Annotated in this window: 51 protein-coding genes (1 of these 51 only partly in view); 27 read left to right on the top strand and 24 right to left on the bottom strand. The window is 44.4% G+C overall.

Features of this window, described 5'->3' with window-relative positions:
- Positions 1–192, bottom strand: the start of a protein-coding gene (locus DPF93_RS03415; RefSeq protein WP_114764812.1) for an aminotransferase-like domain-containing protein. The gene continues 1,185 nt to the left of window position 1, outside the view; only the first 192 of its 1,377 coding nucleotides appear in the window; it begins with the start codon at positions 190–192; its stop codon lies beyond the left edge, outside the window.
- A 110-nt stretch (positions 193–302) separates the two neighbouring features.
- Between DPF93_RS03415 and DPF93_RS03410 the strand changes: the two genes are divergently transcribed.
- Positions 303–1,202: a DMT family transporter gene (locus tag DPF93_RS03410; protein ID WP_114764811.1), complete on the top strand. Its 900-nt coding sequence runs from the start codon at positions 303–305 to the stop codon at positions 1,200–1,202.
- A gap of 23 nt (positions 1,203–1,225) precedes the next feature.
- On the opposite strand, the gene DPF93_RS03405 is transcribed toward DPF93_RS03410, so the two are convergent.
- Genes DPF93_RS03405 through DPF93_RS03395 form a run of 3 tightly spaced genes read right to left on the bottom strand, consistent with a single transcriptional unit; the run spans position 1,226 to position 3,729 of the window.
- Positions 1,226–1,330 (bottom strand): DUF2474 family protein, encoded by a 105-nt coding sequence (locus tag DPF93_RS03405; protein WP_114764810.1) that lies wholly within the window; start codon positions 1,328–1,330, stop codon positions 1,226–1,228.
- The gene (cydB, locus tag DPF93_RS03400) at positions 1,330–2,328 is read right to left on the bottom strand and encodes a cytochrome d ubiquinol oxidase subunit II (protein WP_114764809.1); all 999 of its coding nucleotides are present in this window, start codon (positions 2,326–2,328) and stop codon (positions 1,330–1,332) included. The genes DPF93_RS03405 and cydB overlap by 1 nt, the downstream gene beginning before the upstream one ends.
- 12 nt (positions 2,329–2,340) lie before the next feature.
- Positions 2,341–3,729, bottom strand: a complete 1,389-nt coding sequence (locus DPF93_RS03395) for a cytochrome ubiquinol oxidase subunit I (protein ID WP_114764808.1) — start codon at positions 3,727–3,729, stop codon at positions 2,341–2,343.
- A gap of 142 nt (positions 3,730–3,871) precedes the next feature.
- Here DPF93_RS03395 and DPF93_RS03390 point away from each other — a divergent pair, with 142 nt between their 5' ends.
- Positions 3,872–5,113 carry an NADH:ubiquinone reductase (Na(+)-transporting) subunit B gene (locus DPF93_RS03390; RefSeq protein WP_114764844.1) on the top strand — a complete coding sequence of 414 codons (1,242 nt, stop codon included), beginning with the start codon at positions 3,872–3,874 and terminating at the stop codon, positions 5,111–5,113.
- Positions 5,079–5,246 (top strand): DUF2256 domain-containing protein, encoded by a 168-nt coding sequence (locus DPF93_RS03385; RefSeq protein WP_114764807.1) that lies wholly within the window; start codon positions 5,079–5,081, stop codon positions 5,244–5,246. The genes DPF93_RS03390 and DPF93_RS03385 overlap by 35 nt, the downstream gene beginning before the upstream one ends.
- An 11-nt stretch (positions 5,247–5,257) precedes the next feature.
- Here DPF93_RS03385 and DPF93_RS03380 read toward each other — a convergent pair whose 3' ends face one another.
- Genes DPF93_RS03380 through DPF93_RS03365 form a run of 4 tightly spaced genes read right to left on the bottom strand, consistent with a single transcriptional unit; the run spans position 5,258 to position 10,637 of the window.
- Positions 5,258–5,962 carry an SDR family oxidoreductase gene (locus DPF93_RS03380; RefSeq protein WP_114764806.1) on the bottom strand — a complete coding sequence of 235 codons (705 nt, stop codon included), beginning with the start codon at positions 5,960–5,962 and terminating at the stop codon, positions 5,258–5,260.
- 32 nt (positions 5,963–5,994) lie between these two features.
- Positions 5,995–7,062 (bottom strand): porin, encoded by a 1,068-nt coding sequence (locus tag DPF93_RS03375; RefSeq protein WP_114764805.1) that lies wholly within the window; start codon positions 7,060–7,062, stop codon positions 5,995–5,997.
- 1 nt (position 7,063) lies between these two features.
- A complete protein-coding gene (locus DPF93_RS03370) occupies positions 7,064–7,543 on the bottom strand; it encodes a hypothetical protein (RefSeq protein ID WP_114764804.1) in 480 nt (159 codons plus the stop codon).
- A 16-nt stretch (positions 7,544–7,559) separates the two neighbouring features.
- Positions 7,560–10,637 carry a response regulator gene (locus tag DPF93_RS03365; RefSeq protein WP_114764803.1) on the bottom strand — a complete coding sequence of 1,026 codons (3,078 nt, stop codon included), beginning with the start codon at positions 10,635–10,637 and terminating at the stop codon, positions 7,560–7,562.
- Between the two features lie 294 nt (positions 10,638–10,931).
- Here DPF93_RS03365 and DPF93_RS03360 point away from each other — a divergent pair, with 294 nt between their 5' ends.
- Positions 10,932–11,168, top strand: a complete 237-nt coding sequence (locus tag DPF93_RS03360) for an HP1242/YdcH family protein (RefSeq protein ID WP_114764802.1) — start codon at positions 10,932–10,934, stop codon at positions 11,166–11,168.
- A 42-nt stretch (positions 11,169–11,210) separates the two neighbouring features.
- Here DPF93_RS03360 and tkt read toward each other — a convergent pair whose 3' ends face one another.
- Entirely contained in the window at positions 11,211–13,202 is a 1,992-nt protein-coding gene (gene tkt / locus DPF93_RS03355) for a transketolase (protein WP_114764801.1), read from the bottom strand.
- An 81-nt stretch (positions 13,203–13,283) separates the two neighbouring features.
- Positions 13,284–14,234, bottom strand: coding sequence for a transaldolase (gene tal, locus DPF93_RS03350; protein WP_114764800.1), 951 nt, complete (start codon positions 14,232–14,234; stop codon positions 13,284–13,286).
- Between the two features lie 474 nt (positions 14,235–14,708).
- Here tal and DPF93_RS03345 point away from each other — a divergent pair, with 474 nt between their 5' ends.
- Positions 14,709–15,701, top strand: coding sequence for a sugar-binding transcriptional regulator (locus tag DPF93_RS03345; RefSeq protein WP_114764843.1), 993 nt, complete (start codon positions 14,709–14,711; stop codon positions 15,699–15,701).
- Between the two features lie 85 nt (positions 15,702–15,786).
- Here DPF93_RS03345 and DPF93_RS03340 read toward each other — a convergent pair whose 3' ends face one another.
- The 4 genes from DPF93_RS03340 to moeA are packed head-to-tail and all read right to left on the bottom strand — an operon-like array spanning position 15,787 to position 19,040.
- The gene (locus tag DPF93_RS03340) at positions 15,787–16,617 is read right to left on the bottom strand and encodes a sulfurtransferase (protein ID WP_114764799.1); all 831 of its coding nucleotides are present in this window, start codon (positions 16,615–16,617) and stop codon (positions 15,787–15,789) included.
- 51 nt (positions 16,618–16,668) lie between these two features.
- The gene (locus DPF93_RS03335) at positions 16,669–16,995 is read right to left on the bottom strand and encodes a hypothetical protein (protein WP_208638752.1); all 327 of its coding nucleotides are present in this window, start codon (positions 16,993–16,995) and stop codon (positions 16,669–16,671) included.
- A gap of 51 nt (positions 16,996–17,046) precedes the next feature.
- Positions 17,047–17,796, bottom strand: coding sequence for a molybdopterin-synthase adenylyltransferase MoeB (gene moeB / locus DPF93_RS03330; protein ID WP_114764798.1), 750 nt, complete (start codon positions 17,794–17,796; stop codon positions 17,047–17,049).
- Positions 17,797–17,804: 8 nt separating this feature from the next.
- A complete protein-coding gene (gene moeA, locus DPF93_RS03325; RefSeq protein ID WP_114764797.1) occupies positions 17,805–19,040 on the bottom strand; it encodes a molybdopterin molybdotransferase MoeA in 1,236 nt (411 codons plus the stop codon).
- Between the two features lie 181 nt (positions 19,041–19,221).
- Between moeA and folE the strand changes: the two genes are divergently transcribed.
- Both folE and dbpA read left to right on the top strand, forming a co-directional pair.
- A complete protein-coding gene (gene folE, locus DPF93_RS03320; protein WP_075652761.1) occupies positions 19,222–19,875 on the top strand; it encodes a GTP cyclohydrolase I FolE in 654 nt (217 codons plus the stop codon).
- Positions 19,876–20,014: 139 nt separating this feature from the next.
- Entirely contained in the window at positions 20,015–21,391 is a 1,377-nt protein-coding gene (gene dbpA / locus DPF93_RS03315) for an ATP-dependent RNA helicase DbpA (RefSeq protein WP_114764796.1), read from the top strand.
- Between the two features lie 541 nt (positions 21,392–21,932).
- On the opposite strand, the gene dld is transcribed toward dbpA, so the two are convergent.
- Both dld and DPF93_RS03305 read right to left on the bottom strand, forming a co-directional pair.
- Complete coding sequence (gene dld, locus DPF93_RS03310) at positions 21,933–23,639, bottom strand: D-lactate dehydrogenase (protein WP_114764795.1); 1,707 nt, start codon at positions 23,637–23,639, stop codon at positions 21,933–21,935.
- Between the two features lie 353 nt (positions 23,640–23,992).
- Positions 23,993–25,117 (bottom strand): acyl-CoA desaturase, encoded by a 1,125-nt coding sequence (locus DPF93_RS03305; protein WP_114764794.1) that lies wholly within the window; start codon positions 25,115–25,117, stop codon positions 23,993–23,995.
- Positions 25,118–25,294: 177 nt separating this feature from the next.
- Here DPF93_RS03305 and DPF93_RS03300 point away from each other — a divergent pair, with 177 nt between their 5' ends.
- The 5 genes from DPF93_RS03300 (at position 25,295) to DPF93_RS03280 (ending at position 32,931) form a co-directional block, all read left to right on the top strand.
- Positions 25,295–25,843 carry a GNAT family N-acetyltransferase gene (locus tag DPF93_RS03300; RefSeq protein WP_114764793.1) on the top strand — a complete coding sequence of 183 codons (549 nt, stop codon included), beginning with the start codon at positions 25,295–25,297 and terminating at the stop codon, positions 25,841–25,843.
- Positions 25,844–25,962: 119 nt separating this feature from the next.
- Positions 25,963–27,087, top strand: coding sequence for an efflux RND transporter periplasmic adaptor subunit (locus DPF93_RS03295; protein WP_114764792.1), 1,125 nt, complete (start codon positions 25,963–25,965; stop codon positions 27,085–27,087).
- An 11-nt stretch (positions 27,088–27,098) separates the two neighbouring features.
- Entirely contained in the window at positions 27,099–30,251 is a 3,153-nt protein-coding gene (locus DPF93_RS03290; RefSeq protein WP_114764791.1) for an efflux RND transporter permease subunit, read from the top strand.
- A 405-nt stretch (positions 30,252–30,656) separates the two neighbouring features.
- On the top strand, positions 30,657–32,192 hold the full coding sequence (locus DPF93_RS03285; protein ID WP_114764790.1) for a methyl-accepting chemotaxis protein: 1,536 nt from the start codon (positions 30,657–30,659) through the stop codon (positions 32,190–32,192).
- A 400-nt stretch (positions 32,193–32,592) separates the two neighbouring features.
- Positions 32,593–32,931 (top strand): HopJ type III effector protein, encoded by a 339-nt coding sequence (locus tag DPF93_RS03280; RefSeq protein WP_114764789.1) that lies wholly within the window; start codon positions 32,593–32,595, stop codon positions 32,929–32,931.
- Between the two features lie 54 nt (positions 32,932–32,985).
- On the opposite strand, the gene emrD is transcribed toward DPF93_RS03280, so the two are convergent.
- The 3 genes from emrD to DPF93_RS03265 form a co-directional block, all read right to left on the bottom strand.
- Complete coding sequence (gene emrD / locus DPF93_RS03275) at positions 32,986–34,191, bottom strand: multidrug efflux MFS transporter EmrD (RefSeq protein WP_114764788.1); 1,206 nt, start codon at positions 34,189–34,191, stop codon at positions 32,986–32,988.
- A 183-nt stretch (positions 34,192–34,374) separates the two neighbouring features.
- Positions 34,375–34,683, bottom strand: a complete 309-nt coding sequence (locus DPF93_RS03270; RefSeq protein ID WP_114764787.1) for a cysteine-rich CWC family protein — start codon at positions 34,681–34,683, stop codon at positions 34,375–34,377.
- An 88-nt stretch (positions 34,684–34,771) separates the two neighbouring features.
- Positions 34,772–35,248, bottom strand: a complete 477-nt coding sequence (locus tag DPF93_RS03265; protein ID WP_114764786.1) for a MarR family winged helix-turn-helix transcriptional regulator — start codon at positions 35,246–35,248, stop codon at positions 34,772–34,774.
- Between the two features lie 338 nt (positions 35,249–35,586).
- On the opposite strand from DPF93_RS03265, the gene DPF93_RS03260 reads away from it, so the two are divergent.
- Positions 35,587–37,164, top strand: a complete 1,578-nt coding sequence (locus tag DPF93_RS03260; RefSeq protein ID WP_114764785.1) for a BCCT family transporter — start codon at positions 35,587–35,589, stop codon at positions 37,162–37,164.
- 72 nt (positions 37,165–37,236) lie between these two features.
- Here the strand turns inward: DPF93_RS03260 and DPF93_RS03255 are convergent, their stop codons facing one another.
- Together DPF93_RS03255 and DPF93_RS03250 are read right to left on the bottom strand one after the other, a co-directional pair.
- A complete protein-coding gene (locus DPF93_RS03255) occupies positions 37,237–39,123 on the bottom strand; it encodes a putative nucleotidyltransferase substrate binding domain-containing protein (protein ID WP_114764784.1) in 1,887 nt (628 codons plus the stop codon).
- 109 nt (positions 39,124–39,232) lie between these two features.
- A complete protein-coding gene (locus DPF93_RS03250) occupies positions 39,233–40,429 on the bottom strand; it encodes an aromatic amino acid transport family protein (protein WP_114764783.1) in 1,197 nt (398 codons plus the stop codon).
- 527 nt (positions 40,430–40,956) lie between these two features.
- Here DPF93_RS03250 and DPF93_RS03245 point away from each other — a divergent pair.
- Together DPF93_RS03245 and DPF93_RS03240 are read left to right on the top strand one after the other, a co-directional pair.
- The gene (locus tag DPF93_RS03245) at positions 40,957–41,571 is read left to right on the top strand and encodes an acyl carrier protein phosphodiesterase (RefSeq protein WP_114764782.1); all 615 of its coding nucleotides are present in this window, start codon (positions 40,957–40,959) and stop codon (positions 41,569–41,571) included.
- Between the two features lie 51 nt (positions 41,572–41,622).
- Positions 41,623–42,879 (top strand): DEAD/DEAH box helicase, encoded by a 1,257-nt coding sequence (locus tag DPF93_RS03240; RefSeq protein ID WP_114764781.1) that lies wholly within the window; start codon positions 41,623–41,625, stop codon positions 42,877–42,879.
- Between the two features lie 50 nt (positions 42,880–42,929).
- On the opposite strand, the gene DPF93_RS03235 is transcribed toward DPF93_RS03240, so the two are convergent.
- Positions 42,930–43,637 carry a TetR/AcrR family transcriptional regulator gene (locus DPF93_RS03235; RefSeq protein ID WP_114764780.1) on the bottom strand — a complete coding sequence of 236 codons (708 nt, stop codon included), beginning with the start codon at positions 43,635–43,637 and terminating at the stop codon, positions 42,930–42,932.
- An 862-nt stretch (positions 43,638–44,499) separates the two neighbouring features.
- Here DPF93_RS03235 and DPF93_RS03230 point away from each other — a divergent pair.
- The 9 genes from DPF93_RS03230 (at position 44,500) to DPF93_RS03190 (ending at position 53,498) form a co-directional block, all read left to right on the top strand.
- Positions 44,500–45,240: an SDR family oxidoreductase gene (locus tag DPF93_RS03230; protein WP_114764779.1), complete on the top strand. Its 741-nt coding sequence runs from the start codon at positions 44,500–44,502 to the stop codon at positions 45,238–45,240.
- A 10-nt stretch (positions 45,241–45,250) separates the two neighbouring features.
- Positions 45,251–46,465 (top strand): acetyl-CoA C-acetyltransferase, encoded by a 1,215-nt coding sequence (locus tag DPF93_RS03225; RefSeq protein ID WP_114764778.1) that lies wholly within the window; start codon positions 45,251–45,253, stop codon positions 46,463–46,465.
- A 24-nt stretch (positions 46,466–46,489) separates the two neighbouring features.
- Positions 46,490–46,837: a phasin family protein gene (locus DPF93_RS03220; RefSeq protein WP_114764777.1), complete on the top strand. Its 348-nt coding sequence runs from the start codon at positions 46,490–46,492 to the stop codon at positions 46,835–46,837.
- Positions 46,838–46,894: 57 nt separating this feature from the next.
- Positions 46,895–48,697 (top strand): class I poly(R)-hydroxyalkanoic acid synthase, encoded by a 1,803-nt coding sequence (phaC, locus tag DPF93_RS03215; RefSeq protein WP_114764776.1) that lies wholly within the window; start codon positions 46,895–46,897, stop codon positions 48,695–48,697.
- A gap of 250 nt (positions 48,698–48,947) precedes the next feature.
- Positions 48,948–49,466: a lipocalin family protein gene (locus DPF93_RS03210; RefSeq protein WP_114764775.1), complete on the top strand. Its 519-nt coding sequence runs from the start codon at positions 48,948–48,950 to the stop codon at positions 49,464–49,466.
- A gap of 885 nt (positions 49,467–50,351) precedes the next feature.
- The gene (locus DPF93_RS03205) at positions 50,352–50,612 is read left to right on the top strand and encodes a FeoA family protein (RefSeq protein WP_114764774.1); all 261 of its coding nucleotides are present in this window, start codon (positions 50,352–50,354) and stop codon (positions 50,610–50,612) included.
- Between the two features lie 159 nt (positions 50,613–50,771).
- Positions 50,772–52,775 carry a ferrous iron transporter B gene (gene feoB, locus DPF93_RS03200; RefSeq protein WP_114764773.1) on the top strand — a complete coding sequence of 668 codons (2,004 nt, stop codon included), beginning with the start codon at positions 50,772–50,774 and terminating at the stop codon, positions 52,773–52,775.
- A gap of 9 nt (positions 52,776–52,784) precedes the next feature.
- Positions 52,785–52,928 (top strand): FeoB-associated Cys-rich membrane protein, encoded by a 144-nt coding sequence (locus DPF93_RS03195; RefSeq protein ID WP_114764772.1) that lies wholly within the window; start codon positions 52,785–52,787, stop codon positions 52,926–52,928.
- A gap of 141 nt (positions 52,929–53,069) precedes the next feature.
- Positions 53,070–53,498 (top strand): EamA family transporter, encoded by a 429-nt coding sequence (locus tag DPF93_RS03190; protein WP_114764771.1) that lies wholly within the window; start codon positions 53,070–53,072, stop codon positions 53,496–53,498.
- Between the two features lie 107 nt (positions 53,499–53,605).
- Here the strand turns inward: DPF93_RS03190 and DPF93_RS03185 are convergent, their stop codons facing one another.
- On the bottom strand, positions 53,606–55,309 hold the full coding sequence (locus DPF93_RS03185) for an FAD-dependent oxidoreductase (protein WP_114764770.1): 1,704 nt from the start codon (positions 55,307–55,309) through the stop codon (positions 53,606–53,608).
- Between the two features lie 209 nt (positions 55,310–55,518).
- Here DPF93_RS03185 and DPF93_RS03180 point away from each other — a divergent pair, with 209 nt between their 5' ends.
- Genes DPF93_RS03180 through DPF93_RS03170 form a run of 3 tightly spaced genes read left to right on the top strand, consistent with a single transcriptional unit; the run spans position 55,519 to position 56,713 of the window.
- A complete protein-coding gene (locus DPF93_RS03180) occupies positions 55,519–55,827 on the top strand; it encodes an ArsR/SmtB family transcription factor (protein WP_114764769.1) in 309 nt (102 codons plus the stop codon).
- 12 nt (positions 55,828–55,839) lie between these two features.
- Positions 55,840–56,259 (top strand): YeeE/YedE family protein, encoded by a 420-nt coding sequence (locus DPF93_RS03175; RefSeq protein WP_114764768.1) that lies wholly within the window; start codon positions 55,840–55,842, stop codon positions 56,257–56,259.
- Positions 56,260–56,269: 10 nt separating this feature from the next.
- On the top strand, positions 56,270–56,713 hold the full coding sequence (locus DPF93_RS03170; RefSeq protein WP_114764767.1) for a YeeE/YedE family protein: 444 nt from the start codon (positions 56,270–56,272) through the stop codon (positions 56,711–56,713).
- Between the two features lie 51 nt (positions 56,714–56,764).
- Here the strand turns inward: DPF93_RS03170 and DPF93_RS03165 are convergent, their stop codons facing one another.
- Positions 56,765–57,661 (bottom strand): endonuclease/exonuclease/phosphatase family protein, encoded by an 897-nt coding sequence (locus tag DPF93_RS03165; RefSeq protein WP_164675300.1) that lies wholly within the window; start codon positions 57,659–57,661, stop codon positions 56,765–56,767.
- Positions 57,662–57,671 lie beyond the last annotated feature (10 nt).

The following is a 57,671-nucleotide window of genomic DNA, read 5'->3' as shown; positions in this document are numbered from 1 at the left end:
ATAACCAGACTTTGGGCGGGCTTGGATCCAACCTTGAGATTCCAATTCTTCATAGCAGCTAATCGCGGTTGAAAGGCTCACGCCGTGCTGTTGAGCAAACTGACGCAGCGAAGGCAACTTATCGCCAGTGGTGACTTTGCCCTGTTTTATGGTTTGAATGATGCCATCTGCTAACTTCCTGTACTTAGCCATATCCCTATCTGTACTCCTTATTTGTTACAAAATTGTATCTGTAATGATATTCCGGCTCAAGGGATACTTTTTGCAACGAATGATTAGCTTCAAAAGTACAAGGAGGATACATGCAGCTTAGGGATTTATTATTAGCAGTATTGGTGATGGTGATTTGGGGATTCAATTTTTCCATGATTAAACTAGGGGTGAGTGAAGTAAACCCGCTTGTGGTGACGGCGGCTCGCTTTGCCCTTGCCGCAATTCCTCTGGTGTTGTTTATTTCAAAGCCTGATACGAAATGGCTTTACGTAGTCAGTTATGGTGTGGTGTTTGGTGTTGGTGTCTGGGGCATGGCATCGTGGTCAATTGTCGCTGGTTTATCATCGGGTATGTCTTCTGTGCTACTTACCACCAATGTGATTTTGGATATGCTGGTGGGTGTTGTCGTCCTAAAAGAGTCTCTAACGCGACGAAAGTTGATGGGTGGTCTTTTGGCAACAATTGCCGTTGTGCTTTCGATTGCCAACACCAATGGCAACGTTACGGTATTAGGCGTGATTTTGATCTTAATTGCGGCTGTTAGTTGGGTTGTGATGGGAGTTATCCTAAAGGCATCTAAAACTCAGCAGCCATTTGCCTTTGGCGTCTGGGGAATGTTGGTTGCTCCGTTACCTTTAATCACGCTCGCTCTTTTTATCCACGGCACAGAAGTGTTCACGGATTCTTGGAATCACTGGAGTTGGAGTACCGGGGCTGCAGTGATGTTTCAAGCTTATCCGACCACGCTGTTTGGATACTGGGTATGGAATAAACTACTGCTGAAATATCCACTTAGCGTAGTCTCACCATTAAACCTGCTTGTTCCGCTTTCGGCATTATTGAGTGGCTATTTAATTTACGATGAAAACTTGAGTGCATCACAGCTAATCTCTTGTGGACTGTATTTAGTAGGCATTGCTCTTATCGTTATTGCACCTAAGAAAACCAAAGCTCAGTCATTTGATGGTGAGATGGCTAAACAGAACTAACATTAATGATGAGTAAACTGGTTTTAGAGAAGAATCCAGCGGATAAGTAAGCTAAAAAGGGCTAGCCCTAATACCGAGGCTAGCCAAATCCCCACAAACCAACTGAGTTGAACTTTGCGATTTTTCATTAGTGGTATCCTTCACCATGTTTGAGCTTGCCGCGAAATACCCAATAGGAGTAGGCGGTATAGGCAATGATAAGTGGCAGCAAAAATACCGCTCCGGCGAGTAAGAACTTGAGGCTACTGTCAGGCGCTGCCGCTTGCTGGTAAGTGAGTGCGAATGGAATAAGATACGGAAACGTACTGACGCCAAATCCTACTGCTGCCAGTACAAATATGCTCATGCTGTAAAGGTACGCCGCGACGGCTCTGTGATCGATCAAGCTAGCAAACAGACGCCACACACAAAGAGCGACAAGAGCTGGAATAACAAAATAGAGCAGCGAGGTAGGAAAACTGAACCAGCGCTCTGCAATTAGCGGATTGGTCAGTGGCAGCCAAATACTCACTATAGCTACGCAGCCAACTAACGCCAGTGCCCAGCGTTTGGCAATGGTGTAGTAGCGACTGACCAAATCAGCGGGCATTTTTATAATCAACCAGCAAGCACCTAACAAGACGTAAGCACACATGGTCGCAAGGGCACAGAATAGACTAAAAGGAGTGAGCCAATCGAACCAACCGCCAGCGTAAGCCCTACCTTCGATAGCGATCCCTTGTAGCAGGGTTCCGAGCATTATACCTTGCATCAAGGTCGCAAGCAGTGAGCCGAGGAAGAATGCACTGTCCCAGAGAAATTTCCCACGTTCAGTACGAAAGCGATACTCAAACGAAACGCCGCGTAAAATCAGACCAAGTAACATCAATATCAGCGGTGCATAGAGTGCGGGCATCACCACCGCATAGGCGAGAGGGAAGACAGCAAACAATCCACCGCCGCCTAGTACCAGCCAAGTCTCGTTGCCATCCCAGACTGGCGCAATACTATTCATCATCAGGTCTCGTTCGTTGTCACTGTGAGCGCTAGGGAAAAGCACGCCAATCCCTAAATCGAAGCCATCAAGCACCACATAGATGAGTACCGCAAGTCCAATTAAGGCATACCAAATTAATGCGTAATCCATTGCCGCCTCCAGTTAGGTTAGGTGATTTGATTGAGATACCGGCGGAACTGGGGTGCCATCCGGTAGTCGGCTTTCCAGTGCTTCTTCATAGCGGGTCGGAGATTTTCTCATTAAGCGCAGTAGATAGAAGAAACCTGCGCCGAACACAACAAAGTAAACGACGACAAAAGCGGTCAAAGATACGCTAACCGCAGCCGCATCAATTGGCGAGGCAGATTGTGCGGTAGTCAGTAAGCCATACACCGTATAAGGCTGACGACCGACTTCTGTAGTGATCCAGCCCGCGAGAACTGCGACAAAACCAGCAGGTCCAAATAAAACGCACAAACGGTGAAACCAGTGCGCGTGATACAGCGACTTTCGTTTACGCAAAACTAGGCTGGTTAAGCCAAGAGCGAGCATACCAAAGCCAATGGCGACCATAACGCGGAAACTCCAGAACACGATGCCCACTGGCGGGTGTTGATCCGAAGGGAATGCATCGAGACCTTTGACTTCGCCATCAAGCGAGTGAGTAAGAATCAGGCTTCCCAGCTTAGGTATTTCGACTTTGTAGTCGACGGTCTTGTTCTCGTGGTTTGGAATACCGAATAGGATCAACGGAGCGCCTTTGTGGCTTTCATAATGACCTTCCATTGCCGCTACTTTAGCCGGTTGATGCTCTAGGGTATTGAGACCATGCATGTCGCCCGCGACGATTTGAATCGGGGTAACAATGGCTGCCATCCACATTGCCATCGAGAACATAGTGCGAGCGAGCGGATTTTGTGGTGATTTCAATAAGTGATATGCGCCGACAGCCGCTACGACGAATGCCGTTGTCAGGTAGGCTGCTAACAACATGTGCACTAACCGGTATGGGAAAGAGGGATTGAACACGACTGCCCACCAATCTAGTGGGATAAATTGACCTGCTTCGTTGTAACCAAATCCAGCAGGCGTTTGCATCCAACTATTAACCGATAAAATCCAAAATGCAGAGAGGAAAGTACCGAACGCAACGATGCAGGTCGCGGCAAAGTGAAGTCTCTTACCGACTCTACCCATACCAAACAGCATAACGCCGAGAAACCCCGCCTCTAAAAAGAACGCGGTAAATACTTCGTAACCCATGAGAGGCCCTAGGATGGGTCCAGTTTTGTCAGCGAACACGCTCCAGTTAGTGCCAAACTGGTAGCTGAGGACGATACCGCTAACAACTCCCATACCAAAGCTAATGGCGAATATCTTTAACCAGTACTTGTACAGTTGCAAATACTTGGCGTCATTGGTTTTTAACCACAATCCTTCGAGTACTGCTAGAAAGCTCGCAAGCCCAATAGTAAAGGCGGGGAAGATAATGTGAAAGGAGACAGTGAAAGCAAACTGAAATCGAGCGAGGTCGAGAGCAAGCGTGTCCATAGGTACCTCCAGCGTAGGATGAGCCTATTCATACGAGGTATTGCTGAAAATGTTCAAAAATGTTTCAGAGTGTGAGTGCCCTTTTCTTAGTCGTGGTTCGTATGCACAGGAGTATTCAAATATGAACCACGAGGAGCGTCCAATGAGTTTCCGAGACAGGCTCGATGCAATTGCGCCAAATTTTGAACCCGGTGGGAAGTATCAAAAATTCTATCCATTATACGAAGCGGCAGCCACTATCTTCTACACGCCAGGAACAGTAAACAAGGGCAGAACACACGTTCGCGATAGTATAGACCTAAAACGCATCATGATTATGGTTTGGTTTGCTACGTTTCCTGCCATGTTCTGGGGTATGTATAATATTGGTAATCAATCCGTTGGTGCACTGCTTGCGACCTATAGTGGGGCGGAGTTGCAACAAGTGATCGACGCGAGTTGGCGGCTTTCATTTGTGTTTGGCAGTGAGCAAGCTATACAGACGAGTACTTGGCTCGGCAAAATGCTGCTTGGCGCCTGTTACTTCGTACCAATCTACGCCACAGTATTCATCGTTGGTGGTTTTTGGGAGGTATTGTTCGCCATCATCCGAAAACATGAAGTTAATGAAGGCTTCTTTGTCAGTTCGGTTCTGTTTGCCCTGATCCTTCCACCAACGTTGCCTTTGTGGCAAGCCGCTTTGGGGATCACGTTTGGTATTGTGGTTGCAAAAGAAATTTTTGGTGGGACTGGGCGTAATTTCCTTAACCCTGCATTAGCAGGACGAGCCTTTCTCTACTTTGCCTATCCAGCCAATATGTCAGGAGGCTTAGTGTGGGTTGCTGCCGACGGTTATTCAGGGGCAACACCGCTTAGCCAATGGTACGAGAGTGGGCTATCGGGCTTAGTTAACAACACCACAGGTGAAGCATTAGCTTGGAGTGATGCGTTTTTGGGTAACTTACCTGGTTCGATGGGTGAGGGCTCAACGCTATTTATTATGTTGACCGGACTGATCCTGATCGGGATGCGAATTGCGTCTTGGCGGATAGTCGCGGGGGTTATCGTTGGATTGGCTGTGACGTCGACATTGCTCAATCAGATTGTCTCTGACACCAACCCAATGTTTTCGATGCCTTTCTATTGGCACTTTGTTCTTGGTGGTGTTGCATTTGGCGCGTTCTTTATGGCGACCGACCCAGTATCAGCTGCTTTCACTAATAAAGGGAAATGGGCTTATGGCATCTTGATTGGAGTGATGACTATCGGCATACGCGTACTTAACCCCGCCTACCCAGAAGGGATCATGCTCGCGATTTTATTTGCTAATTTGTTCGCGCCACTGTTCGATTTTATGGTTAAAGAGTCGAATGCCAAGCGTAGGAGAAAACGCATTGCCAGCTAAACGTAAAAGTGATTTACCCAGTAAAATATGCCTTGCTTGCAAGCGACCGTTTACTTGGCGTAAGAAGTGGCAACGTTGCTGGGAAGAAGTTAAGTACTGCTCCCAGCGCTGTCGCTCCAACAGAGCCAGTTAATGTATGATTGCTTACCAGGGAATAGGGCTACCATCGTAGGCGAGAAAGCTGCCGCTCTCATCATTGGTTGTGCTTGAGATTATCTTGATTAATTTCTCTGCCACGAATTCGGAGGAGAAAAGTTTGCCCTGAGGAACATTAGCTTGAAACGGTTTAGATAGATGGGTATCGGTTGTTCCTGGGTGCAGAGCGAGAACGCAGACTTTTGGCAAACTTCTGCGCCATTCGACACTAATGCCTTTGATTAACATGTTCAAAGCGGCTTTTGAACTGCGATAGCTGTACCAACCACCGAGACGATTATCCGCAATGCTGCCTACTCGGGCAGAAATCACCGCAAATTTAGGACTATTGCTTGGTTTGAGATTAGCACTAAAGTGCTTAGCAATAAGTAACGTTGGCAGGGCATTGTTAGCCATGCTGGATAAGAACCATTCTGCGTCGATAGACTTCAAGTTCTTTTCCGGCTGGTGGCTCGAATCATGTAAAACCCCCACACAGTTGATAACCCAATCGATGCTGCCGATAGTTGCGCTTAGAGACATCAATTGTGACTCGCTGGTGACATCAAGTTGCTGCCACTCGATGTTGGAGCTTTTAACATCGGGCTGATGGCTATGAAAAGTCGCGACAACGTGATTGTGCTCTTGCTGTGCTAGCCTTTGCACCAAGGCTAATCCTATACCGCCACTACCACCAAAAACTAATATTCTCATTTGCACCTCAATAACAACTCAAAGTGAAGTGGCTAGAATACGACGTTCAGCATAATCGTAAACAGATTGGCGTTACGCTCACTTGGCGTATCAATAAAAGAGCCATTCTGACCGTTCTCAGCGCTGAAATACTGCCACTCAGCATTTACGGACAGGTTGTAAAGAAGATCATAACGAGTGCCAATAAGCACGCTGTCTCCATCAAGTTTATCGTCGTCGTTATACTGCTGTGCATAGGAAATATATGGTGTCCATTTGCCCAATTGTTGTGCGCCCATCAGGTACCATGAGTAAGTTCGGTCGTTCTTCTGCGCTTCTGCAGTTAACTTGAAACTATCAAACTCGTATTCAGCTCCAAGAGAATAAAGGTCGATGGTTTTGCCTTTCTCTACCGATGAAAGTGTCATAGCTATTGTAGGTATAGTCAGGGTGACTTTTTGGTCATATTTTGAATTTAAGTAAGAAAAATTCCAGCGATAGTAATCACTAGAAAAGGTGAAGTTGATACCCACCATGTCGTGAGTTTTTAGCTCAAGAAACGTATTGTCGTTGAGCTTGACGTCTTTATCGTCCTCTAACCCCATAAATGGAGTGATTGCCAGTGTATATTCATCACCAATATCTTGAGTGTAAGTGATGCTGCCACCCTCATAGAAGGTGATCCCTAAGATGCTGTTATAGACTTCACTTGGTGGTCTTGCAGGTGTATAAGCCTGCCCAACATAATAGTATTCGGAGTAGAGAAATAGTGGGTTGCGAAGCCGACCTGCTTTGAATGTCCAATGTTCGGTGCTGTAAGCAATATAAGCCCATTCAAGCTCAGGGTCTCGCCATTTATCTTGTGGCCTTTTTACCAATTGCCCAGAAGCGTGAAAGCCTTCGTAGTAGAGGTCCAATTGAAGTCCGGCAGTGGTGTCGCAATCAAAACAGTCACTATCTGAGATTTCACGATTAATTAGCAGCGGCATCTCATTGTCACTTTTCGCCCATGAGGTAGAGCCAAAACCACTAACCGAAAGGTGGTCACCAAAGTCAAAGTTGGCATAGCCTAAAGGTGCAAATAGACTGCTGCTGATCAGCACAGGGATGATTTTATACATATTAATTATCCTCACTGACAACAAATAAGACGTTAGCATTCGCTGGTAGAGATGTTATTGGGGCGTAGCCAATCCGATTCGGCTTTTCTTCCATCCATTCAATCAAGCTTTGAACTTCTGATTGTGAGATCTCTTTGGGGGGACGGGCTTTACCGGAGAAAGATAGTGCTGCCCAATGCGCATTCATTTGCGCAGTATTTTTACCTAACAGATAACGATAAAACTCCTCGCGCTCAGAGCTATTTGCTGGCCAATCAGAGAGTTCGAAACGTTGTCCATTAATTGATTTCGCTTTGCCTCGGTAAAGCTTGCGCGCTTTTAACACAGACATTTTTTCGAACGAATCGTTGAGTGTGAAAATGGCGTATTGTTCTGCGGCGAGCGCGTGTGAGGGTAGAGAAACCCCAAATGCGATCGCGCATAGCAGCAGCGAGATGATTCTCGCAGGTATGTGATGCACAACTTGTCTTAACTGTTCCATGGAATTAGTCCTAGCCTCAGACGACGTTTTCAATTTTATCTATGAGAAGTTTTTTTCTTACTGGCTTGGCAAGATAAGCATCCATTCCTGAGTCATAGCAGCGTTGAATGTCGTCATCAATTACACTGGCGGTAAGAGCAATAATGGGTGTTTTTGCGATGCCCTGTTTTTTTTCAAGACGACGAATTTCGCGTGTTGCTTCGAATCCATCTTTTACTGGCATCATGCAATCCATCAGAATCACTTGATAGTCTTGTTGGTGTCGATACATATCAACGGCAATCTGACCATTTTCTGCGATATCGTAGTCATAGCCTGCCTTTTCAAGGATGAGGGAAGCAACCTTTTGGTTGACGGTATTATCTTCGACTAACAGTACTTTCCCTGTGCCGGTATCTTGTTGAGTAACTTCGAACTCCTCTGGCTGGTTTTCGTCATCTACTGGCAGTTTGGGTTCAATCTTTATGTGTTCGCAGATTTTGACTAATAAGGCATCGGCTTTAAATGGTTTGGCAAGATAATCGTTCATGCCTGCGTTGAAGCATAACTCGATATCTTCATCGAGCACGCTCGCGGTTAGAGCGATAATTGGTACTTTGCGAGATTGCTTACTTTCAAATTCACGAATTTGTTTAGTTGCTTCAAAGCCATCCATAATTGGCATCATGCAATCCATCAGAATTAAAGAGTAGAATTCTGGATGTGAAATATACATTTGGACGGCTTCCGCGCCATCGTGAGCAATCTCGTATTCAATGCCTGCGTTAGAAAGGTGCAAACCTGCAATTTTTCGATTAACGGCGTTATCCTCTACCACTAGAATTCGCTTACTACAGTTGTCTTCCTCAACAAGATGAACTTCTGGGTTAACGACATCGATAGTGCGCGAGGTGATGGCTTTTAGTAGCCGTTGACCAAGTAGAGGTTGAGTTACAATAGATTGAATATCACTCGGAAATTCATGAGGTTGACTACTAAACGGTCTCACAATACACACGTGATGGAGGTGAGATAAGTGCTTTAAGTCATCTTCGTAGAGTGAAACGGATTCCGTTTCTGATTCAACCAAGACAGTGGTATGAGCAAGGGTTGGTGTATGGTCTGTGTAATCTTTTAAATGATCAAATTCAGCCGTGATTATCTGATGGAAAAATTCCAGTTCTTGACGCACTCGTTGTCGGTTAACTGCATCACTACCAATCAAGCATATATTGGTCTGAGGTGTACTTTTTGAGCTGAAATCAAGTTGTTCTACTTCGAGTTGTAAGTTAAAAAAGAAGCGGCTACCGACATTTTTCTCTGACTCAAGTTGTATCTTACCGCCCATCATCTCTACTAACTGAGTGCTAATGGCTAAGCCCAAACCTGTTCCGCCAAACTGACGAGTTGTTGAGTCATCCTCTTGAGCAAACGGCTTGAATATCTGCTGTTGCTTGTGGGGATCAATTCCAATGCCAGTATCGCGTACTGAAAACTCGAGATTGACTTGCTGCGGAGATAAGCTTTTTGTTTCGACAGCAATTTCGACACTGCCAGATGGAGTAAACTTGACTGCATTAGACATAAAGTTCATGAGTGTTTGGCGTAGACGGTGATCATCCACTAACACCTTGTATGGTGTATCTGAGCTAATGGAAACAAGAAGGTTGAGGTCTTTTTCTTTTACTTTAGGAGCAATGATCGCTGCGACATCATAAATAACCTCACGAATAGAAGTTGAATGATGACTGATGAGCAACATACCCGATTCAATTTTTGAAAAATCGAGAATATCGTTAATCAAACTAAGTAAAAGCTGAGAAGAAGTCTCTATGGTATCGACATAGTCGCGTTGTGCAGCGGAGAGCTGGGTCTCTGAAAGCACTTCCGAAATACCTATAACACCATTGAGTGGAGTGCGAATTTCATGAGACATATTGGCCAGGAAGCTACTTTTAGCACGGTTGGCTCTTATTGCTGCATCTTTGGCTTGCTCCGCATCTTCTTTTGCTTGAGTTAAGCGTTCATTGGCGAGTTTGCGCTCTATCGTCAATCTTTCCACTTCATGGGCAAAACGACCGAGTTCATCTTTCCCCGGCACTGATAGGGTAAGCTGCTCGGTATTGTGGCTATCCTCTGATTTGAGGTAATCAAGCACAAGGTTGAGGTTTTGGGTAATGTGTCGAGTGAGTTTAAAGGCGATATAAACCACCGCCAGTGTCAGCAAAAACACCAAGCAGATATAGGCGATTCGAGTTGTTTGTGCTTGTTGTATCGAGGCGTCGATACTTTGAATGATTTGAAACTCGATAGTTTTACCAACATCGTTAAGTAGCTTTAGACGCGCATTCATTGCTTCGCTGCCGAGTTGTATTGCCCGGCTATTTAAAGAGGCGAGGGAAGTCAGTGAGGCTAAATCTTGTCGAAATGCTTGGCTGTTAGTAAAAGCAGAGTTAGTAAAGGTTTTGATCATCAACTCGACTTGTTCAGCATTGGCATTAAGATTGACGAAGCGTTCAATGTAGAGTTGTTGGCGTTCACTGAGTGTTTGCAGTTGATCGCGAATATCTTGATCGTACTCGCCATACTGTTGAAATGACTGCACCAGTACATTGCTCAGTTGGGTTTCCTCGTTCGCCCAAAAGAGCATCCACTCGAGTTGCATAAGTGCTTTGATATTATTCTGAATATCTGCTGGCAGTTGGGAAAAGTCGATCATTTCGAGGCTCAACAATAGTTGATGGTATATCTCCGCTTGCCATTCGTAATTGTCGAGCTTGTCTTCCAGAGAGAGGTTCTTACTCAGCTCTTGGCGTGTTGAGATTAAGTTTTGTACGGCATCGCGAATTTCTGGAGCGACGGGCGCATCATATGTCTTGGGGATCAGTTGATTGAGAGATGAGGAAGACAGACCATTGTCGTTTGGCGAGTAGACACCAGACACTCCGCGCAGAAAAGTTGTGGTGTTGGTTGCTCGAACGAGAGATTCTGTGTTTTTATTGAGTGCACTTATCTGCACCAAAGCGAGATAAATCAGCAGTGCAATCGGCAAAAATACCAAACCATATAATTTGTATTTTAGCGAAACGTCTTGCCACCAACTCCATGTGCTCATTATTAAGATTATCCGGTTAAAGCCAACTGATATGAAAAGTGTAGAACAGCCATCTGGTTAATCTAGTGTAACTTAGTGATCTTTATTTCATTTTTTGGACTGTGTGGAAAATGCTTAAAATTAAATTTGACAGTTGAGCAAGTGGTGAATCAAGTCTGGAGAGCTGATAGTGCCAATTGGAAACAGAAGTTTTAGCGGATACGGCAGAGGAATTAATTTCGCACTACACTTATAAGCAATGCCCGTATTTGTGGCAGGATTCGCTTTGAAATACGCTGGACACAAGGAGTCGTTATGTTAGGTGAAAATCATTCCTTATTACATGAATTTCCAGAACATGGAGAGGTCATCCATCAACTAACCAAGAGTGACATGTCATTCGCGAATGATGTCAAAGAGTACAATTCACTTGATAAAGAAATAAGAGTTCTCGAACTAAGAGGTGCACCGATAGATGATGCTGAAATGAATAAGTTGAAGCATAGCCGAGCCGTGCTTAAAGACTCTCTTTACCAACGTATCAGTAAATAAAAAAACACCCGCCGTTTGGCGGGTGTTTCGTTTTTGCGTGGTTTATGCAAGCAATTCGTTTGCTGTGCTCACAACGTTTTCTACTGTGAAGCCAAACATTTCGAACAGTTGATCAGCTGGCGCTGACTCACCAAAGGTCGTCATGCCGATGATGCGACCATCAAAGCCAACGTACTTGTACCAGAAGTCAGCAATGCCCGCTTCAATTGCGATACGTGCAGTTACATCTGATGGCAGTACTGATTCACGGTAAGCTGCATCTTGCTTATCAAATGCATCAGTTGATGGCATTGATACCACACGTACCGCTTTACCTGCTGCTGTTAGCTCTTCTGCCGCTTTCACTGCAAGTTCAACTTCAGAACCTGTTGCGATTAGGATTAGCTCAGGTTTGCCAGTGCAATCTTTAAGGATGTAACCACCCTTAGCGATGTCAGCCACTTGCTCAGAAGAGCGTGGTTGCTGCGCTAGGTTTTGGCGCGAGAAGATCAATGCTGATGGACCATCTTTACGCTCAATTGCCAGTTTCCAAGCTACTGCTGACTCAACTTGGTCACATGGACGCCATGTGCTCATGTTTGGTGTTAGACGTAGAGACGCGATTTGCTCAACCGGTTGGTGAGTTGGACCATCTTCGCCAAGACCGATAGAGTCGTGCGTGTAAACTTGGATGTTCTGAATTTTCATCAGAGCAGCCATGCGCATTGCGTTACGTGCGTATTCCATGAACATTAGGAAAGTTGCACCGTAAGGGACAAAACCGCCGTGTAGCGCGATACCGTTCATGATCGCGGTCATACCGAACTCACGTACACCGTAGTGGATGTAGTTACCAGAGAAGTCGTTTGCTTCTAGAGATTTAGAACCCGACCACATGGTTAGGTTAGAAGGCGCTAGGTCAGCAGAGCCGCCCATAAATTCTGGTAGCATTTGACCAAATGCTTCTAGTGCATTTTGCGATGCTTTACGTGATGCGATGTTCGCAGGATTTGCTTGAAGATCAGCAATGATTTGGCTTGCTTTCTCTTCCCACTCTGCAGGCAGTTCGCCGTTGATACGACGTTTAAGCTCTGCCGCTTCTGCAGGGTATGCCGCTGCGTACGCGTCAAATTTTGCGTTCCAAGCCGCTTCTTTGTCAGCGCCTGCTGCTTTTGCATCCCACTGCGAGTATACGTCAGCTGGGATTTCAAATGCTGGGTGTTCCCAACCTAGGAATTCGCGCGCTGCTGCGATTTCTTCTGCGCCTAGTGGTGCACCGTGGCAGTCGTGTGAACCTGATTTGTTTGGCGAGCCAAAACCGATGATAGTTTTAGTACAAATTAACGTTGGGCGTGGGTCTGCTTTCGCTGCGATGATTGCAGCATTGATCGCTTCAGCATCGTGACCATCCACCGCTGGGATTACGTGCCAGCCGTATGCTTCAAAGCGTTTCGGTGTATCATCTGAGAACCAACCTTCTACGTGACCGTCGATAGAGATACCGTTGTCATCCCAGAATGCGATTAGCTTACCAAGACCAAGCGTACCAGCTAGAGAACATGCCTCGTGCGAGATACCTTCCATTAGACAGCCGTCACCCATGAACACGTAAGTGTGGTGATCAACAATGTCGTGACCTTCTTTATTGAACTGAGCAGCCAGTGCCTTCTCAGCCATTGCCATACCAACCGCGTTGGTGATGCCTTGACCTAGAGGACCCGTGGTTGTTTCGATACCTGGTGCGTAACCATACTCAGGGTGACCAGGCGTCTTAGAGTGCAATTGACGGAAGTTTTTCAGATCATCAATAGATAGCTCGTAACCACTTAGGTGTAGTAGAGAGTAAATTAGCATTGAGCCGTGACCGTTAGACAGTACGAAGCGGTCGCGATCAGCCCATTCTGGGTTTGCTGGGTTATGGTTTAGGTGAGAGCGCCAAAGAACTTCAGCGATGTCCGCCATACCCATAGGTGCGCCAGGGTGACCAGAGTTTGCTTGTTGTACACCGTCCATGCTTAGCGCACGGATTGCATTAGCTAAATGTTTACGATCCATAATAAATACCAGATAGAGTTAATTTCTAAATTAGGAAAAGAAGAGGGGAACGCAAACGTTCCCCTTATTTTATTCGTTGGATTACAGCTTAGCTGCGATCATTTCTTCAAGTTTGCCTTGGTCTACCGCGAAGTTGCGGATGCCTTCTGCCAGTTTCTCAACTGCCATTGCATCTTGGTTATGATCCCATAGGAACTCAGCGTGAGTCATTGCCGATGGACGCTCAGATGCGCCTTTAGAGTCAATCAGCTTCTCAACCACTTCGCCTTCAGCCGCTTCTAGTTCAGCAAGAAGTGCAGGTGCGATAGTTAGACGGTCACAGCCAGCAAGTTCAAGAATTTCGCCGATGTTACGGAAGCTTGCACCCATTACAACCGTGTTGTAGCCGTATTCTTTGTAGTAGTTGTAGATAGTGGTTACAGATAGTACGCCTGGATCTTCTTGTGCTTCGAAATCACGACCTTCTTTCGCTTTGTACCAGTCCATGATGCGACCGACGAAAGGAGAAATTAGGAATACGCTGGCTTCAGCACAAGCACGCGCTTGAGCAAATGAGAATAGTAGCGTTAGGTTACAGTTGATGCCTTCTTTCTCTAGGATTTCTGCCGCGCGGATACCTTCCCAAGTTGACGCTAGTTTGATCAGAATGCGATCGTTAGTGATACCCGCATCGTTGTACATCTTGATAAGCTGACGAGCTTTAGCAACGCTCGCTTCGGTGTCGTAAGAAAGACGCGCATCTACTTCTGTAGAGATGCGACCAGGAATAGTCGTCAGGATTTCTTTACCGATATTTACTGCAAGCATGTCACAAGCATCTTGTACTTGTTGCGCTTTGTCAGAACTTTGAGTTTTCGCGTATGCGATAGCTTGGTCGATAAGTGGTGCGTACTCAGCAATTTGAGCCGCTTTTAGAATTAGAGATGGGTTGGTTGTCGCATCTTCTGGCTGGTACTTTTTAATTGCGTCAATTTCGCCAGTATCTGCAACAACTGTGGTTAGCTTACGAAGTTGCTCTAATTTATTGCTCATAATCGATCATCCTATTTCTTTGTCAGTGCTCAATCTTGGGTTAGCCCTGACATTTGCAAGCGAGTTAACGAATAGTTCATGGATAAAAATAGACCGTCTCTACACGTTAACAGAAATCTTTTTATCTGAAGAGCATTTGCTCTGAGCATTTGATCTTCTGATGAGTAAATGATGGATTCATATTTATCTTAATAACTGACAAAGTCAATTGTGGAGTGCTCAATTAGGTGAACTAAATCAAGATTATTTTCGTTAGCTTATCTCATATTGCTAAATAAACGTTTGCCTTTGCAGGGCGGGGCTTGCAGTGAACTAAAGATAAGAGATTAAATCTGTGAGCAAGTGTCATTGTGCTGAGCGAAAGTTAGGGTAAAATGCAGGTGTTACATATGCTAGGTCAATGAGCGGTTGCTCATGTTTGCGTACAATCCATCTCAGCAAACTGCTTATCTTTTTTATGAGTATTTAAAGTTTATGGCGAACATTAACCAAGACAGTTCCTTAGATAGCACCGACTTGCTTACCGAAATCTCGGTGGCTTACTACCAAGATGGTGCAACGCAAGAAGAGATCTCAAAGAAGTTTTCAATTTCTCGAGCCAAAGTAGGGCGACTACTCAAACAAGCTCGCGATGAAGGCATTGTCGAAATTACTGTGAAATATCACCCGGTATTTAGCGCTAAGATTGAACAGCGCTTGATTGATCGCTTTGGTGTTAAGCGTGCATTGGTGGCTTTAGATCAGCCAAGCGAAGAGCAACAACGACTTCAAGTGGCAGGTTTAGTTTCAAAATACCTTGCGAGTACACTACAAAATGGCACGGTAATGACGGTTGGGCAGGGAAGAAACGTGTCGGCAGTGGCGCACCATGTCGGTGTTATCCCGCAGAAAGATGTCAAATTTGTTTGTGGTATCGGTGGTATTCACCCGCGAGGCGGTATGTTTAATGCTGACCACATTTGTCGCCAATTTGCCAAAAGTTATGGCGGCAGTTCTGAAACGCTTTATGCTCCCGCTTATGCGGAAAACCGCGAACAGAAACTCGCATTTATGCAAAATGCGACGGTTAAGCAAACATTAGACTTAGCACGTAAAGCCGATGTTGCTTTGGTTGGTATTGGCGACATGAGTGAGAACAGCTATATGGTGGACTTAGGCTGGTTTACCGCAGACGAAGTTGTTCAGTCGCGTATGTTACAAGGGGTAGTAGGTGATTTTGCCGGTTATGACTTCTTTGATATTCACGGCGTAGCAGCATCGACGGTGATGAGCGATCGTGTGATTGGCTTGGGCATTGATGAGTTTAAATCGATTTCCGAAGTGATCGCGATAGCGGCTGAAAATAGTAAACCGCTGGCATTGCTTGGAGCACTGCGAACCGGAGCGATTGATGTGATTGCAACCAGCGTAAGTAATGCATTGACAGTGCTAAACCTAGATGAACAAATCGCAGAGAGTAAGCAGTAATAATTGCTGCTGTTTTTAACTAAAGAACCCCAGGCTGATGCTGGGGTTTTTGCTATATGAGAACGAAGCAATGCAGCTATGAACCTTATTCGATAGGGAGATCGACGCGTTGTCCCCATTCAGTCCAAGAGCCATCATAAACGGATAACTTCTGATAGCCGCAAATATACGCCGCAAGTAATAAGATAGCGGCAGTCACGCCTGAACCACAGCTAAAAATAAACTGCTTATCTTTATCTCCAAGCGCTGATTCAATAATGGGCTGTAGCTGTTCAACGCTCTTTATTTTAGTGCCTTGAATGAGCTCGGCAAAGGGTAGACAAATGGAATTAGGAATATGACCGCTGCGCACACCTTGGCGCGGCTCAGGGACTTCTTTGTTAAAACGCGCTTTTGAGCGAGCATCAACCGTCAAACTTTGGCTGTTATCAATCTCTGCGAGTACTTGCTCTGCGGATAAAAAGCCGTTTGGACTGAGTTGACCGTCAAAATGCCCAATTGCGCTCGCCTCGGCGTATTCCGTTGTGGTGGCAAAGCCTGCCTCTTTCCACGCTGGTAGACCACCATCAAGAATAACCACTTGGTTATGTCCCATTGTTTTGAACATCCACCATGCGCGTGGCGCGGCTAATGTACCGCTGTTATCGTAAACCACGATCGTCGACTCATTGTCTAAGCCCAATGCGCGAGCTTGTTGATTAAAATGTGCTTGCGTCGGCATCATATGAGGCAGTGGTGAGTTTTGGTCGCAGAATACTTTGTCGTAGTCAAAGCGCAGTGCGCCAGGAATTTTGTTTATTTTATCTTTCTCACCTTCTGCTGGGATTTGGAACTCAATACTTGCATCAAGGATGACAACTTGCGCATTTTGCTCTTTCAGCTGAGCTAATTGTTCGGCGGTGATGAGTGGAAACATAACAGTCCTTTATCGTGTGTTTATCGTTAAGATAAAAATGTGGTGACAATGTCACTTTTGTTGGTTTGGCTGTTTGGGATAACAAGTTTTAAAACGATAGGTTTCTTCGCTTTGAAATAATGTACACTCAACATCTACTTCAACGTCTGAGCCTTGCGGACAGTCAATATTAGCCGGCGAGCTAATTAAAAGCGTACGTTGATCTGGGGTGATGACATTAAGGTAGCGTCGATGACCATCGAGCGATTGGGTTAATGTTTGCGAGATAACGGTTGCATGTAGTGTTTGTGTCGTCTGCTTGGTTTTTAGTAGCAATAAACTGGCTAGCAGTAGGCAAGCAAACAAAAAAGCGATAAGAAAAATTTTCGGGTTATTCATTCCTTGCCTTTCTCCTTATCGCCTTTGCTTGAATTTAATCCAACGGATTATTTAGCCACATACTGAGCAGTTCGGCATCTTCATTAATCCCATGTCACGCCATGACATTGTCATCGCATCGAGGATCAAAATTTTGCCTTGTTTAGGTGTACCGTAGTTGGCAATCACCTTAATTGCTTCCATCGCCTGCATTGCGCCGATGATGCCAACGACAGGTGCCATTACACCCGCTTCAACGCAACTTAAAGCGCCGCCACCAAATAGGCTACTCAAACATTGGTAGCAAGGGGCATTTTCATCTTGGTAGGTAAATATGCTAATTTGACCTTCCATACGAATCGCCGCACCGGAAACCAATGGTGTTTTACTTTGGTAACATAAGCGGTTGAGTTGATTGCGGGTATCAACGTTATCTGAAGCATCGAGCACCAAAGTGTGCGCTTCAATCAATGCACGTAGTTCATCATCATTTAAGCGTCTGTCGATGGTATCCACTTTAATAAATGGATTAAGTAGCTTTAATGACTCTGCGGCTGATTGAACTTTCTTTTTGCCAATATCCGCATCATGATGAAGTACCTGACGCTGCAAGTTCGACAACTCTACGATATCATCATCAATAAGCGTCAACTTACCAATACCAGCAGTCGCGAGATACTGGCTCGATGCACATCCAAGACCGCCAGCGCCAAGAATCAAAATAGAGGCTTGCTTTAACGCTTCTTGTCCTTCGAAATCAAACTGCTTGAGTACAATCTGACGGTTGTACCTAAGCATTTCTTGATCAGATAAGATCTCCACCAGCGCTCCTAGTACAACGTCGAATTAAACAGTTGAATTTGTACGGTTTCGCCAACTTCTACGCGACCTCGTTCACGCTCTAGAACCACGAAACAGTTCGCTAGGCTCATAGAACGGAAGGCGCCAGAGCTTTGGTTGCCTGTGGTTTCAACCACAAATTTGCCTTCTTCTAGTGAGTAGATACCACGTTGGTAATCGGTACGTCCCGGTGCTTTTTTAAATGCGGTTTTAGTTGTGGCTGGAATAGATTCCGGCGCTTTCCATTCAGTGTGACCTGCAAGTTTGGCAAGCATTGGCTGCACTAAAACATACATGGTCAGTACCGCTGAAACTGGGTTGCCTGGCAGTCCACAGAACCAAGCGGTAGAGAGTTTACCAAATGCAAAAGGTTTACCCGGTTTAATCGCCAGTTTCCAAAAACCGATTTCCCCAAGTTCTTCGAGAATATCTTTGGTGTAGTCCGCTTCACCAACACTTACGCCGCCAGATGTAACTACCACATCGGCAAGCATTTGTGCTTGTTCAAATGTCTCTTTCAGTGTGTGTGGGCAATCTGGAATAATGCCGAGATCAACTGGCTCACAACCGAAGTTTTCAATTAGCGGTTTAATACCATAGCGGTTGCTGTCGTAAATTTGACCATCAGCCAGCGGCTCACCAAGAGGCTTAAGCTCGTCACCAGTCGAGAAGAAGGCAACTTTAGGTTTGCGTACTACCACAACATGGCTGACGCCAAGTGACGCGATCATCGGGATATCGCGTGGAGACAGGCGAGCACCTTTAGGCAGTACAATATCACCATGCTTAATGTCATCACCAGTTGGGCGAATATTGCTCTGAGGTTTAACTTCTTCTTGTAGAAATAGAATGCCTTGCTCGGTGACTTGGGTATTTTCTTGCATAATAACCGCATCACAACCTTCAGGGATTTTTGCTCCCGTCATGATACGCACGCACGTACCTAGCTCCCATTCACCTTCAAATGGTTGGCCAGCAAAAGATTTACCAGCAAGAGGCAGGGTGTTTGACTCTGCAAGATCGTTGATGCGAACAGCGTAGCCATCCATCGCAGAGTTATCAAAAGGTGGCACGAAAATAGGAGAGAGAATATCTTCGGCTAAAACATAACCTAATGCCTCAGCAAGCGGCAATTGTAGGGTAGTTTGAATCGGTTTAATGCGCGATAGCATTTTATCCATCGCTTCTTCGATTGGCATCAAGCCCGGAGCGTCACAGCAACCCATGTATGAATCCTAATGTCTTTCTAGTTTTGGCTAACTTTACCATACTTTCCGCGCGACAATAAGAAAGCCGTAACGTTGAATCGCCCGCAAACCAATGCCCACGCTTAAAATAGGGGTGTAATTGCCCTCAAATCCGAGTATCCTTGTCAGCCATCCGCGAGGAGTAATAAGAGGAAGTGGAATGTCAGGTCTTAGCGAATCAGCGAAGTTAGTAAAAGATGCGCTTGAAAGCCGTGGACTCGAGACACCTATGGTGCCGAGCGAGTTCAGTCGTGAAGAAAAAAAGGAAAAAATTCAATATCATATGAGAGAGATTCTATCTCTACTTGATCTTGACCTTACTGACGACAGTTTAGAAGAAACGCCGCATCGTATTGCGAAAATGTATGTCGATGAAATCTTCTCTGGTTTGGACTATCAGAACTTCCCTAAGATTACTGTCATTGAGAACAAAATGAACGTAAGCGAGATGGTGCGAGTGAAAGATATTACTCTGACCAGTACTTGTGAACATCACCTTGTTACTATTGATGGTAAGGCGGCAGTAGCGTATATTCCGCGCGGAAAGATTATTGGTTTGTCAAAAATTAACCGCATCGTACGCTTTTTCTCTCAACGCCCACAGGTACAAGAGCGTTTGACTCAGCAGATCCTAGTCGCTCTACAGACACTATTAGAGTCAGATGACGTTGCGGTGACTATCGATGCGACGCATTACTGCGTGAAATCTCGTGGTGTGATGGATGCAACCAGTGAAACGACAACCACCGCGCTAGGTGGGATCTTTAAATCCAACCCAGCAACACGAGCAGAATTTTTGCACGGTTTACGATAACCTAGGTTATCCCCAGATTACGGAAAACCGCTTCGTATGAGGCGGTTTTTTTATTTAGCCATTTTTAGCTTGCTGCATAATGCTTGGCACATACGAATAGCGATAGTTATGCAGATAGCAATTTCGACGAGAAGAGATTGTGACAGATTCATTTAAAACCCTGCCACTGAGAAACGAACTACTGACCACACTAGACACATTGGGCTACACCACAATGACGCCAATTCAAGCTCAGAGCTTGCCTGCGCTATTGGAAGGTAAAGATGTGATTGGTCAGGGTAAAACGGGCTCAGGTAAAACTGCAACGTTTTCACTTGCATTGCTAAGTAATCTAAACGTTAAGCGTTTTCGTGTACAGTCATTGGTGCTTTGTCCAACCCGTGAACTTGCTGACCAAGTAGCGAAAGAGATCCGTACGCTTGCACGCGGTATTCATAACATCAAAGTACTGACTTTGTGTGGCGGTATGCCGATGGGACCACAAATTGGTTCACTTGAACATGGCGCGCACATTTTAGTTGGTACGCCTGGTCGTATTCTTGATCACCTAAGCAAAGGTCGCATCAATCTAGATGAGCTAAATACGCTGGTACTAGATGAAGCGGACCGCATGCTTGAAATGGGCTTCCAAGAAGCATTAGATGCGGTTATCGAGCAGGCACCAAAGCAACGTCAAACGCTGCTGTTTAGTGCAACTTTTCCTAAACAAATTGAAGCGATTGCTAGCCGCATTACTAAAACACCACTGATGGTGAAAGTAGAGTCGACGCACCAAACGTCAACCATTGAGCAGTCATTCTACAAGCTAGATACCACGCAAGAGCGTGATGACGCGTTAGAAGCCTTGCTACTAACTCACCGCCCACAATCGTCGGTAGTGTTCTGTAACACTAAGAAAGAAGTGATGAACGTGACGGATGAGTTAACTCACCGTGGCTTTAGTGTGGTTGAGCTGCATGGTGACATGGAGCAACGCGAGCGCGATCAAGCGTTAACCATGTTTGCTAACAAGAGTATCTCGATTCTAGTTGCGACTGACGTAGCAGCACGTGGTCTAGACGTTGAGAATCTTGATGCGGTATTTAACTTTGAGCTTTCTCGCGATCCAGAAGTACACGTACATCGCATTGGTCGTACTGGTCGTGCGGGCGCGAAAGGTCAAGCATTTAGCTTCTATGGCGAAAAAGACGGTTACCGTGTTGCGCTGATTGAAGAGTACATGGATATCGAAGTTAGCCCGGTAGCTGCGCCTAGCAAACCAAACAGCGAACCTTTCTACGCAGAGATGACGACGATTCAAATTCTTGGCGGCAAGAAAATGAAGGTACGTGCTGGTGATATTATGGGTGCTTTGACTAAGCAAGCAGGCATTGATGGTAAGCGCATCGGTAAGATTAACATTATGGCAATGGTCTCTTACGTGGCGGTTGAAAACAGTGTAGCGAAAATTGCACTTAAACAACTGCAAAACGGTAAGATGAAAGGCAAAGCGTTTAAAGCGCGCATTATGAAATAATGCTTAACTAGCGACCTTATATACCCAAGTAACCTCGAGATGCTAGGTTCAGCGAGAATGACTTGGTTTGTAGACGCGGCGGCGATTTAAAGGTCTAGTGGGTCTAAATCAAGAATCGGCAACAAAGTATACAAGCCAAGGCAGCTCGCCCTTTGGGAGCGTGTCATTGAGTCGATTGCTGCGTCAAACAACTTGGAAAGAGCTGGCTATTACGCTGCGTTGTTTTCCTTGCTCTCGAATCAATGACAACGCTCTGAATCCTGCATCTTGAAGTCACTTGGGTATATTACAGCCCGAGCAATAAAATGCTCGGGCTTTTTCTATCGACTATTTATCACTTATACCAATCAGGATAAGTAAGTGGTCAGAAAATTGCGCAAGTAAAATCGCTTAGAACTAGGCGCAGATTGCCGCTAACTAGTTATTCTAATTACAAAATCTGCAACAACGTTATCAGCGATTTTAATCAGCAAGAATGATCAAAGACTTATGCTGATTGGTATTAAAGTTGTATCGCTGGCAGCGTTTCTATAAAAGCTGGTTAACCACAGCAACTACAGTTGCGCTTATACTTGCTCATCTTGCCGATACCAGGGTTAAAGGTATTAGTTGGGTCAAGAGAATGGTAGAACGCTTGCAGTTGCTTTTCTGCTTCATAAAGGTGCCCAACATTATGCTCAGCTGGGTATTTTGCGCCTTTCTCTGTGAGCAGTTTTAGCATCAATGATTTGATTTTCTTGGTATCGGCGCCTTTTTTGAAAATATAGTCTTGGTGGAACACGTGACACATAAAGTGCCCGTAATACAGACCCATCACCATATCTTTAGTAATTTCGTCAGGCAGCTTTTCAACCCAGCCGATATCATTGCGGCGCAGGGCAATATCAAGAGCCAAAATATCTTCCACTTCTTTGGCGTGTACCGCTTCATAACGGATCGCGGCACCCGCAGCGGCGAAGCGATGTAGCAGGGCTTTTTTACCTTCATCTGCACTGCATTCAAAGTACTCACACTCTTGTTGCTTTGACCAAACCTCAGCAAGATACTGCTTAGCCTCATCAATACCGTCATCACTCATTTTTAAGATCAAATGGTGCTCGTATTTGTCGCGATATTCGAGCATTCGCTTGGGTAAGTGCTGCGGGAAGAGTTTACTTAACCAGTAGAGGGTAATGTCTGGTAAATCTTTTGAGACAAAAGGAATTCGCTTAAGTATGGTTTCGACTTTTGCTTTAAGCGCAAAAAACTTGGGCAGGTTATCTGTGCCGAGGTGATTGATCGAAAGGAAGACGTCTTTACCGTACTTTTCTGCCAAGTTAAAAATGTCGCGGTGCATGTATTCGCCCATTTCCGGCAAATTTTTAAACTGACTTAACATGTCTCGGCGTAGCATAGTGAGCTTAGCTGGATCGTTACAGCCGATGTAGAACAGCTGTTCTTTGTCGGGAACAGGATACGTATCGACGCGAACAGCAAATACGGCTAATTTTCCGGCACAACCACTCGCTTCAAACAGTCGACGTGAATCAGCATTAAAACGAGAAGGCGTTTCAGCGTCGACATCTCGTACTCGCTGATCGTATTCGCGATCAGAAGCCATCGCTTGTGTGTGCTGGATTTGCTCAGGGCTAAAGTTACCTTTCTCAACGTTGGCGAGGATTTCTTCTGGCGTGTCACCAAGTCCATCAATGCCAAGGTGATTCACCAGTTCAAGTTTGCCTTCTTTGGTGACTTGCCCAAATAAGGCGAGCTCTGTATAAGCTGGACCACGTTTGACCAATGCGCCACCCGAGTTGTTGGCAATACCGCCGACCACGGTTGCGCCAATTGAAGAAGAGCCAATCACCGAATGAGGCGCGCGTTTAACTTGATCGAGCTGTTTACTCAGTTGGTGCAAACTCACCCCAGGTAGACTGACGATTTGTTTACCGCCATCGATAAGATGGAGTGTTTTAATTCGGGTGATGTTAATGATCACCACTTCGCGGTCGTAGTCTTCACCACTTGGTGCTGAACCCTCGGTCAAACCGGTTTTGGCAGCCTGCATGATGATAATACAGTTGGCATCAACAGCAGCTTGCAGCAAGCGCCATTGTTCGACTAGCGTGTTCGGGAAGAGCACAGCGAGTGCTTTGCCTTTACCAGAGCGAAAACCAGAGCGATAGTATTCCGTCTTGTTCTCTTGAGTTAAGACATTGTCTTTTCCGACAATTTGTTCGAATTGGTTAATCAATGCTTGGTTGTTCATGGGCTTCCTGCGTTTACGTTGCTTGGCGCTAAGAGGTGAGGCTAAGTAACAGATCTTTGTCTGAAATAATTGCTTTACAGTCTAATAACATTATTAGGGTGAAACTAGAGAGGGCGATCATGCTTTGCGCTGAAAGTGTGTTTATTTAGAACGCATTTTTAAATCAAATTTATATTTTTCAATGAGATATTTTTATTTGATTTGGCGCTATTTTCCGAAAGTCCTCTTCACTAATTCCAAAAATGACATAATTAATGCAGTGAGAGAAAAAGAGTGGTTAACTTCGGAGAGTGATGGAGATCAAACAAAAAGGAGCGTTTAAACGCTCCTTGCTTGATAGGTTAAAAATTACGCTAGCAATGGGTCAAAATTGCATTCCAGTTTTTTTGCTGCAATTTAAATTCAGCCTTCATTTCTTGATAACGCATAAGAAGCAATGAGCGCTCATACTTTTCAACCAGGTTACTCTTCTTTTGTTCAACGAGCTGCTTTTTCAGTGCGTAGAAGTCATTGAGCTTTTTCATCATCTGATCAAATTCATGTTGCAGAGTTTGTTTCAGCAGTAGTTTTTCAGGGTTATGCTCGATTCGTTTCATCGCATTTTTAAGCGCTTGTTTTGCTTTCGCCTGTTCAATTTTCAAATGGGGCGTAATGCGTAATTTGTCAGCGAGTCCGCACCATTGGAAGGTTTTGATCAGCCATTTGGTCGGATCGTACTGCCACCAGTAAATACCATTGCGGTAATCATTCTCGAAAATGTGGTGGTAGTTATGGTAACCCTCACCAAAAGTGAACACTGCAAGCACACTGTTATCACGGGCGGTGTTCTTATCGGTATAAGGTTGGCTACCCCAAATATGAGCCAGAGAGTTAATAAAGAATGTGGTGTGATGGCTTAACACTAAGCGCAATACGCCAACAATGAGTAACATACCCCAAATATCGCCATAGATAACCCCAAGCAACAATGGAAAACCAATATTGGTTAACAGCGCTAATAATAGGTAATGCTTGTGCTGCCACATCACAATCGCATCTTTTTGCAGATCGCGGCAGTTGGTGTAATCACTGTAAGTATCTTGATTGTAGTGGCGTAGCATCCAACCGATGTGTGAAAACCAGAATCCGCGTTTTGCTGAATAGGGATCTTTATCGTTGTTATCGACATGCTTGTGATGAACGCGATGGTCAGAGCTCCAATGGAGCGCACTATTTTGCAGGGCGAACGCACCACCAATCGCAAAAATAAATCGCACCACAGGATGCGCTTGATAGGCTTTATGCGACCAGAGTCGGTGGTAACCTGCAGTAATCGATAAATTACAGAATGAGAAAGCGATAACTAGCCATATCCAATGGGCAGAATCGTAACCGAAATGATAGCCATACCAAGGCGTGACAACCGCCGCAATAATAAAGCTAATTAAGAAAAGGAGAATATTTAGCCAAATAAGAGGTGGTTTTTCCGCAGAACGCATTGAAATATCCTTTAAGCGAACAAGTGTGCGCTAGAATATCAGCGTACACTTGTAAGTCAAACTGGTGTTGTTGCAAATTGTGAACATGGTGAGCTTTAGAATGTTTTGCTTTTTTTTTGTTAATGAATAGTATGGATAAAGGATTGAATCCTTACAGGAAGTAAAAAGGAAAAGGCAATGGAAATAAAAATAGCCGAATATAACGACTACGAAAGAATTGCGCACCTTCATGCGCAGAGTTGGAAGACTTATTACCAAGGAATATTGGGTAGCCAATACCTATCATCAGAAGTTATTGATGACCGTTTACTAATTTGGCAGACCCGTCTCATTAACCCACCATTTAACCAGCACGTGCTTATTGCCGAAGAGAAAGGCGAGATCTGCGGCTTTATTTGTGCGTTTGGTAATCACGATTTTGAAAAAGGCACCATCATAGATTCGCTGCATGTTGACTCTCGCTGTCGAGGTAAAGGAGTAGGCAGAGCCTTGGTTGTCGAGATGGCAAGGTGGATTGAGCAGCACTTTGCTGATACTGGTGTTTACCTAGAGGTGATGGCGCAGAACGATCAAGCAATTGGATTCTATGATCACATCGGTGGTCAAAACTCCTTGGAGCGTCAGTGGGATTCACCTTGTGGCAAACAGATCACAGAGCTTGTTTATACCTGGAGTTCGCCGTCTCAGTTACTGGAAAAACTCAATGTGAGGCAGGTTGCCTATTGATTTATTTAGAGTTCGAAATAAATTGATACAATTTCGCTATACGTCTTGATAATACTCGGACAATAAACATAGTACCGTTAGTTAAGTTTCTGTTATTAAACTTATCTAGCGGTATTTGAATGAAAAAGACTGTACTTGCTGCAGCGCTGACAAGCGCGCTGTTCTTATCTGGTTGCGGAGAGAAAGCATCGAACGCGCCCAAATCTCAAGCTCCACTCGTTGTTGCCGAACAGGTGATGGCGACATCTCACCAACAAAGCAAATCTTACATTGGTCGTGTTGAAGCGGTTGAAGATACCAATATCATTGCGCAAATAACGGGGTATTTAAAAGATCGTCACTTCGAAGAAGGTCAGATGGTACAAGCGGGTCAGCTACTGTACACCATCGAGCCTTCGTCATTTGAAGCTCAGCTTGCCGCGGCAAAAGCAACCTTGGCACAAGCCAATGCGACACTGAAAAAAACGCAACTCGATTTCAACCGTGGTAAAAACCTCTTACCCAAAGGCAGTATCTCGCAGTCAGAGTTTGATAGTTTGACCGCCGCTCTACTTGGTGCAGAAGCTCAAGTTGAGTCGGCGAAAGCTCAGCTTAATCTTGCACAAGTAAACCTTTCTTACACCGAAATTCGAGCGCCGTTTGCTGGACGAATTAGTGCCAGCCAAGTGAGTACTGGTGATTTGGTGTCACCGCAGTCCGGAATTCTAACTACATTGGTTAGCCTTGACCCAGTTCATACCAGTTTTAGCATTAGCGAACGTGAGCGTTTGGAGCTTGGGATGGATAGATATAAAGGCGACGGTAGTGATGAAAGCGAAGCGGCTGAAGTCCAAGTCATTTTAGAAAATGGCAAGCCTTTTGAGCATTTAGGCGCACTTGATTATCTCGGTAACCGTATAGATCTGAATACCGGTACGATAGCGATGCGTGCGATTGTGCCAAACCCAGATTACCGCCTCTTACCCGGTCAGCATATTCGTGTGGAATTACGTGAAAAAGCACCAACGGATGTGGTGGTTGTTCCGCGCCGAGCAGTACAGACGGACTTAGAGGGTCACTTCGTTATGCTGATTGCTGATGGTGATGTGGCAGAAAGACGTAATGTTGAGCTAGGGCGACAATTGGAGCAGGGCATCGTTATCCGTTCTGGCGTTACTGAGGGCGACAGAGTTATTACGCAAGGTCTACAACGTATTCGCAACGGCGTTCCAGTGCGTGTTGAATCTAAAGCATCAGCTGAATAGAGGGAGAGACAATGCTCAGTCGTTTCTTTATCCAGCGCCCTAAGTTTGCGCTGGTTATTTCGATAATTTTAACTCTAGCCGGTGCGATTTCACTCGCGATCCTGCCAGTAGCGGAATACCCAAAAATTAGCCCGCCTTCGGTCAGTGTTAACGCTTACTATACGGGGGCGAGTGCCGAAGTTGTTGAACAGGCGATAGCCGACCCCTTAGAGGCAGCGGTTAATGGTGTTGAAGATATGATCTACATGTCTTCAAAGAGTGCTAATGATGGTTCTTACAGCCTAAATGTGACTTTTGATGTTGGTACTGACCCAGATATGGCTCAGGTTAACGTGCAAAACCGTGTGTCACAGATTGAGTCAAAGCTTCCCCAAGAAGTACGCATGGTCGGCATCACGGTGAAAAAGCGTTCGCCGGACTTGCTGATGGTTTTGAACTTCTATTCCCCTGACGGCAAGTACGATGATCAGTTTTTAATTAACTACATCAACCTCAACGTTAAAGATCAACTTGCCCGAGTTAAAGGCATCAGTGAAGTTAATGTCATTGGTGGCGGTGAATACGCAATGCGTGTTTGGCTCGACCCCGAGAAAATGGCGAACTTAAAACTCACGACCAGTGATGTTTATGCCGCGTTAGCGGAACAAAACGTGCAGGTTGCAGCAGGTCGAGTGGGTGCTGCTCCATATAATGATGTACAAGAAGTACAATTTAACTTGGTGACCAAAGGTCGACTTGAATCTGTTGGTGAGTTTGAAAACGTTGTTTTGCGCGCGCAAAGCGACGGCTCTACAGTTTACCTTAAAGACGTAGCCCGAGTTGAACTGGGTAAGAAATTTTATGATGGTAGCGGTCTATTCCGTGGTCAAGATGCTTCAATCGTGGCACTGTCGCTGCAGTCTGATGCAAACGCGTTAGAGAGTGGGCAAGCGGTGATGGACTTGCTGGAAAAGCTTAGCGTCAATTTCCCTGAAGGCATGACCTATGAGACCAGCTATGACACCACGGTTTTTGTTGCAGAGTCGATTAAAGGGGTAGTGAAAACCCTCGTTGAAGCCATTTTACTGGTAATTGCCGTAACCTATCTGTTTTTAGGCAGTGCTCGAGCAACATTGATCCCAGTGGTTGCGATACCGGTTTCTCTGATCGGTACTTTTGCGGTTATGCAAATGACCGGCTTTACTATCAATACAGTGACGCTGTTTGGTTTGATTCTGGCGATTGGTATTGTCGTAGACGATGCGATTCTTGTTATCGAAAACGTTGACACCACCATGGCAAAAGACCCGACCATTTCACCGCGCAAAGCGACGTTAATGGCGATGAAAGAGGTGACAGGACCAATCATTACCTCGACCCTCGTGTTACTCGCCGTATTCCTGCCTGTTGCGATGTTGCCGGGTATTACCGGCATTATGTATCGTCAGTTTGCGTTGACCATTTGTATTGCAGTAGTGATCTCGTCAATCAATGCCTTAACGCTTTCACCTGCGTTATGTTCATTGGTGCTAAAACAAGGTGGCGGAAATACAGCACGTTGGTTCCAAGCTTTTAACCGTGGTCTGGATCGCGTAACTCATCGTTACGGTCAAATTGCCGGATTTTTAGTTAAAAAGACACTGCTGCTGGTTGGTTTCTTTGTCGTTGCAGTTGCAGCAGTCAGTCTGTTTGCTAAAACCACATCAACCGCGTTTGTTCCGCAAGAAGACAAGGGCATTTTGCTGGTTAACGTTCAGTTGCCTGATTCAGCTTCACTTTCGCGCACCGAAGCGGTCACGGAAGAGTTGATTGCTATGGTTGAACAAGAGCCAGGAGTTGATGGTGTAACGGTTGCCAACGGCTTTGCCTTTATGACAGGAGCCGCAGCATCAAATGGTGCGTCATTGTTTATCAAGTTGCACGATTGGGATACGCGAAATGCGCTTGATGGCGAGCATTCTGCCAATGCTATTGCGCAACGAATTAATGGTCGCGCCGCAATGCAGCTTCCTCAAGCGGTTGTATTTGCCATGGGACCGCCAGCTGTACCGGGTATGGGCGCAGCTTCTGGTTTTGAGTTTGTTCTCGAAGATGCGCTGGGTCGTAGCCGAACTGATTTGGCTATGGTAATGAACCAAGTGATCGAAGAAGCAATTAAACAGCCAGAAATTGGTTTCGCTTTCTCAACCTTCCGCGCCAATGTTCCGCACTATTACGTCGACATTGATCGAGAAAAAGCGCAGCAGCTAGGTATTCCATTATCCAGCATCTTCCAAACGCTACAAGGCAATTTGGGCTCGCTCTATGTCAACGACTTCACCATGTTTGGTAAGAATTTCCGTGTGACGATGCAAGCAGATGCTGAGCACCGCAGTGGGATGGATGATTTAGAACGTTTCCATCTGCGATCTTCATCAGGGGAGATGGTACCGCTAAGTACCTTGGTTACTTATGAGCAGATCTTTGAACCTGACGTAGCATGGCGTTACAACATGTATCGCAGCGCGGTAATTCAAGGTCAACCTGCTCCTGGCTATTCAAGTGGTGACGCAATTGCTGCAATGGAAAGAGTTGCAGCAGAGATTTTACCACAAGGCTATCAGTATGAGTGGACAGGTATGGCGTATCAAGAAGTCTTAGCCGGCAACCAAGCCATCTATGCCTTTGCCCTTGCGCTGATTTTTATCTACTTGTTTATGGTTGCTCAGTATGAAAGCTGGAGTATTCCTCTTGCGATTATTCTTGTAGTTCCAATTGCCACTTTGGGTTCGTTTTTGGCGCTTAATCTAACCGGGACACCACTTAACCTCTATGCACAAATAGGTTTGGTGCTCTTAATCGCGCTCGCAGCGAAAAACGCGATACTGATTGTAGAGTTTGCCAAAGTTGAACGTGAAGAGAAGGATATTGCGATTGATGAAGCTGCGGTACATGGCGGTAAGTTGCGCTTTAGAGCGGTCAATATGACATCGTGGTCTTTTATTTTAGGTATATTCCCGTTGATTTTTGCTTCGGGTGCCGGACATATCAGTCAAAACTCATTGGGGATCTCCCTAATTGGTGGTCTGCTATGTGTGCTTCTAGCCGGTACCTTTTTGATACCTGGCTTCTACGCTATGGTTCAACGTCAACGAGAAAAAGTTCATGGTGGAAATACCAAGCTGGTTGATTTAGACGACGAGTAATTTCAACCTGTTTGACTAAAGCCGACACTAAGTGTCGGCTTTTTGCTTTTCTGTATTCGATATTCATCATTTCTAAGCTCTCTGTTTAAATCGCTTTTGTCGAGTACGCCGCATTTTGGCGTAAATGCTCTAAAGGCAAGATTGGGAATAAAGAAATAAATTGAGTTTAGTTAAACCTATGTGCAGCCAAGCGTGATGAGGATAGTCAGTTTCACAAGTGAGACAATAGGCTGAAATTACGCCACATTTTGAAACATCTAGTTGTTGTGTAAATGTTAATTTACCTGCCGCGCGAAATTATAATCGGCGTGAGTGAAGAGATTATCTCATTGAGAAACAAGAATGCATTCCCTTACTTTTGAGGAAAGCATCATTATATTTACATAACAAAAAGTCAGTGATTCAATGAAAAATATAAATACAAAACTAACTGGTGAAGTGCCTGTCCCAAAGGGTACTGAACTGGTTTCAACGACAGACACCAAAGGCGTTATTACGTATGCCAATGAGGCATTTTGTCAGATTGCAGGATTTAGTTTAGAGGAGCTCGTAGGTCAGCATCATAATATTGTCCGGCATCCTGATATGCCCAAGGCTGCATTTGCCGACCTTTGGGGGCATTTAAAACAAGGGGAGGTTTGGCGAGGAGCGGTTAAAAACCGTACCAAACAGGGAGGATATTACTGGGTAGATGCTTTTGTCAGCCCGATATATGAGTCGGGTACACTGGTTGGGTATCAATCTGTGAGAGTTAAGCTTGAAGACAAATATCAGCAAAAAGCGCAGAGCCTTTACCAAAAGCTCAATCAATCAAAACCGCACAAAGTCGCTTATCGCAGTAACCATATACTCAAAATAGCACTTGCCTTGCTCGCCAGTTTTGGCGTTAGCTTCATTGGTTATTTCTATCTGCCATTACTCTCATTGGTGATTCCGTTTATCTTTTTGGCGATTTTCTATCGGGATGTTGTCACTATTCCAAACAGACAAGCTCGGTTAGCAAACCAATATGATAGCGTGTCGCGCCTAGTGTTTTGTGACGATCCTTCTAGCAGCGAACAGTACCATCTGAAAATCGAACAGGGGCGGGTAAGAACAATCTTAGGTCGGGTGGTCGATAGTAGTCAGAGCTTACTCGATAATGTTGTGCAACTTAATCAGTCGTCAAATGAATCAAAAAGCAACATTTCACAGGTGTCCAAAGAGCTTGTTTCGATCAATACCGCGATGGAAGAGATGGCAACAACCATAACGGATGTCGCACAAAACAGTGTTATAGCGTCAGAGCGGCTCTCACAGGCGAACGCTGCCTGTGATGGTGCGATTACATCGGTCGAGTTAACTCGAGATAAAGTGGAAATGATGACAGGGGAGATCTGTCAGTCGTCAAAGATCGCGACGGGTCTATTAGAAGAGTCCCATCAAGTCAGTTCTGTGATGAGTGAAATACAAGGGATTGCTGAGCAAACCAATTTGCTGGCGTTGAATGCAGCCATTGAAGCGGCGCGAGCAGGCGAGCAAGGAAGAGGTTTTGCGGTTGTCGCAGATGAAGTGAGGGCGCTGAGCAATCGGACTCATCAAGCGACAGAGCAGATCCAAGCATCAATTCAAAGCATTCAAAAATCACTAGCAAACTTAGCTCAAACCATGCAGCAAAATCAGCACTCTAGTCAGGATTGTGTAGCAGATACTTTGGCAACCCAGGAAAAAATTGATCAGTTATCCAAAATTCTGTTCGATATATCTGAGCTGTCAATGCAAACCTCAACGTCAGCAGAAGAGCAAAGTTTGGTTTCAAAAGAGATTAAGAACAATATCTTAGCGGTAAGCAAAGCATCCGAATCCAATTTGTCTCAATCTCAGAAGGTGTCTGAACTTGCCACGATGCTAGAAGAGTCTTCAGATAAGCTATCCTCTTTGACCAAGTCGTTTGGACATTAATTTATATCGGAAACGTAAGCAGCCTGTGACTAAAGGCTGCTTAAGCCGCTAGTTTTGTCTGATAGTTTGGTAGTCATCAACCAAGTTATTGAACCAGTGTTGTATCGATCACCGTCATGAAGAATTTACTGTCCGTCGCAAAAATATGTCTATGCATATGCAGTTTTACACTGTAAAAGGTACAGGTTGGTTTGAGTGTAACCACACTCTTCCTCGAGCAGATCGACTTATTATCGAGAGCGTCAATGGATGCAAGGCAAGAGAGCTACCAGTATCAGTAGGATAAATACACCGTGAGGAATCCATAGCTTGTCGTAAACTAAGAGTAAAGAGTCTGGAGCTCACACTATTTGTTCAGTACACTGTCAGTCAATTTTGATAACCAAAGTAATGTAAGCATATGGAATTGAAATCTTTTCTACAGCAGTTGCAGTCATCGCCAAACACCATCGCTTTTAGTGATACGATTGCAGCGATTGAAGCTAATTATACTTTTACTCCGACTGCATTTAGTAACGGCACCACGCGCAACCCGGCAGGGGAGAACAACGGCTCTTGTAAGATCTTTGCTTTCGCTAAACTACACAACCTTTCTGAAGAACACACACTTTCAATGTTTGGTGACTTTTATCGCAAAGATGTTTTGGGCAATCCAGATGGTGACGATCACCAAAACATTCGCAACTTTATTGCCCACGGGTGGAACGGCATTAAGTTTGAAGGACAAGCGTTAGCATAAGGAAAAAGGAGCCAATGGCTCCTTTTTTAGTACGAGTGTCTTTGCTGTGAACTGCTATATCGCGAGAGGCAGTTCACTCGAGTCATCGTGACACTTGTTGACTCTCACCAAGCCATAAGCAGCAATCAGTGACATCACCAGCATAAAGATCCCCAACGGTAATTGGTTTGGTGCCGGAACCATTGATGCCAATAAGGTAGCAAAGCCGGCAACTAAGTTCTGCATACCGCCCAATACCGCTCCGCCAGTTCCTGCATGGTTTGGAATTGGTGTGATTGCACCTGTCGTTGCTGAAGGGTAAACAATGCCGGTACCCAAGAAATACATGGCTGCGCCGCCAACAAGTGCCAGTGCCGATGTTGTGCCTATTAAACCTGGGATCAAGATGATCACCGAGCCGCTAATGATGGCGACAAGTCCAAAATTCAAAATACCATTTGTCGTATAGCGTGAAGCCAACACGCTTGAAATAGCCGAACCGACAAGATAGCCCGGTATTGGCAAAATAAATAAAATACTTACCGTGGTAGCAGGCAGTTGCAGTACGCCACCAAGTAATACACCTGCAGCGGCTTCGAAAATTGCCAAACCAGAGAAGGTCGCCACCAAACAAATTAGATAACCTTGGAATCGTTTGTTTGATAGCACGAATTTATAGCTTTCACTCACTTTCTCACAGCGGCGGTTTTCTTTTGGCAGCGTCTCTTTAAAGCTAGTCATCATGGTGATCACGACGGCTAAGCCAAATAGGGCAAGAAACAGATAGCTTGAACGCCAACCAAAGTTTTCGGCAAGCACACCGCCTAGAACAGGTGCCAATAGCGGTGAGAACACGATACTCATACTGATGTAGCTGTTGACCTTGTGCAGCTCGACACCAGAATAGCAATCACGACCTAGTGTACGCGACATGGCGCCGCCGCAGCCAATGCCTAGACCTTGAATAAAGCTGCCTGCTAAAAAGAGTCCGTAGTTCTGAGCAAACAGGGCGAGTAATGTGCCCGCAACGTAAAGAACAAGACCAAATACGATAATTGGCTTGCGACCTAGTCGATCTGACAGCGGACCATAGACAAACTGAGATAATCCATAAGGGATCAAGTAACAAGCCATAACAGCTTGCAAGCTGCCAGGACTAACGGCGAATTCGATGGCCATTTGTCCAATAGACGGCACATACATTGTTTGCGTCATTTGTCCAACTGCAGCCAAAATCGCAATAGTAAATGTAAGTTTAATCAGCTTTGAGTAAGCAGACATATAAAACACCTAGAAAAAGGACGAACGAACCCCTACTAAGGAATACCTCAGCTAATTAAAAATTTAATGGGGATATAATACTGTTTAGTATAGTAGTGAGTTCGTTACTTCTAGGCAATGAAATTAGTCTCTATCTAGCAAGACAAATTTCTATATTTCGCATTAGAAAAACTTATTGAAATTTTATTCAATCGGCAGGGAAGATAGACACTTTCGGCAAAGACATACACCGCTTCTTGCCGTCGAAGAAAGGTCGCGCTTTTCAATATCAAAGCACCAACAGCGCTCTTTTCCTGCACTTATCTCGCAAAAGCTGTTTTCACCACAGTTAGGGCAAGTATGAGTAGAGTCAATTGCCCTGATCTGATTAATCTTGCTGATTTGCTCGGTTTCAGGAAGGTAACGCCAGCCAGTGATCTCTTCCATTGTTCGTAGACAACCAGAACAGATGCCGTGGTTATTTTTGCACACTGCGATACATGGTGATTTCACAGTAACTCCATATTCGGTAGGAAATAGATGATAAGAGATAGGCACTCCTGCGATGAATGTCACCGCAGGGAGTCTCTTGAGTAGGGCGTTAGTCGGACTTGGTAATGCTGCCTAATTCCAAAACAGGCGCAACGTCGATGTCTTCAGCATTCATCATCGCAGAGAGTCTCTGTACTGATGAGAGTAACAAAGTTTGTTCCCAATCATCTAACTGCTGAAACTTATTAATGAAGCTCTGTTGTAGAGGAAGCGGTGCTGACTCGAGGCGTTCTTTGCCTTGTTCAGTTAAGACAGCATGAACTTTGCGTTTGTCCGTTTCGCTGCGTTTACGCTCTATAAGACCACTGCGTTGCAAGCGATCAAGGATGATCGTTGCCGTCGCTTGGCTCATGTTGGTGTGATTTGACAGCTGTTTGATAGTGACTTCACCTAATTCGCGGATCGAACGCATCAAGATCAACTGCGGTGCCGTTAGACCCGATTCTTTGCTGAGCTTTTTTGAGTGCAGATCGATTGCGCGGATGATTTGTCTCAACGATATCAGTACTTCTTCGTGCTTTTCCAAGATAAACCCTTAAAACGTAGCCACTTTTTTTTTCAAGAACATACCCCAAATTCTTGATGAATAGAAGTGTAAATAAGCAATTTTTACAGATGCTATATTAATTAGAGTACAAATGGAAATAGCTTCTTTGTTTACAAGGGTTCGAGACGCCTTTTACGCAATCTAGGTGAATAAATTGGTGTAAACAGCAAGATGTGGTGAATAAGGTTGCACAAATTGGCATTTATCACTACAAAGCGTACAATGTTTAGTAATTGTTGAAAGTGCGGAATATTACATTAAATCATTTATAGTTCTAAATGATATGCATAAAAGAAGTAAAAAAATAGAGAGATTCTATGACTAAAGGAATTGATAAATACAGTATTGATAGTACTGACTACACCATAGGTCAGGATAACGTGCAGAAATGGGGGTTTGATGTTCATAACCCAGTATTCGGCATCAGTGCTGGATTCATTGCGCTGTTCTTAGTTGGCGCGTTGGTGCTTGATGCGCACACCGCCAAATCGTTTTTAGACGGCATTAAATGGCAAATCATTGGTAATTTTGACTGGCTGTTTATATGGTCCGGAAACCTATTCGTCGTGTTCTGCCTAGTATTGGTTGTCAGCCCCCTTGGAAAAATTCGTTTGGGCGGGGAAGGAGCGAAAGCCGACTACTCCTTCATTTCTTGGCTGTCGATGTTGTTTGCTGCAGGCATGGGTATTGGTTTGATGTTCTGGAGTGTGGCAGAGCCTGTTGCCTACTACACCGGATGGTATGAAACCCCCTTAGGTGTAGAAGCTAAAACACCAGAAGCTGCGCGATTAGCGATGGGCGCTACCATGTATCACTGGGGGCTGCACCCTTGGGCGATTTACGGTGTTGTAGCTTTGTCTTTGGCATTTTTTGCCTACAACAAGGGACTACCACTCTCCATTCGTTCCATCTTTTATCCGCTTTTAGGTGATCGCGCTTGGGGTTGGGCTGGGCATATTGTCGATATCCTAGCGGTACTTGCGACGCTGTTTGGTCTGGCAACCTCTCTTGGTTTGGGGGCTCAGCAAGCCGCAAGTGGTATCCATCATGTGTTTGGTTTGGATGCAGGTTTGGGGCTGCAAATTGTGGTGATTACCGTGGTGACCCTGCTAGCCGTTGTTTCGGTTATTCGAGGCATCGACGGTGGCGTTAAGGTCATCAGTAACATCAATATGATTGTCGCATTTTTACTGTTGATTCTGGTCGCACTGATCGGCTGGGCTGTCGCTTTGGGCAATATTCCGACCACTCTGATGGCATACCTTGAAAACCTTATACCTCTGAGTAATCCACATGGTCGAACAGATGAAGCGTGGTTTCAAGGCTGGACGGTATTCTACTGGGCATGGTGGATTTCATGGTCACCATTTGTAGGGATGTTTATCGCTCGCGTCTCTAAAGGTCGAACTGTACGCGAATTTATAACTGCAGTACTTATCGTTCCGACGTCTGTGACACTCATTTGGATGTCGGTGTTTGGCGGTCTTGCCATTGACCAAGTAGTGAATAATGTAGGTCAACTAGGTAGTAAAGGGCTGACGGATGTTTCCCTGGCGATGTTTGAGATGTTTGATGTACTGCCGATGGGGAACATTCTTTCGATTATCGCTGTTGTATTAGTTTTGGTGTTCTTTATCACCTCATCGGATTCAGGCTCTTTGGTGATCGACAGCATTACCGCTGGTGGTAAGGTTGATGCGCCAGTACTGCAACGAGTATTTTGGGCATTTATGGAAGGTGCTATTGCGGTTGCTCTGCTTTGGATTGGCGGAACAGAAGCGATTCAAGCCTTGCAAGCTGGCGCAATATCAACTGCGCTTCCATTTACCATAGTGTTGCTGCTGATGTGTGTCAGTCTGATCATGGGGATGCGTACAGAGCAACAAAGCCGTTAATTAACAAGATAACGGTCTAAAAAGAGAGCTTAATCAAGCTCTCTTTTTTATTTGCTTTAGTTTGAAGATGCGCTAGAAACCACTGCTGGCGTGGTAGCGGAACTTGAGGAAGTTCTGAGAGTTACTTAAAACTAGAAAGGCATCTTTAAGATTGCGTCGTTCAAATTCAGATAAGTTCTCAGGCTCGATATTGTTGTCCGGTTCCGTTTCTGTTTCGACATCGAAAGCTTGATGCCTAATGCGCACCATGGAAATAAACTCTAACGCATCACGCAGAGCATGCGCTTTCCCTTTCGGTAAAATTCCTGCGTCGTGAATATCATCCAAGCGTTCAAACGAATTTTGCGCTCGAGAGCCCACAGCGAGAGCATGGACGCGAATCAAATCGGCAAGCGGAGCGGTGCCGCGTCGTTTAAGATTGATCGAGTTTTTGTGCTGACCATCTTTTTCAACCACAAAATCCTTAAAAAAGCCCAGTGGTGGTGTACGGTTAAGCGCATTACGCGCCAAGCAGGCGAGAAAGCGATTGTTCTTACGTGCGCGCCGTACAATGAATCCGTTTAGTTGTTCTGCCCATTTTAGTCGCCCATAAACGCCATCTAAGTCGAAGAAGATTGATGCATTAAGCAGGGCTTTTGGGTTGGGGTTATCAATCCAGTCGGCAAAGCACTCTTCCCATTCTATTCGCGTCATACGCCAATCAGGGTTGGTCGCCATAATATCACCGGTACAATAGCTATAACCGCAACGAGCAAGACCGTCACACACCAAGGTAGCAAGCTGTTTAAAATAGTCGCCGTGCTCATCTACCTGATAGCTGTTGTCGAGAATAATCGCGTTGTCTTGATCAGTAACGAGCAGTTGCTCGTCTCTTCCCATAGAGCCCAACGCGAGAAAACAGTAGGGAATGGGCGCCGGTCCTAAGTTCTCTTCTGCTAACTCGATAATGCGCTGTTTAAAGCTTCTACCAATAACTGACATCGCACTACCAACCATATGAGAGTTAGCGTCTTCATTAACTAGCCTCACAAAGCAGTCTTTAACTTGCTCAGAGAGTAGTGCTAAGTCATCAATCGTTTGTTGCTGGAAAATACTGCTCACCAACAGTAAAGAATTTTGTGATTCGTAACGAACAATCTCGGTGGTTTCAATCACACCAATAGGGCGACCATCTTTGAGTACAGGTAAGTGGTGCACGTTATAGCGCAGCATAGTCAGCATGGCTTCATACACATAGGCGTTGTGATCAAGGGATATGACTTCGTGTGTCATAACTTCGGTAACGGGGTGATTGGGATCTAAGCCTGTGGCTAACACGCGCGTGCAGAGATCTCTGTCTGTGATGATGCCAACGAGGTTTGGGTTTTCATCTTCTTCGCTTGATTCGAGTTCGTTGTCGATAACTAAGAGTGAAGACACATTGTCTTGCGCCATTTTCATCGCTGCATTTTGAATCGTGTCGGTTGCGTTGATAAAAGGGGCTTCGCCGCTAAGCAAAGTGCGCACTTTGGAGGTGGTTAGATCGTTTTCTTCATGTGTCGCTGAGACGGCCTGTCTTAAGCGAGTGTTATGTTCAACCTCGACAAAGTCAGCAAATACTTCTTGCTCTTCATAGAGTTCAAGAAAAATTTTTTCTGGAATGCAGTAGAGTAAGGTGTCGCGAACTGAGCGAGCAGGGAAGCGTACCTTGTTATGAGTTAATAAGCCCATTTGCCCAAATAAGGCACCTGCGTCGAGGCGATTATAGAGTTCACCATTGCGGCGATAGATCTCTACAACACCACTACGCACCATATACAAGTCATGGATTTGCTCACCAAAATTAATGATATCGGTGCTTTCACGATAATAGGCGACTTCAACACTAGTAGCGATTCGATTTAGAACGTTTTCTTCTAGTTCATCAAAGGGTGGGTGTTGAGCTAAGAAAGACTTAATTTCAAGTTGTTCTGCTTCCATGTTGCCCCCTTTTCAAGTTTCGATTCTTAAAGGGTATAACATCTCGGCGAAATAAACGAAAAAGGCTTGGTGTAATACCAAGCCTTGTGCCGTTGAAATTTTTGAATGACTAACCCAGGGCAGGTAAAACACCAGCGGTGATCAGTAGTTGCGCGCCAACGATTACCACGCCGGCTCCTGCACACGCCATCACGCCAAATCGCCCACCAGCCACTTGGTAGCCATCGATTTGGTAGGTCTGACGCGCCTTAAGCACCATAACGACAGGCAAGAAGATCGCCAAGATTGCTAATGCAATAGCAGCATAGCCCAACGCAGTGATAAAACCCTGAGGGTAGAACAGAGCAAATCCCATTGGTGGTACAAACGTAATCAGACCTGTGACAACTCGCGAAGAGTGCTTTTGCTTCATCGAGTCACCCAAAAATTCAAATAGACCTAAACTGACACCTAAAAATGATGTAAGCAGCGCAAGGTCTGCGAATACGCCGATGACTTGTGCGATGTTAGATTGCTGAACAGTAGTAGAAAGTTGTCCGATCAGACCGCTCAATCCTTGGTTGTTTAGCAACTCTGTCTGGCTGACTACACCAAGAGTGACGATTTGCCAAAAAATGTACACGATCAAAGGGATCGCCGAGCCGATTACAATCGCTTTTCGTAGTGAGACTGTATCGCCATCAAGGTAGCGAACAATCGCTGGAATGCTGCCGTGAAAGCCAAAAGAGGTGAAGATTACAGGGATAGCGGCAACAATCAGACCTTGTTCGATTGGCATCGTTAACAAGTACGATTGGGTTACGTTAGGTGCAAGGAATAGTAATACACTTGCCATCGCGACCAGTTTAAGTGTGAACAAAACACGGTTCACTTTATCAACCGCAGCGGTGCCTACAACCACCACGCTGGCGACAATGATAGTGAATAACACGGTTCCCATAGAAGAAGATAACTCGATCCCCGACCACTGGGTAATGCGTTCTCCAAACTGAGCACCGCCACCGGCGATATAAGCCGCACACAATGAGTAAAACAAGAACATCATGGCAAAACTTGCTAGCCATTTGCCACGTTTGCCAAGGATCTGCATAGCTAGAGTGTGCAGCGTTGCTTGGCTATCTGCGTGCTGATGCAATTCAATCATCATTAACGCGGTATAAGCCATTAAAGCCCACAATACCAACATGATCACAAGTGATGTTGAAAAGCCAATCCCTGCAGATGCGAGCGGTAAAGCCAGCATGCCTGCGCCAATCGTAGTACCTGCAATAATCAAAGTACTACCCATTACCTTTGATTTACTCATATGTATATTATTCTTTACGTTGTAGTTGTCATGATTCGAATAAACTGTCTAATATTCGAACGAAACCAGTCCAAATGGCTAGCTGGTGGTCAGTTTGTAATATTGAAAACCAAAATACAAGTAAAATGTACATATTAATTTGCATGGTGTAATTAAATGTTTACAGTTGTTTTTTGTCTGCTTTTGCAAACGTTTGCTCGTGTTCTAGTTCATAAATGGTGACGCTGTCGCTTTTGCCTTTCAAAAAAATGTCATATAAAGTGGGTAAAAAGGAATATCTCCAATGCACTGCATATGGGGGACATACATTGAGTAAGGAGGTCCTATGTGTGACCAGTCGTTAAATGACGAAAGCTTAGAGCTACTTGATGCGTTAGAGATCGGCATCAATTTGACTGAGTATCAAACCAATACCGATGAGAGTATTGAAGACTAAAGTGTTGTAAAACGCGTTAACCCGTAAGCCAGTGCAATAGCGCTGGCTTTGTGCTTTTATAGAAGAAGTATTTATTGTCGTTGATAGCGTTATGAACTTTCTTGCCCACCTTCACATTGCCCATTCATCTCAATCAAGCCTATTAGGTAATCTGCTGGGTGACTTCGTCAAAGGTGATCCGACCAAGCTCTATTCACAAAGTGTCAGTAATGGGATTCGTTTGCATAGGTTTGTTGATAGCTATACCGACTCACATCCGATCATGAAAGAAGCCAAGGGCTTCTTCCCGGAGCAACAAAGACGTTTTTCTGGTATTGCTCTTGATGTTATGTGGGATCACTACTTGGCTGCGAACTGGCAGAATTACCAAAAAGAATCTCTTTCCGAGTTTTGCCGACTTGCCGAACATAAAGTTAAATCTGAACAGAGCCATGCCAATATGGTTGATGCATCCGAGCTACCTATTCGATATTTGCAGATGACGTCGCGCATGTGGCAGGGACGTTGGTTGGAGTCGTATCGAGAGCTTGATAATATTGAATTTGCGTTGCAACGAATGTCACAGCGTTCACCTAGAATGGGACCATTAGCGGATTGCTTCCAGCCGCTGTCCGAACATTACCTTGAATTTGAACGTCTATTTGCGCAGTTTTATCCAGAATTACTTAACGTCAGTAGAGATTTTTCCGTTAGTTCTGGTAACTAACGGGCGCTTAAGTATAGAATCGCTGCCGTTAAAATAATAGGTAATGAAACTATGTCAAAAGCATTTGCAAACCTTGGTCTGGCTAACGAGTTGGTCGAGACACTCTCACAACTTGGTTTTGAAAAACCGACCGACATTCAACACCACGCTATCCCATATGTTTTGGAAGGTCGCGATGTGTTGGCTGGTGCTCAGACGGGTACCGGAAAGACTGCGGCTTTTGGCTTACCTATCATCCATAGACTTCTTGAGCAGGCAATTGTCCGCGATCCACAATCTAAAGATGTGCTCGCATTGGTGTTGGTGCCTACTCGAGAACTTGCCCAGCAAGTGTTTGACAACATTACTTCTTATGCTCGACACACCAACCTTAAAGTAGTGACTGCCTATGGCGGGACGAGCATGGGTGTGCAAACGAAGAACCTTCACGGTGGCTGTGACATTTTAATCGCGACGCCGGGTCGATTACTTGATCATATGTTTTGCAAAAACATTACGCTGCAGAAAACCCAAACTTTGGTTTTAGATGAAGCTGACCGTATGTTGGATATGGGCTTTTGGCCAGATCTAAAACGTATCTTGTCTAAGATGAACCGTGAACGTCAAACTCTGTTCTTCTCTGCAACATTCGATAAGAAAATCAAAGATGTCGCTTATCGAATGATGAATGAGCCACAAGAAGTACAGGTAGCGCCGCAAAACAGTACTGCTGAGACCGTTGAACAGATGGTGTATCCAGTAGATAAAAAGCGCAAAGCTGAACTGCTCGCCTTTCTTATTGGTTCGAGAAATTGGCAGCAAGTATTGGTGTTTACAAAAACAAAGCAGGGTAGTGATGCGCTGGCAGCAGAACTCAAGCTAGATGGTATTAAAGCCGTGTCGATTAATGGTGACAAGAGCCAAGGCGCTCGCCAAAAAGCATTGGATGATTTTAAAGCGGGTAAAGTACGCGCTTTAATCGCCACTGATGTAGCGGCACGTGGTCTAGACATTAATCAACTTGAGCAAGTCGTCAATTTCGATATGCCGTTTAAAGCCGAAGATTACGTCCATCGTATCGGTCGTACTGGTCGAGCAGGCAAAAGTGGTCTTGCAGTGTCGTTAATGAGCCGTGATGAGGAATACTTACTCGACGCGATTGAACGTCTGCTGGATAAGCGTTTGCCACAGGAGTGGTTAGAAGGTTATGAGCCGAGTTTAATTGAAGAGATTGTGGAAGATAAATCTCCACGACGTAAGAGTCGCTCGTCAGAAAAACGTAAGATGAAAGCGAAGCTAAAGATTCACGCGGGACGTGGTAAGCGCTAGAAACAAAAAAGCCAGCATATTATTGCTGGCTTTATGAATTTGGTATTTGCTCAGAGAGCACATTCACTGTGGTAAACCAATTCAACTACGCTGTTTGGTTGTAGAACTTTACTTGGCTCAACTTGTAGCCTGTGAGCCATGATTCTATTAAACATCTGCCAGTGGTTGAGTAAACACTGATCTATATCGTTGGTTTCGTCTGACCAAGTTTGCAGTAGGAAAGGTGAGAGGCTTGCTGCACCATGTGCATACATAATCATCTGCCATTTAATTTCCCACACCTTGATTGGCGACTCTGGATGCTCTTGGTTGTATTCGTCTGCGATAGCATCAACAACAGTTTGGATTTTTCCCGATTGATCGACGAAGTAATCGAACAGCGCATCTTCTTGCCTTACTGCATCGGCGATAAGCTGTATCGGTTGCTTGTTCATTAGCATATGCGCGAGTAGGCGAACGGCAAACACATACATCTTCTCGTTGGCAGGCAATTTGTCTGGCATATTTTCGATTATGGTATGGATATAGCCAGTCATAAACTCTTGCAGGCAATCACTTATTGCGTACCAAATTTTTTCTTTGCTACCAAAGTGATGACGGATCAAGCTATGAGAAACACCAGCCTGTTCACTAATCTGTCGTAACGAAACTCTCTCATAACCAAGCTCGCAAAACATGTTTGCTGCAACTTTGAGAATCTCTCCTTTTGTTTTTACAGCATCCTGTGCGCTTCTACGCCCTTGTTTTCTTTCGATCATCTGAAATACCAACCCTAAATTACGCTTTAGTTTTACCAGAAATCACACCGAATTTCATCCAGAATATATATTGTACACGTGGAAAATTAAGTTGACCGCACACTTTATCTGACTATACTGTCCCCTTGGGCAATATAGAGGAGTGCCGCTTAGACAAGGAGGAGTTTGAAAACAGATCTAATTTGTATCTGATATCAAAAGCCTAACGTAGAAAAGGAAGTCATAATAGGTTGAACGAGCCTAAGAATTAGCTGTAGCGCTATTTTCTACCCTTTATCGAATCAAAGCATCCACTGCCTAAAGGATTATCCGATTCGTTTCTGCCAACCCAGCCTTTGTGCTGGGTTTCTTATTTTATTATGTTCAAATACTTACCCAATATTATTTCAATTATTATTCTCGCAATATTTAATTGTCATAATTATCTATATTCTGCAAAGATAATAACTATTTCTGAGTTAGCTGTTATTGTTTTATTTGTTAATAATCATTATTAAGTGACTGATAGGCTTAGTTAATAAGAAAATTGACGCAATAATGTTACATCTAACGAATTCTAAATAAAATCAATATCTTATAATTACAATAAGCGCATTTTAAGTGTTCTTTTGTCTTTTAAATCATGAGTTTAAATTGTATTAACATGTCGATAACATTTCAGGATAGTGGGATCTTGCTCAACTTTGCGTATATTTAATCAAAAAAAATTTGAACTGTAACAATTGCCTATTAGTTTTAAATATAAAGGAAGTTGATAAACATATATCGACAAAACTAATTATTAACAGTTCTAGTAATTAAGAGCGTAATTACTCGTTCTGCGAATATGTTGTTTAAATTGCTGTTCGACATGGAGTCTTAAATGAAAAAACTCGCTTTGATCACAGGATCAAAAGGCGGAATTGGTTCTGCCATTACAACGCAACTGGTGGAAGACGGTTACCGAGTGATCGCCACTCATTTCACGGGTAAGCGTGAATGTGCACAGAAGTGGTTTGATGAAAACAATTTTACCGAGCAACAAGTACGATTGTTTGAGTTGGATGTAACCGACACTGAGCAATGCGCAGAGCGTTTAGCCAATCTTCTTGAAGAAGAAGGTACGGTTGATGTTGTCATCAACAATGCGGGTATAACCAAAGACGGTGTATTCAAGAAGATGACGGCTCAAGCATGGAAAGACGTCATTGATACCAACCTCAATAGTGTGTTCAACGTTACTCAACCTCTTTTCGCAACGATGTGTGAAAAAGGAGGCGGTCGCGTGATTAACATTTCCTCAGTTAACGGCATCAAGGGACAATTTGGTCAAACCAACTACAGTGCAGCTAAAGCGGGCATGATTGGTTTTACTAAAGCGCTTGCGGCTGAAGGTGCTCGAAGTGGTGTGACAGTGAACGCCGTTGCACCGGGTTATACCATGACACCAATGGTCGAAATGATGAAACCTGAAGCACTTGACTACATCAAAGGTCAAATCCCAATGGGACGCTTAGCTGGTACAGAAGAGATCGCTAAAGCGGTGAGCTTCTTAGTGAGTGATGCTGGTGCGTACATTACAGGCGAAACCTTGTCTGTGAATGGCGGCTTGCACATGCAATAAGGAGATGACCATGGAAAAAGTTTATGTAGTTTCAGCTAAGCGTACACCAATCGGTGCATTCGGCGGTTCGCTAAAAAATGTGGGTGCCGGCGATTTAGCGGCTGTGGCAATTAAGTCTGCATTACAAGAAGGCAATGTTGCCCCAAGCCTTGTTGATGAAGTTATTGTGGGTAATGTCATTGGCGCAGGACAAGGTATGAGTGTTGGACGCCAAGCTTCAATCTATGCAGGTATTCCTGAAACCACACCAGCGTACTCGCTGAATATGGTGTGCGGTAGTGGGATGAAAACCGTCATGGATGCAGTAAGCCATATTCGCTCTGGTGATGGAGATATCATTGTTGCGGCGGGTGTTGAAGTGATGTCGCAAATTCCATTTACTGTCCCAAGCCAAGTTCGTGACGGGCATAAAATGGGAAATATGGCGCTCACCGACCTATTAATCAATGATGGCTTAACCGATGTGTTTAACCAATACCATATGGGCGTTACAGCGGAAAACGTCGTCAAAGAAGTCGGCTTAACTCGCGAGCAGCAAGATCACTACGCGCTAGAGAGTCAAAAGAAAGCCGTCGCGGCAATTGAAGCTGGCAAATTTGTAGCGGAAATTGCTCCAGTAGAAGTTAAGCAACGTCGTGAGATTGTTACATTTGATACTGACGAATACCCGAAATCAAATGCGACATTAGATGGCTTGCAAAAATTAAGACCTGCTTTTGATAAGGAAGGCAGTGTAACTGCTGGTAACGCTTCTGGCATCAACGATGGCGCGAGTGCGATTGTTTTGGCGAGTGAATCTGCGGTCAAGCAGCATAACTTGCGTCCAATTGCCGAAGTCGTTAGCTATGCACAAGCGGGTATCGATCCGAAGATCATGGGATTAGGTCCTGTTCCTGCGGTGACTAAAGCATTGAGTAAGGCAGAGATCAAAGCGAATGATATTGATGTCTATGAACTCAATGAGGCTTTTGCTGGTCAGGCTCTTGGCGTTATCCATCAACTTGCACAAGAACATGATCTACCAATTACTGAGATCCTAGACAAGGCCAACAAAAATGGTGGGGCTATTGCGCTAGGGCATCCTCTTGGTGCTTCAGGTAACCGAATCTTGGTTACCCTTATTCACGAACTCAATCGAAGTAGCGGCCAGTACGGCGTTGCCTCGCTGTGTGTAGGCGGGGGCATGGGAACCGCTGTAATCGTTAAATCTATCGAATGGAATTAATTTCAATAACTAGGAGTTATCGTCATGTACACTGACTTTTTCAAAACATTTAATGACCAAACTGAAAAACAACTAGAACCGTACATCAAGTTCAACAAGCTTGTAGCTAAGAACGTAGAAGTGGTTACTGAGCTACAACTGAATGCAATGCGTACGTACAGCGAAATGGGTCTGACGCAAATGAAAGCGGCAAGTGAAATCAAAGATCCAACTTCATTGGCGACATTTAATTCTCAGCAGTTAACGGTTCTATCAAAGCTGTCACAGCAGATGACAGACGATAGCAATAAGCTTCAAAGCATTGCCAAAGAGTTCAAAGAAGATGTTGAAAAACTAACATCGGAAAATCTTAAAGCAGTTAACCCTGCATAAGCGCTGTTAAAGCTGCCGCCTTATTAAGGCGGCTTTTTCCGATCTAAGGAGTTAAATATGTTTCAACACTTCTTTTCGGATTACCTTGTTAAGCTCCAAGAAACCAATCAAAAGTGGTGGGAGGATTTCGAACTCAACAGGGCATCCGTAAACACTCCATTTAATAAGGCAATGCAGGAAGTCAACTTCGAAGATACAGCTTTGCTTTTTGAGAAGGCGGCGAATCAACCGACGGCATTAATGGAAGTTCAAGCACAATGGTGGCAGCAGCAACTCGACATTTGGCAAAATGTGGTACTCGCTGGTAACACGGATTGTTTAGTAGAAGCTGAGCGTGGGGATAAGCGTTTTAGCAATGACAGTTGGCGAAATGAGCTAGTATTTAACTTTATTAAACAATCCTATTTGTTGTTTGGTAAAACATACCTCGACACGATCCAAAACATCGAAGGCTTAGATGAGAAGACTAAAGAGCGCTTAGCATTTTTCTCTCGTCAGGCGATCAATGCATTGTCACCAAGTAACTTTATTGCGACAAACCCAGAGCTACTCAAGCTTACGATTGAACGCAATGGCGAAAACTTGTTGGCGGGCTTAGATCAGTTGAAAAACGATCTCGATGCAAGTTCAGACATTTTAAAAGTACGCATGACTAACAATAATGCCTTTCGTGTTGGAGAAGATATTGCCAATACTCCAGGTGATGTTGTTTTCCAAAACGAGCTTTTTGAACTGATTCAATATCGTCCTTTAACCGAGAAAGTCAACGCAACTCCGCTTCTAATTGTCCCGCCTTTTGTCAACAAGTACTACATACTCGATCTTCGTGAGAAGAACTCGATGGTTCGTTGGTTGCTAAACCAAGGTCATAGCGTGTTTATGATCTCTTGGAGAAATCCGGGCGAGCAGCAACGCAATGTTGAGTTTGGTGACTACGTGACCGAAGGTGTTGTCAAAGCCGTAACGGCAATTGAAGACATTACTGGTCAGCCGCAGATCAACGCAGCCGGTTATTGTATTGGTGGTACAGTGCTTGCTTCGACAGTGGCTTACTATGCCGCTAAACGAATGAAAAAACGTATTAAGAGTGCTACGTTCTTTACGACGTTGCTCGATTTTTCGCAGCCGGGCGAGGTTGGAGCGTACATTAACGAGCCAGTTATCAACGCTATAGAAATCCAAAACAATCTAAAGGGGTACATGGATGGTCGCTCTCTGAGTGTGACCTTTAGTTTGTTGAGAGAAAACAGTCTCTATTGGAATTACTATGTTGATAATTACCTGAAAGGGCAGAGCCCTGTCGATTTTGACCTTCTGTATTGGAATAGTGACAGTACTAACGTGACTGCGCCAACCCACAACTTCATGCTGCGCGAACTCTATCTTGAGAATAAGCTTGTTCAGGATAAGGGGGTTAAAATTGGTGGTGTGTGGATTGATTTAGATAAAATCAAAATCCCTAGCTACTTTATTTCCACCAAAGACGATCACATCGCACTTTGGCAAGGCACCTACCGAGGTGCACTGAAAGTTGGTGGTAACAAGACGTTTGTGCTGGGTGAATCTGGGCATATTGCTGGTATCGTTAACCATCCTGACAAAAATAAGTATGGTTACTGGGTCAATGATAGCTTAGAAGATAATGCCGAAGATTGGATGAGTGCGGCTAACTACAGTGAGGGCTCTTGGTGGGGGCATTGGGACCAGTGGTTGCAAAGCTTCAATCCTGAAGAGCAAGTAGATCCTTTCCCACAAGGAAGTGAAAACTTCCCTGTATTGGGTGTTGCTCCTGGACTATATGTCAAGCAGGTGCTGCCTGTTGCAGAAGAACCAGTGGAAGAGAACTTAGCAGAAGCGTGAGTTTAACTTGTCATCCATTCCTAACCTAGAGAGGAGCAGTGCTCCTCTTTTTCATTTTTTGCTTTTGACAAAGGAAACCTCTTTTAGCGTCGCGATAAGTCGCTCTCAAATTTGATGCAAGCTACGCAACTTTGAAAACTAGAATGCGTTTGTGCTTTATTACGCGTTTTAATCTGGTAATTTGTGGATTATCGAGTTCAAAGGCAAAAACACGTTTTATTTGCCGGAGACGCTAGCTAAGGAGAGCTTTGTGAGAGCGATAGTTGCTGTATTTAGCGTTATGTTATTGGGCGGTTGTCTTGGAATGCCGGAAACGGTCAAACCAGTGAACAACTTTGAACTAGAGCGCTATCTTGGTAAATGGTACGAAATTGCTCGTCTTGATCATTCATTTGAAGAAGGTCTACAGCAGGTTACTGCGGAATACCAAGAGTTAGAAAAAACGGGTATTTCTGTGGTTAACCGTGGGTTTGACCCCGCAACCAATGAGTGGCAACAAGCGGACGGTAAAGCATTTTTAGTTCAACACGATAATATTGGTCACATTCAAGTTTCCTTTTTTGGTCCCTTTTATAGCTCGTATGTGATCTTTGAGTTGGATGAAGAAGATTATCAATATGCTTTCGTGTCAGGACCAACGTTAGACTACCTATGGTTACTTTCGCGTACTCCAGAAGTGTCTGATGAATTGATTGAGAAATTCGTCAAGCAAGCCAAAGAGAAAGGTTTTAATACCGACGAACTGATTTACGTTCGTCATGGAAGCTAGGTTATATTTACTCTATCGAGCGGCTCTAATGCATTCTTGATAGCCGCTTTGATGCCCATGGTTGGGAAGGGCGCAATACACAATTTCCATCTCAAAAACGTAAGCGTCTTTGCTCTGGAGATGCTTGCGTTTTGTCTTAACTACATCATTTTACTCCATATCCTGTAAATAACGACTATCATCAATAGTGTATGGTTAGTTTAAGGAGGGAGTGTGCAAACTTTATATTTGACCGTTAATTGGTTTTTTGGAATTGCATTCTGGGTGTGGGGAGTGGCAGGGCTAAGATATGATTTTTTGTCCTCACTGATCTGTATCCTTATTTCAGCGCTTCTGTTGCCTCCTGTCCGAATTTTTATCTACAACCGTACAAAACTTGTAATCCCTTCACTTGTCCGTTTTATGGCAGTCGTTTGTTTGTTCTCGATTAGTATTGTGCTCAGCGCTTAAAGCAAATGTGTGTCACATAGGTATCAGTGCCGATTTATATTGATTGGAAAATATCCTCCGCGTTAGCTTTGGAAAAATAAGCTTCTTATCTTTGGAAGTAATTACGAGTGGTTTCTATATAACTAAAGCTAGTGTTAGCTCCCTCTAAACTATGAAATTCAACGCATTGTTTTTTAATTACCCTAGATAAATCATGGTTTTTTGATTTTGCTCAAATTTTACCAGACTGCATTCAGCGAAAATCACAACATAAATGACAATGATTATCATTGTTGAAAGATTGCTTGTGAGCACAAGATAGCTACAGACGTAACAAAGTTGTGCCGTTAGTTTGACCCAATTTTTTAACTGGGAAAGTTAATAATTATTATTCAACTTAAAGTGTTTTCGTTTCGTTGATATGACATTAACGTTTTGAGGATAGGAACTGTAGAGATGTTTGGATTTAGAAAGAATAAAAGCAGCAACAAAATCGAAAGTAATACGCTTCTCGCAGCAGAGATAAATAAAGCCTACACAATTAAAAGCATTCTTCAGGATGATAAAGAGGTGGCGAGTTTTCTGAGTACGCTTGGTTGTTTTGCTGGAGAGACGATTACAGTTGTATCTGTATTATCAGACACTTATGTGATTTCTGTTAAGGATGCGAGATACAGCATTGATTCAGATCTAGCCAAAACGGTCATTGTTAATTAATCAAAAATATTGAGTTATAAAAACCGAAAACCTGCTACTCGAGATTCTATTGTAACGTTTAAACCGCGAAGTTCCCCAAACTGATTTTATTTTGGTTAGAGGGAGCAAGTGGTGTGCGCTTTTTCTACGGTGGCTAGGTAAATGCATGGAGATAGAGCATTGAAAATTTCATTAGCAGGTAACCCCAATAGTGGTAAAACAACACTATTTAATGCGTTGACAGGTAAATTAGAAAAGGTCGGCAACTGGGCCGGGGTAACGATCAGTAAGAAAGAAGCCTCGTTACGTAAAGAATTGGCGATAGCGAATGGTGAAGCGACAATCGTTGACCTTCCTGGCGCATATTCGATGTCACCATTTACCTTGGAAGAGAGTATCACTCGTGATTTCATAAAGAGTGAAAACCCCGATGTTATTGTTAACGTTGTGGATGCAACCAACCTAAATCGAAGCCTATTTTTTACGACACAACTTTTAGAGTTAGGTATTCCAGTGGTGGTGGCTCTAAATAAGAGTGACCTGAACAAGAGCAGAAAACTGACCATTGATGTAGCGCAGTTGAGTCAACTTCTGGGTTGTCCAGTTGTTGAAACTGTAGCTGCTGACAGTAGATTTGATGGCTTAACTGAGCTAGTGAGCAAAGCTATTTCAGCCAAACAACAAGATCAGGTAGCTCCTTTTACTCAAGAATATTCTGAAATCAAACAAGCAGAAGAAGTGCAAGCTCTTGATGCTAAGCGCTACAGTTTCGTTAAACAATTAGTAGCAGAAGTGGAGACTCGTGAGGTTTTAAGTTCAGAACAAACGATTCACGACAAAGTGGATACAGTTTTGGCGCATAAATGGTTTGGCTTACCAATATTTGCCGTGATCATGTGGTGTGTGTTCTCTATTTCTCAAACGCACGTTGGTCCACTTTTCGCTGATACTTTAGTTGGCTGGATTGATAGCTTTTACGGCATGGTTGAAGGGATGATGGGAGATGATGTATCTCCGCTGCTTAGTGCGCTACTGCTTGATGGTATTATCGGTGGTGTGGGTGCGGTTGTCGGTTTCCTACCTTTAATCATGGTGTTGTTCTTTATGTTGGCGTTGCTTGAAGATAGTGGTTATATGGCACGTGTAGCGATCATTATGGATAGATTTTTCAAGAAAGTGGGGCTTTCTGGCAAATCCATTATCCCAATGATCATTGGTACCGGTTGCGCGATACCAGGTATCATGGCAACGCGTACCATTCAAAATGAAAGACAGCGCCGCACAACTGCAATGCTGACTCCATTTATGCCTTGTGGTGCCAAGTTGCCGGTTATTGCTTTGTTTGCTGGTGTGTTCTTCCAAGATTCTGCATGGGTAGGCACCAGTATGTACTTTGCTGGTATCGGTCTTATTATCCTTGGTGCAATGCTGATTGTTCGAATTACCGGTGAGAAAAGTACGCGTTCATTCTTTATTTTAGAAATGCCAGAGTATCGAGTTCCAAGCTTGAAGCTGGCGATGAATTCGACTCTGTCTCGCGCCAAAGCATTCATCATTAAAGCAGGTACTATCATTCTATTGTGTAATGCTGCAGTCCAAATTATGCAGACATTCACATGGGGATTCGAGATCGTTCCAGAAGGATCTGAGAGCACCAGTATTCTCGCAGGACTCGCCTCGCCATTTGCTTTCTTGCTTATCCCCCTAGGTTTTGGTGTATGGCAATTGGCAGCTGCTGCAATTACAGGCTTTATCGCTAAAGAGAACGTGGTTGGCACGCTAGCGGTCGTATACGGCATCACTAACTTTATTGATACCGAAGAACTAGCGTTGGTTTCAGGCAGCGCTGATGTTGCAACTGTAATGGGGCTATCTTCAGTTGCCGCTCTTGCTTACTTGGTGTTTAACCTCTTTACACCGCCATGTTTTGCTGCAATTGGTGCGATGAACGCAGAGCTGGAAAACAAAAAATGGCTAATGGGTGGTATCGCTTTACAACTTGGCATTGCATACGTGACAGCATTTACTATCTATCAGGTCGGCACGTTAGCAACAACAGGATCTCTGGGCGATGGCTTTGTTTTTGGTCTAGTTGTTTGTGCGGCATTAATTGGTTACTTGTTCACGCTACTTAAGAAAGGCTCGCTTAAAGAGCAGCAAAAACTGGGTCTTAGCCTACAGTAAGGAGGTAGTATGACGAATCTCATTGTTTCGCTATGTATCGTTGCTATCGTTGGTGTTGCCATCTATAAGATAGTTGCAATGAAACGAAAAGGTGGCGGATGTGCAGGTTGTTCGCAAAGTAGCAGTTGTGCATCGAATAAAAACAGCTGCTAATAGCGTAAAGAAAGTGAGCTCGCAGCTCACTTTCTTCATTTATATCAGAGAATACTTTTTTGGTAACAACGATGATTAGCTATTACGTTTACGACCAAATAGAGAATCTGGTCCCTTTTCATAGAGCGGTATTGACCTCTTATGTTTCAAACTTCTTGGCTCGCTTGGGCTTTATTATCTGCAGTGTTTGCAGCTCTAACGGCAATCTTTACAAAACTGGGTGTAAATACCATTAACTCTGATTTTGCGACCTTTATCCGTACTTGCGTCATTTTAGTTTTAGTCGGTGGGATTGCCTTCTTTACCCAGAAATTTCAGCCACTCAGTGAAATTTCTAGCAAAGGCTTGATGTTTCTTGTTCTATCCGGTCTCGCAACCGGTGCGTCGTGGCTATGCTATTTTCGTGCGATGAATTTGGGGCAGGCTGCCCAAGTTGCCCCAATTGACAAGCTTAGTGTGATCTTTGTTGCCGTGTTTGGGGTGCTGGTTCTTGGTGAAAAACTCAGCCTAACCAACTGGCTAGGTGTGGTCATGATCACTCTAGGAATTATATTGGTTGCGTGGAAATAGTAATGAAAACTGAATACGCCTAGTTTATCTCATGTCTAAATGCAAAAAAGTGGGGAGTTAGTCCCCACCTAATGTTGCTTCTCTTTAACCAGCGATTTGGCTGGCGTTTATGCTTTAGCAAACTTATAAGTTCTATAACCACCAATTAGGTTACGTGCTTTGAAACCATTGTTGACCAGTTGTCGGTAGGCAACGTTACCGCGCAGACCAACTTGGCAGTAAATCACAATCTCTTTATCTTTTGGTAGTTCACCCATGCGTTGGCGCAGTTGATCGACCGGGATGTTGATATCACCGCTTAGGTGATTGCCATTTTCTCGTTCCCCCGGATTACGCACATCCAGCAGTATTTGGTCTTTTGACAGGTTATCAATTTCATCAAAATGAATCGGAGTGGCGTCACCTTTAATGATGTTGTTAGCCACAAACGCCGCTTGGTTAATCACATCTTTGGCACTTCCGTACGGCGGAGCGTAGGTTAGTTCTAAATGCTGCAATTGTTCAACCGTCATGCCAGCGCGTTGAGCGACCGCCATAATATCAATACGTTTATCAACGCCATCTTTACCGACAGCTTGTGCACCTAAGATCTTGCCGCTTTGTGGGTCAAACAGCATCTTAAATGACACAATTTCAGCGCCCGGGTAGTAGCTTGCGTGGCTCGCTGTATGAACATAGACTTTTTCATACGTGATGTTGTCACGTTTTAATTGTTTTTCGTTTTTACCCGTTGATGCTACTGCTAAATCAAAGATCTTACAGATCGCGGTGCCTTGTGTACCCTGATAAGTCTCTTTACGACCAAGCATATTGTCTGCTGCCATTCGACCTTGTCGGTTGGCTGGACCTGCCAACGGAACAAGTGTTTGTTCGCCCGTAACAAAGTCTTTTTCCTCAACGGCATCCCCAACGGCATAAATTGAGGGATCGCTGGTTTGCATGTACTCGTTGGTATAGATACCACCAAGTGAGCCAATTTGCAGACCGGCTTCTTGCGCTAACTTTGTCTCTGGGCGTACACCGATTGCCATGATCAAAATATCGGTATCCAATTGTTCACCATTATCGAGTGAGAGGGTGAGCTTGCCTTGAAGGTGTTGGTGCTCTTTGTTTTCACCGGCTTCGATCGTAGCGACAGATTGGTTCGCAATGTACTCAACAGAAGTTAGGGCAACGCCTAGGCGTAAATCGATACCTTTCTCTCGAATTTCAGCGTGTGCAAAGCCTGCCATTTCGCGGTCAACAGGCGTCATAACTTGCTCAGCCATTTCGACGAGAGTGGTATTTACACCTAGTTGGTGGAACGCTTCCATCATTTCCAAGCCAATAAAACCACCACCAACCACGGTTGCGTGCTTAACATTATTGGTTTCAAACGTTTTGATGATGCGATCCATATCGGGAATGTTGCGCAGCGAGTGAGTGAGTGGATTATTGATGCCTGGGATTGGCGGAACCATGGCTCCGGCGCCTGGACTTAATAGCAGAAAATCGTAGCTTTCTTGGTATTCAGAACCATCGATCAGATTTTTAACGATTACGCGCTTATCTTGGCGATTGATTGACACCACTTCGTTCATGACACGCACGTCAACATTGAAGCGAGCTAAAAAGCTTTCTGGAGTTTGCAGGAGTAACTTACTGCGCTCTTGGATATCACCACCGATATGATAAGGCAAACCACAGTTGGCAAAAGAAACAAATGGACCGCGCTCAAACATAACAATCTCTGCGTTTTCGCTTAGGCGTCGAGCCCTTGCAGCAGCGGATGCACCGCCCGCGACACCACCGATGATTACAATCTTTGTCATAAGTTACTCCTAGCTCTTTTAAATCGCTGTTGGTTTGGATTGCTGATAGTGCAGCCGATCTATAACTACAACAATCAATTTTTGCCACTATAATGAACAATATTAGAAAAGTCTAATTTTAAATAATCTAAATATGCACAAGCTAAATTAGATTTGACTAATATTAAATCCTGATTAGAATGTGTACAAAATATCAGCGGAATTAGACTATGAGTGAAACGCAATTCGATATTACGCAGATGCAAGAAAATGCGACTCAAGCTGCGGAATTACTAAAAGTTATGGCGCATCCAGAGCGCCTGATGGTGATTTGCCAACTAACACAAGGCGAAGTTGGGGTAGGCGCTCTGCAAGCGAACTCGACCCTCAGTCAATCTGCTCTGTCGCAACACCTTACTGTGCTGCGTAAACACAATATCATCAAAGCCCGCAAAGAGTCGCAGCAGGTATTCTATTCACTTTCGGATGAAAGAGTGAAGGTGATGATGAAGTCACTACATTGCGTTTTTTGCCAATAACAAGGAGGAAATATGTTAGATGTTATCCCATGGAGTGCTTTATTTGGCGGCATCTTACTGGGTTGTTCTGCAACGCTACTGCTGCTGTTCAACGGTAAGGTTGCCGGTATAAGTGGAATCTTTAATGGTCTGTTTGCGCCTAGCCATGGCGATTATGCTTGGCGGCTGATTTTTATTGTCAGCATGGTGGTTGGTGGCGGCGTTGCTGTTAGTTTTGCTGGATTCAGTATTCCTAATACCGAGAGTATTTCCTTAGTTGTTTTTGTGTTGGCAGGTTTATTGGTCGGTGCTGGTACACGACTTGGTAATGGCTGTACCAGTGGACACGGTATTTGCGGTATTGGTCGTTTGTCTAAACGTTCAATTGTGGCGACATTAACCTTTATGTTAGTGGCATGCATTACCGTGTTCATTCGTCTGCATGTGATGTAGGAGTAATGAAATGAATTTATTAGTCGCAGCGCTAAGTGGCTTACTATTTGGCTTGGGCATGGCGATCTCAGGTATGGTTGATCCTGCCAAGGTGATTGGTTTTCTTGACGTCGCCGGAAACTGGGATCCGAGTTTGGCTTTTGTAATGGGCGGCGCTCTCGCGGTCTTTATGCCAGCTTACTTTTTCTTGATCAAACCTCGTAGTCATTCAATAAATGGCGAGCAATATTGTTTACCTAATACCAGTGTAATCGATAAGCGTTTGATTGGCGGGGCTGCTTTATTTGGCATCGGGTGGGGGATCGCCGGTGTTTGTCCGGGACCTGCAATCGCAAGTGCCAGTTATGGCAATGTAGGCATTTGGATTTTTATTGCCAGTATGCTTTTCGGCTCCTTGCTGGTTAAATTTTTAACAGCGCCAAAAGCAGATAAAGCAAAACAAGCGATGAAATAGTCCAACTAATGAGTTTACAGTGCGCATAGCTCTTTGTGCGTACTTATCTCCCTACCTAAAAGTCGATGTGATCGGACAATGATCGCTTAATTGATAATCCAGCACATCTTGTGACTGATATAGATTTTGTTTTATCTCAACCACATCTATATCAGGGCTGACAACCATATGGTCGATTAAAGAACGAAACTGATGAGTGCGCTGCGGATTTTTGCGACTGCGTACTTTGCACTTGGCACTAACATCACGGGTTGCAAGCACTGCGTCTGTCGATTTGCTCAATACTTGCCATAACCAATCATGCTTAAAAGATAAGTTGTGGTTGAAATCGCCCACAATTATGTAGCGCTCGTTGTTTGTTTCTCGCTCTCTAAGCCATTGATTTAACGCTTCGCCTTGTATCTTGAGGGTCTTACAAGCGCTATTGTTTTTGTAACCGCCACTGCAACGCGCTTTTAGATGAACATTAAGTAAGTGCACAGGTGCTGCGCTGTTTGGCTCGACAACGATGTAGCTAGCGAATCTTAGTTTGTCTTTTCTCTGCTTGGGTAATAGCGAAAAGTCCGCCACATCTTTTACTTCAATATCCTTTCGCACCGCAAATCCAGTGTATTGGTTAATATCATCGTATTGGAGTTGGCGATTATTCGGTTTTGAACGGTCTGACATAAACAGCACATAGTCGTTACCAAACAGATGCTGTAACGCTTGGCTATCACCCACTTCTTGAAAGGCGAGGATCGGCGTATCCAGTTCATTGAAATAGTGCGCCATTTTGTGAAAATCCGCGTTACTGCGTAACGAAGGCGTAAAGCGCTTGTTTCCTTCAGAAACGAACCATTCCATATTCCATGTCGAAACTTTGAACGATTGTTCTGCTTGTGCCTGAAACGCAGTCAATACCACTATATATAGGAAAATGAGAGGTTTTGCACACGTTTTGAGCATTCGTTTTGTC

It is taken from the genome of Vibrio rhodolitus (genome assembly GCF_003350325.1).
GTDB classification, from domain to species: domain Bacteria; phylum Pseudomonadota; class Gammaproteobacteria; order Enterobacterales; family Vibrionaceae; genus Vibrio; species Vibrio rhodolitus.
Note: the sequence above shows the minus strand (reverse complement) of the source record. Positions and strands in the feature narration are given on the sequence as shown.

Coding starts and splice junctions, on each gene's coding strand:
- DPF93_RS03410 (WP_114764811.1), top strand. CDS start 303: ATGCAGCTTAGGGATTTATTATTAGCAGTATTGGTGATGGTGATTTGG.
- DPF93_RS03405 (WP_114764810.1), bottom strand. CDS start 1,330: ATGAAAAATCGCAAAGTTCAACTCAGTTGGTTTGTGGGGATTTGGCTA.
- cydB (WP_114764809.1), bottom strand. CDS start 2,328: ATGGATTACGCATTAATTTGGTATGCCTTAATTGGACTTGCGGTACTC.
- DPF93_RS03395 (WP_114764808.1), bottom strand. CDS start 3,729: ATGGACACGCTTGCTCTCGACCTCGCTCGATTTCAGTTTGCTTTCACT.
- DPF93_RS03390 (WP_114764844.1), top strand. CDS start 3,872: ATGAGTTTCCGAGACAGGCTCGATGCAATTGCGCCAAATTTTGAACCC.
- DPF93_RS03385 (WP_114764807.1), top strand. CDS start 5,079: ATGCCAAGCGTAGGAGAAAACGCATTGCCAGCTAAACGTAAAAGTGAT.
- DPF93_RS03380 (WP_114764806.1), bottom strand. CDS start 5,962: ATGAGAATATTAGTTTTTGGTGGTAGTGGCGGTATAGGATTAGCCTTG.
- DPF93_RS03375 (WP_114764805.1), bottom strand. CDS start 7,062: ATGTATAAAATCATCCCTGTGCTGATCAGCAGCAGTCTATTTGCACCT.
- DPF93_RS03370 (WP_114764804.1), bottom strand. CDS start 7,543: ATGGAACAGTTAAGACAAGTTGTGCATCACATACCTGCGAGAATCATC.
- DPF93_RS03365 (WP_114764803.1), bottom strand. CDS start 10,637: ATGAGCACATGGAGTTGGTGGCAAGACGTTTCGCTAAAATACAAATTA.
- DPF93_RS03360 (WP_114764802.1), top strand. CDS start 10,932: ATGTTAGGTGAAAATCATTCCTTATTACATGAATTTCCAGAACATGGA.
- tkt (WP_114764801.1), bottom strand. CDS start 13,202: ATGGATCGTAAACATTTAGCTAATGCAATCCGTGCGCTAAGCATGGAC.
- tal (WP_114764800.1), bottom strand. CDS start 14,234: ATGAGCAATAAATTAGAGCAACTTCGTAAGCTAACCACAGTTGTTGCA.
- DPF93_RS03345 (WP_114764843.1), top strand. CDS start 14,709: ATGGCGAACATTAACCAAGACAGTTCCTTAGATAGCACCGACTTGCTT.
- DPF93_RS03340 (WP_114764799.1), bottom strand. CDS start 16,617: ATGTTTCCACTCATCACCGCCGAACAATTAGCTCAGCTGAAAGAGCAA.
- DPF93_RS03335 (WP_208638752.1), bottom strand. CDS start 16,995: ATGAATAACCCGAAAATTTTTCTTATCGCTTTTTTGTTTGCTTGCCTA.
- moeA (WP_114764797.1), bottom strand. CDS start 19,040: ATGGGTTGCTGTGACGCTCCGGGCTTGATGCCAATCGAAGAAGCGATG.
- folE (WP_075652761.1), top strand. CDS start 19,222: ATGTCAGGTCTTAGCGAATCAGCGAAGTTAGTAAAAGATGCGCTTGAA.
- dld (WP_114764795.1), bottom strand. CDS start 23,639: ATGAACAACCAAGCATTGATTAACCAATTCGAACAAATTGTCGGAAAA.
- DPF93_RS03305 (WP_114764794.1), bottom strand. CDS start 25,117: ATGCGTTCTGCGGAAAAACCACCTCTTATTTGGCTAAATATTCTCCTT.
- DPF93_RS03300 (WP_114764793.1), top strand. CDS start 25,295: ATGGAAATAAAAATAGCCGAATATAACGACTACGAAAGAATTGCGCAC.
- DPF93_RS03295 (WP_114764792.1), top strand. CDS start 25,963: ATGAAAAAGACTGTACTTGCTGCAGCGCTGACAAGCGCGCTGTTCTTA.
- DPF93_RS03290 (WP_114764791.1), top strand. CDS start 27,099: ATGCTCAGTCGTTTCTTTATCCAGCGCCCTAAGTTTGCGCTGGTTATT.
- DPF93_RS03285 (WP_114764790.1), top strand. CDS start 30,657: ATGAAAAATATAAATACAAAACTAACTGGTGAAGTGCCTGTCCCAAAG.
- DPF93_RS03280 (WP_114764789.1), top strand. CDS start 32,593: ATGGAATTGAAATCTTTTCTACAGCAGTTGCAGTCATCGCCAAACACC.
- emrD (WP_114764788.1), bottom strand. CDS start 34,191: ATGTCTGCTTACTCAAAGCTGATTAAACTTACATTTACTATTGCGATT.
- DPF93_RS03260 (WP_114764785.1), top strand. CDS start 35,587: ATGACTAAAGGAATTGATAAATACAGTATTGATAGTACTGACTACACC.
- DPF93_RS03255 (WP_114764784.1), bottom strand. CDS start 39,123: ATGGAAGCAGAACAACTTGAAATTAAGTCTTTCTTAGCTCAACACCCA.
- DPF93_RS03250 (WP_114764783.1), bottom strand. CDS start 40,429: ATGAGTAAATCAAAGGTAATGGGTAGTACTTTGATTATTGCAGGTACT.
- DPF93_RS03245 (WP_114764782.1), top strand. CDS start 40,957: ATGAACTTTCTTGCCCACCTTCACATTGCCCATTCATCTCAATCAAGC.
- DPF93_RS03240 (WP_114764781.1), top strand. CDS start 41,623: ATGTCAAAAGCATTTGCAAACCTTGGTCTGGCTAACGAGTTGGTCGAG.
- DPF93_RS03235 (WP_114764780.1), bottom strand. CDS start 43,637: ATGATCGAAAGAAAACAAGGGCGTAGAAGCGCACAGGATGCTGTAAAA.
- DPF93_RS03230 (WP_114764779.1), top strand. CDS start 44,500: ATGAAAAAACTCGCTTTGATCACAGGATCAAAAGGCGGAATTGGTTCT.
- DPF93_RS03225 (WP_114764778.1), top strand. CDS start 45,251: ATGGAAAAAGTTTATGTAGTTTCAGCTAAGCGTACACCAATCGGTGCA.
- DPF93_RS03220 (WP_114764777.1), top strand. CDS start 46,490: ATGTACACTGACTTTTTCAAAACATTTAATGACCAAACTGAAAAACAA.
- phaC (WP_114764776.1), top strand. CDS start 46,895: ATGTTTCAACACTTCTTTTCGGATTACCTTGTTAAGCTCCAAGAAACC.
- DPF93_RS03205 (WP_114764774.1), top strand. CDS start 50,352: ATGTTTGGATTTAGAAAGAATAAAAGCAGCAACAAAATCGAAAGTAAT.
- DPF93_RS03195 (WP_114764772.1), top strand. CDS start 52,785: ATGACGAATCTCATTGTTTCGCTATGTATCGTTGCTATCGTTGGTGTT.
- DPF93_RS03190 (WP_114764771.1), top strand. CDS start 53,070: ATGTTTCAAACTTCTTGGCTCGCTTGGGCTTTATTATCTGCAGTGTTT.
- DPF93_RS03185 (WP_114764770.1), bottom strand. CDS start 55,309: ATGACAAAGATTGTAATCATCGGTGGTGTCGCGGGCGGTGCATCCGCT.
- DPF93_RS03180 (WP_114764769.1), top strand. CDS start 55,519: ATGAGTGAAACGCAATTCGATATTACGCAGATGCAAGAAAATGCGACT.
- DPF93_RS03175 (WP_114764768.1), top strand. CDS start 55,840: ATGTTAGATGTTATCCCATGGAGTGCTTTATTTGGCGGCATCTTACTG.
- DPF93_RS03170 (WP_114764767.1), top strand. CDS start 56,270: ATGAATTTATTAGTCGCAGCGCTAAGTGGCTTACTATTTGGCTTGGGC.
- DPF93_RS03165 (WP_164675300.1), bottom strand. CDS start 57,661: ATGCTCAAAACGTGTGCAAAACCTCTCATTTTCCTATATATAGTGGTA.